Source organism: Roseofilum halophilum BLCC-M91 (genome assembly GCF_030068445.1).
Lineage (GTDB): Bacteria > Cyanobacteriota > Cyanobacteriia > Cyanobacteriales > Desertifilaceae > Roseofilum > Roseofilum halophilum.
The window spans coordinates 1-57,671 of sequence record NZ_JAQPOK010000136.1; the positions used below are offsets into that span (position 1 = coordinate 1).

Genomic DNA, 57,671 nt, shown 5'->3' on the forward strand with positions numbered 1-57,671 from the left:
GGTAATGGGTAATGGGTAATTGGTAATGGGAAAACCATTTTTCACGCTATAATCCCCATTTTTCAGGCTTTTCATGGGACAACACTCTCAAGGAACATTTCGATTACTGTACCTCATAACATCGAAAAACGCTGTATCAAATCCGGTTTCCGCAAGCAGACATGAAAATGGGTTAAACTTGCGGGCAAGATGCCCGCACCCTCTCAATCGATTGAGATTACTGGAGTGGGAGCATCTTGCTCCCTACATTTCTAATTAGGGTATGTCCGCGAAGCCGAAACCACCCCCACCCATCAACCCACCAGATTGATGATCTCAACATCCGATTGGGCGGATTCATAAACCAAATCCTCTTTAACCGTAGGTTGGGTTGAACGAAGTGAAACCCAACGTCAACCCAAATATTTGTTGGGTTTCGTTCCTCAACCCAACCTACAATACTGGTAGGGGCGGGATACACCCAAATCTAGAAGACCCCCAAATCAATCCTCTATTCATGTCCGCAAAGCGGAAACCACCCCCACCCATCAACCCACCGGAAATGATGGTGTCGATATTGGGTTGGGCCGATTGATAAAGCAAAGCCTTACAAGGTGGGCAGGGTTGTAGAAGTTACATTATGGGTTATTATCCTGCCTACCCTACTCGCTAGATAGTTACTGTCCCATTAACATCACCAGCAACCAGGGCAGTAGTTCTCGCTAAGTCACTAAAGTTACCAGTTGCAGTAAGCGCACTACCACTCAAGTTAGTAATGGCAAAGCTTCCTGCATTGGCTACTAAAGCGTTATTAGTAGCCGTGACATTAGCCAAGCTACCTGTACCAGCTCGAATCGCTAAACCATTGAAGCTAGTGCTGACATTGTTGCCTGTAACATTTATGGCTGTACCAAAAGCTCCATCCCGTAAACGAATACCCCCATTATTAACATTACTAGTAGTATTCGCATTGGTAATTGTGTTATCAGAAATAGTTACATTTTGAGTGGTAAACCCTCCTATATTATTAGCAAGCTGGATCGCATCTTCCGTCGTATTGTTAATGGTATTCCCGGAAATTGTCCCTCCAACAATGCCACTCACATTGACACCACGGTTAGTTGCGCCTGTTATATCTCTAATTTCATTATTTTGAATGTTTAGAGTAGTAACCCCTAGCAAGAAAATACCATTGGCATCAGCCCCACCTGCTGTTGTACCCGTCACATTCTGAATCAAGTTATTAGAAATGGTCAGATTAGAGGTATTCAGACCATTATTACCCGCAACTCCGTTAAAGATGCCTTGTTCGTTGGTCACATTCTGAATGATGTTGTTGGTAATTAAACTATTCGTACCTGCACCTGTCGTTTGAATCCCAATTTGCCCATCAGGAGGATCAATCAGAAAACCATCAACAGTGACTTGGCCATCATTGGGGTTTAAAGAGCCATCATCCCACTGAATACGAGTTATATTTGCTTCAGCATTGCGGGTTCCATTGCCAGCAACCCCTGCATTCGGCCCTCTTAAATTAATAGTCCTGTTGATATTGACAATATCATCGTAATTTCCTGCACGAACTTCAACAATTCCGGGAGTAGTATTGTCACCACCAGCCGCTTGAATGGCAGGGTTAATTTTGTCAAAGGCATTGAGACCAACTACAGCTTGAGCCCCTTCAACCGTGTCACCAGCAGCAGTATAGGCATCATCAACAAAAACGGTTTCGTTGTCGTAGATAGTGGCTTGAGCGGAATTCGCCGCCGGGTCAACAACATAAAATCCACTTGCGTCTAAAGCGACATCAACTGTTCTTGCACCATCAAAGAGAACATTATCAATGGGAGTCACGGTAATCACTGCTTGGGTTGCACCCGCAGGAATGGTTACACTACCACTAAGGGTTTGATAAGAAGTACCGTCATTTGGCGTGCCGCTAACGGTATAGTTCACGGTTAATGCTGCCTCCGTACTTCCGCCTGCACGAGTGACAGTGAATGTAGCTGTATTGGCTGCATCAGGTTCAAAGGCTATGCCATCATTTAACTCCAGGGTTACCGTAGAAGGGACGGGGGGGGGCGTGGGTGTAGGAGTTGGTGTAGGTGTAGGGGTTGGGGTTGGCGTGGGGCTTGGGCCTCCAGTGATAGGATTGACTAAATCTGTGGTAAAGTCATCTGTGGTAATCTGAGCTGGATTAATCCCTGGAAGAATGGCGAGGAAGTTGCCGGTTACTAGGTCTTGGATAACCGTACTACCCGCAAATTGACCAGTACCGGGTTGAATGGAGAGGTTGGTAAATTGGAGACCTTCTTGAATACCGATGAGGTCTACCCCGTCTTGAAAGTCTGTAATGATGTCTGCATCGGTAAGCGCAGGGCCGCCTGATGTGGGGGGGCTGCCAGCAATGTTCTTGCGCGATAGGACAAAAACATCTTTCCCGGCTCCACCGACTAGGGTATCGGGGCCGAGGTCGCCAAATAGGGTATCGTTTCCTAGGTCTCCGGAAAGGAAGTCTGCGCCTTGTCCTCCATAGAGGGTGTCTTCATTTTGTCCTCCATAGATAGTATCATTGCCCATGCCTCCGAGGAGTTGATCGTTGCCTTGGTTGCCGAGTAAGGAATCATTACCTAGGTCTCCGGATACATAGTCGTTCCCTAGATCTCCGAGGAGGGTGTCGTCGTCTTGTCCGCCAAAGAGGGTATCATCGTCCATTCCTCCTCTGAGGCTGTCGTTACCGGTGTTACCGGAGAGGAAATCGTTGCCTTGGTTGCCGGATAGGAAGTCGCCTGATTCTCTGCCTTCGAGAAAATCAGCACCTTCTAAGCCGAATATGTTGTCGGAACCGGGGGTTCCCCCTAAGATATCGTTACCAGGAGTTCCAAAGATTGTTGACATTTGTTCACTACCTCACCGTTAGGACTTGTTTATTTTAGATGACAACTCCCAGAAAACCTAGGGGAGCGCTGTGACCTGATTCCTAATTGTATGCTTGCTTCTCCCCCATCAACACAAATTTTTTGTGGGTTTCCGGAAAACTGCTGATTTTGGGTCGTTGGGGGACGATCGCTCTTAGGTCAAATCGGGATGGTTGCTGTTTCTGGGTCACAAGATAGCAGGTTTATGATAATTTTCAAAGCGATCGCGATTTAATGGGGATTTTTCTGATGGTGGTTAAGTTGGGCTATCTGTGGAGTGAGGTACAGTTGGGGTTGCGCCGTGGGGGATGGATGAATTGGGCGGCGATTAGTACGGTGACGGTGTTGTTATTTTTGTTTGGGTTAAGCTGGCAGGTGGCTTGGCAGTTAGAGGGTTTGGCGAATCAGTTCGGCAGTCAGTTAGAGGTCTCGGTATATTTGGATGCAGATTTTCGGGGGAAGCCTTTGGTGGCAAAGGTGGCGGAGCTGCCAGGGGTGGTGCAGGTGGAGGATATTGCCAAGGAAGAGGCTTGGATGGCGTTGTTGACGGAGTTGGGGTTAAACTCTCCAGATGCGGCGACGGAAATTTTACCGAGGAATCCTTTGGTGGATGAGTTGAGGGTAAAGGCTGAGTCTCCAGAGGCGCTCCGGGGTTTGGTTCCCCAGTTAGAGCAGTTATCTGGGGTGGATGAGGTGATTTACGGAGAAGCGGCGTTAGAAATGCTCTCAACAATTAACCGAGGATTGCGAGTGTTGAGCTTGGGGATTACGATGGTATTAATGGTGAGTGCGATCGCCGTCATGACGACTACGATTGAGTTAATTGTGGTCTCCCGTCGCCGAGAAATCGAGATTATGCACCTAGTGGGAGCCTCGCGCTGGTGGATTCGCCTACCGTTTATGGTACAAGGGGTGATTCTCGGCAGTGTGGGAGGGGCGATCGCCTGGAGCATCGTTCAAGGGTTTGAGCAGGTATCCCTGAAGCTGTTCACTCAAGAGTTATCCCTAATTCCCATGCTCTCCCACCTTCAGGACTCCTATTGGACTATCTATACGGATACCAAAACCCTATTTATCCTGCTGCTAGTGTTTGGCGCATTGGTTGGCGGTTTAGGGGGATGGTTAGGGTTGCGTCGAGTCTCAGCGCTTTCTGCTTCGCGGACATGAATGTGGTGGTAATGGGTAATCGGTAATGGGGTAATGGGTAATGGGGTAATGGGGTAATGGGGTAATGGGGTATAACTAGCGGGCAAGATGCCCGCACTCCCGTTTGATATGACTGGAGTGGGAGCGTCTCGCTCCCTAGCTCCTTAATTAGGTGATTTCTCCCGTTTGATATGACTGGAGTGGGAGCGTCTCGCTCCCTAGCTCCTTAATTAGGTGATTTCTCCCGTTTGATTATGACTGGAGTGGGAGCGTCTCGCTCCCTAGCTCCTTAATTAGGTGATTTCTCCCGTTTGATTATGACTGGAGTGGGAGCGTCTCGCTCCCTAGGGCCTTAATTAGGGGGTTTCTCCCGTTTGATATGACTGGAGTGGGAGCGTCTCGCTCCCTAGCTCCTTAATTAGGGGGTTTCTCCCGTTTGATATGACTGGAGTGGGAGCGTCTCGCTCCCTAGCTCCTTAATTAGGGTGTTTCTCCCGTTTGATATGACTGGAGTGGGAGCGTCTCGCTCCCTAGCTCCTTAATTAGGGGATTTCTCCCGTTTGATATGACTGGAGTGGGAGCGTCTCGCTCCCTAGCTCCTTAATTAGGTGATTTCCGCTTCGCGGACATGAATCCACTTCACGGACATGAATCCGCTTCGCGGACAGGTTCATGTCGGACGCAGTCCGAAACAAGCGGATTGGAGATCACTTAGCGATCGACCGATCCCATAATGATATCGATGCTACCGAGAATCGCCATAATATCGGCCACTTTCATGCCGCGCAACAAATGGGGCAGAATTTGCAGATTATTAAAATCAGCAGCGCGAATCTTAAAGCGCCAAGGAAAAATATCATCAGATCCCTGAATAAACACGCCCAATTCTCCTTTCCCAGACTCTAGGCGAACATAATGTTCTCCAGAGGGGATTTTGAAGGTTGGCGCTAATTTTTTACCCAAAAATTGATAATCAAAGCCACTCCACTCAGATTTTGGCCCCCCAGCCATGCGTTTGGCCTCTAGGTTCTCGTAGGGGCCACCGGGGAGTCCTTTCAAGGCTTGGCGAATAATCTTAACCGATTCTCGCATTTCCCGAATCCGCACCAGATAACGAGCAAAGCAGTCCCCAGCCGTTTCCCATTGGACTTCCCAATCGAAGTCATCGTAGCATTCATAGTGGTCTACTTTGCGTAAGTCCCACTTCACGCCCGAACCGCGTAACATGGGGCCAGAGAGTCCCCAGTTAATGGCTTCTTCGCGGGAAATTGTACCAATGCCTTCAATCCGACGGCGGAAAATGGGGTTATTGGTAATCAACTTTTCGTATTCATCGACTTTGGGGTCAAAGTAGTCGCAGAAGTCGATGCATTTATCGACCCAACCATAGGGGAGGTCGGCGGCTACGCCACCCATGCGAAAATAGTTGTTGTTAATCAGCCGTTGTCCGGTGGCGGCTTCCCAGAGGTCATAAATGAGTTCTCGTTCGCGAAAGATGTAGAAAAAGGGCGTTTGAGCGCCCACATCAGCGAGGAAGGGGCCGAGCCACAGGAGATGGTTGGCAATGCGGTTGAGTTCGAGCATAATCACCCGAATATAGCTGGCTCGTTTGGGGACTTCGATGCCAGCTAGTTGTTCGGGAGCGTTAACGGTAATCGCTTCATTAAACATCCCTGCTGCATAGTCCCAACGGCTAACATAGGGAACAAACATGATGTTGGTGCGGCTTTCGGCGATTTTTTCCATACCCCGATGGAGATAACCGATGACTGGTTCGCAGTCAACCACGTCTTCTCCGTCGAGGGTGACGATTAACCGCAAAACTCCGTGCATGGAGGGATGATGCGGCCCCATGTTAATAACCATTGGGTCGGTTTTGGTCTCAATTCTGGTCATAGGCCTTGGTGTTAGAGGTATGGTTTGGTTACGTCTTTTTAATTCTATATGTATGGTGAAGTCACGAAAGAAGAAGATTACGGTTTATTTGACGACCGAGAATGAACAGTTGCTGGATGAGTATCGCCAAAGTCAGGGCAAAATCCAGTATAGTCGGGCGGTTAATGAGATTCTGGGGGAGTATTTTGAGCAGCAGGATGGGGAGGGGGTGGAGGAGCGCTTGGGTGAGGTGGAGGAGCGTTTGTTTGAGGTGGAGGAGGAGTTGACCCACCGGAGACGTTCTCCAGATTACCGTCAGGAGATTGAGCAGTTGCGATCGCAAATCAGCGAATTGACCCAGCGATGCGATCGCCTCATGGCCATCAATCATGAGCAAAAACAGGCCATCTTGCAAGCGCAACATCGGGAGCGTCAGTTTTGCCAACAGTTATCCCAAACCCTAGAAACGGTTCAAACCCAGGGGACACCGCCTTCTGATCCCCAAAATACGACTGAACCGGAGGATGAAGCGTTTGATATTTTAGATGCGGAACTGGTGGATAACTCGGCAGAGGATCTATTATTCAAATTATCCCAAGAGTTGGGCTTAATTTGAACCCACGAGAGTACAGGGCATTTGTAGCGTATTTGGCTCTCACCTTGATTTATGAGTATAATTTAAGCATTAATTCAATTGAATCACTCATGGATTGATTTAGGGTTAACTGCAATTGCTTTGATCTATTATGTCATCAAAATTTAATCAAGATCGAGAACGAATAGCTTCTCTTGAGTCTGAAAATAAAGACCTACAAGCTGCTCTCGCTCAAGTGACTCAATGTTGGCAAGACACCTTTGAGGAACTGGAAACGATTAAAGCAGATTTAGAGCGTCTACACAGATATCATTCTGAAGCTGAAAGGTTTTTACATTTAGCTATTCACCACATTCCTGAGCCGATTTTCTGGAAAGATCGTGACTCTGTATTTTTAGGTTGTAACCAATATTTTGCTGAACTCGCGGGTTTAAGAAGTTCTTCAGAGATTATTGGTAAAACTGATTATGATTTACCTTGGAAACCGGAACAAACGGAGAAATATCGGGCTGACGATCGCCGGGTCATGGAATCCGATACGCCGGAATTACAAATGATTGAATCGATTCAACAACAAGATGGCAGCTATTATTGGATCGAAACGAATAAAATCCCTTTGCACGATCGAGAGGGGAAGGTTATTGGTATTTTAGGAACGTTTATTAATGTTACCGATCGAGTCATTGCCGAGCAAAGACTCCAAAAGCTCAATCAAGATCTCGAACAAGAAGTTACCGACCGCACTCAAAAATTACAGGCGGCACAAGCCCGACTCCAACGGTTAGCGGATAATTTGCCTGGATTAATTTTTCAATTTCGGATGGAAACGGATGGCACGCCTTCCTTTCCCTATGTTTCTGAAGGTAGTCGAGATTTGTATGGACTCGATCCAGAGCAGTTTATTGAATCGTTTGATTGGGTTTATCCTACAGATTTACCTTACCTACAACAAGCGATCGAAGAATCGAGAGAATCGCTAAAAGGATTTCAGCATGAACATCGGATTATTACGCCCCAGGGTGAGGTAAAATGGGTGCAAGTCATTTCCCGGCCGGAACAACAGGCCGATGGGGCAGTGGTCTGGGATGGGATGATTATTGACATTAGCGATCGCAAGCAAACTGAGGAGCGCTTACGTCAACAGGAAGCCCAATACCGACAAATTTTTGAAACCGTTACCGATGGTTTAGGTGTTATCGATTTAGAGACTGGGAAGCTAGTAACCATGAATCGTGCCTATCACCAAATGCATGGTTATGATTACGAAGAATTTACGCAATTACTTGTGACTGACTTTATTCACCCAGAGACGCTACATTTATTTCATGAATGTGTCTCAGAGGTTAAAGCCGGACGCTCATTTACTTGTGAGGGGAAGGATATCGATCGCCATGGTAATACGATCGATATAGAGGTTAAAGCCGTTCCTTATCCTTACCAAGACAAACTATATGGTTTAGCTATCGTTCGAGATATTAGCGATCGCAAGCGTCAAGAACGCGCTCTACAGTCCATTGTTGAAGGTACTGCCTCGCAGACGGGAGAAGCCTTTTTCCAATCTTGTGTTAAATATATTACTCTAGCTCTAGAGGTTCCCTATGCATTTATTGTGGAAGTGACTTCCCAAGATGGAGAACTGTTCGCCAATGTCCTAGCGGGTTGGGAAGGCTCAGACTGGGGGCAAACCTTTCAGTATAATCTCAGAGGGACTCCCTGTTTAAGTGTCGTTCAAAATAAGGCGATGTGTTGCTATACCCAGGATCTCCAGTCCCAATTTCCTGGCGATCGCTACTTGGTCGATATTCGGGCAGAAAGTTATGTGGGGATGCCGATCTTAAATCCCCAAGAAGAATTACTAGGCTTTATTGCCGTTTTAGATACTCAACCCATGGAAATAGATCTAGACTGGCAGTCTTCGATTCTAGAAATTTTTGCCGCACGAGCGGGAGCCGAAATAGAAAGAATGAAAGCAGAAAAACGGATTGAAAAACAAGCCCAACACTCAGAATTACTTAATCAAATTGCTAATCAAATTCGGACATCTCTGGATCTCGATCGAATTATTCACACGGCTGTATGTGAAATTCAACAGTTTCTAGAAGTCGATCGCACTCATTTTGCCTGGTATGTGGAAGAAGCCGATCGAGCCTATTGGGATATCGTTTCTGAAGTCACCATTGAAGGTCTACCCAGTTTTGTGGGTAAACATTCTGTGGATACTTTTGGCCCCCTATCGGAGCTATTGTTATCTCGAAAAATTTTTAAACTCGATGATATCTCTACGGTTGAAGATCGGGAAGCCCAAGAGGTATTAATGGCTTTAGGCAATCGCTCTATGCTAGTTCTGCCTATTGCCACCGAATTGGAGCATTTTGGGATTATTGCCTGTATCCAGACTCAACGGGTGCGTCCTTGGCAAGATCATGAGGTCGAATTTCTGCAAGCTGTGGTGGCTCAAGTAGCGATCGCCCTTCAACAAGCTGATTTACTCTGGCAAAGTCAAAGCCGCGCCCAAGAACTCGAAAGGCTTTTAGAGCAACTAAAATGGACGCAAACCCAGTTAATTCAAAGTGAAAAAATGTCCGGTTTAGGGCAAATGGTGGCGGGGGTAGCCCACGAAATTAATAATCCGGTTAATTTTATTCATGGCAATATTGCCCATGCCCAAACCTATAGCCGAGATTTAATAGATTTGGTGAAGCTCTATCAAAATTACCACCCCCAACCCCATCCAGAAATTCAAAGGGAAATAGAAGAAATTGATTTAGAGTTTATTCAGGAAGATTGTGAGAAAATTTTCCATTCGATGCAAGTGGGAACCAATCGCATTCGGGAAATTGTCCAATCTTTACGCACATTTTCTCGTCTGGATGAGTCAGAACTGAAAGCGGTCGATTTGCATGAAGGCATTGATAGCACCTTGAGTATTTTAAATCCTCGTCTGCGGGCAATGAGTTGGCGGGCAGACATTGAAGTGATTAAAGATTATGGTCAACTGCCTTTAGTGGAATGTTATGCCAGACAAATTAATCAGGTCTTTATGAATATTTTAGCTAATGCGATCGACGCTTTAGAGGACACAGAGTATAGTCTGCAATCAGAGGATCGTCCTAGCAGTAAAATTTGGATTGAAACAAGGAGAGTGGGCGAAAATGTGGTAATTCGGATTACAGATAATGGATTAGGGATGAGTGAGGAAACGCAAAGACGATTATTTGACCCGTTTTATACGACTAAACCGGTAGGTAAAGGAACAGGCTTAGGGTTATCGGTGAGCTATCAAATTGTTACAGAAAAACATCGGGGTTCTCTCTCTTGTATTTCTGCTCCGGGAAAAACAACATTTAGGATTGAAATCCCGATTGTGCATCAGCGACCATAAGCCCGATGGTACTCCATACTCCCAGGCTTTCATGGTTGCTGGCTTGGAGGAGTACCCATCACGGTTTGCAAATTACGTCCGATCCTAACTTAATTAGGGTCTTCTTAGGCTAGGGAGTTGGTAGATCGGGTTTCTGGATGGGGGTTGATGTTCAGCCATCATCTTACTCGATCCTTCTGTAGAGATCTGCTCCTAATTAGCCTGTACCCAATCTATACAACCCATTCCTAGTCGAGTTTTCATCCCTGTGCCTGAAAATTGAGCATACTCTAGCAATAAGTGTGCCACATTTGCCAAGAGCGGATCGGTTCGTGCTAATACTTGTAATGTTACCTTACCTACAAATCCATTCACATAACCTTGGTTTAATGGATAGCGTTGGCTATGAATTTTGTGACGCTTGAGAGCGATCGCGCTATCAAAATAACCCACCAACTCCTGACCCCCCAGATACACAGGTGCAAACTCATTCCACCGCTCTAGCCAACTGCGAAACATGAGGGTAGGAACAGGAAGGGGTAATTGAATTCCCTGTTGCGAGAATGCTGTTGGCGTGAGAAACTCTAGCTGAAATTCGCGGACGGGTTCGGGTTCAGCCGCTACCCGTGCATGATACAGCGCTTCATAGCTAGAGATCCGATTATTGCGATCGATCGCATTAAAAGTTGTCCCCAAAAATTCGAGAGAAGGGGAGAGATCAAGGGAGGCGATCGCTTTAGATCTATTCTCTTCTAATCCCGTTAAATAAAGTTGATAAAATTCTCCCGGCTGAAACGTAATAAAATTCTGCGATGTTGTGCATTTTCCTAACAATCCCGTGCAAGTTGTTGTCGGTATTTTTTCTTGACCCATTTCTAGATTTATCCGTTTGTGCAAGATTTTGACTAATTCCAGTCCGTAGTTCCGAGGTAAAGTCATCGGTCGATCAACGGTTAATGTCCAATTGGAGCGAATCAGCATAATTAAAGCACCTTAAATTTGACCCATCCAGGTACATATTTAATCTCTCCCTTAGCATCGATCACAGTCCGCCGAGATTTTGGCGCTTCAAAACCTGGCGCTTTGTTTCCACAAACATCTCTAATCTCAGCTCTTAAATCATCATCAAGAAGAGTATTAACCGTTGTTCCAGCCATTCCACTCGCCCAGCCCACCCGTAAAGTGTATGGACATTCTTCAGGTTTGTAAAAATCTTTAATTTCACTAAAATCTAAATCTCTACCATCAGCATTATTGTTTTTAATTTCAACCCAATAGTCATGCTCAAAATCCCACTGTTCTTGAGCAAAATTTTCACATATTTCGATCAAGTCTTCTACGGATCTAAATGGAATCTGCATATTTTGCTTATGAGAAAACCGTGACAACAATTCGCGATCGAGCATAATTGAAAATTGGGTACGGAGATTATGCACTAGCTCGGTGTATATCGGAGATCGATATTTAGCTTTATAATCTGGAAAATGACTGGATACCATGACTTCGGCAACAACCCGTCTATTTAGGATAATTTTTTTTCCTCGTTTCTCAACTTTTCTTTCTAACAAAGGTTGCGAATCAGAGACATGAACCGCTCGCATAAAGTCCGTATTGGGCCCAGTGCTATTGTTATTCCAACTGTCCTTCAATGAGAAATTACAAAAGAGCTGATTCATGAAAGCTTCATCATCATAGAATTTAGCTTTCCGCTTTAATTCACCGGTAGTGAATGATTGACGCAGCTTTTTCTCGATCTCACTCACCCGAACCTCACTGGGGACATGGTAGCGATCGGGGTCTCGGAGCAGATGATAGGCGATCGCCGTTCTAATTGCTCCCTTAATCGATGAACCAGGAATATACAACTCCCCAAAACCATTCCGAATCATAGGACGTAAACTTGTAATTTTTTTACCTGTCCATTTGCGACTCTGTAGTTTTTTAGGAAAAATCAATTCTCCATCATCCGTTTTTAAGGTTTTCCAGTCCTCTCCAAATGCATTCCTGAGCAAAGAAATAATTTCTTGATGGTGTTCAATCCGATAAATATAATCATTCAGAAAACTCCCCCCTTTAGCCTTGAATGCTCTTGCTAAAGCCTCTTGATTGGGCTGATAAATAGACTCTCCTGTATCAACATACTCAAAAGGGTTTAATTGCGAAACCGCAGAACCAATATGCAACATCCGGCTCGTCAGTTGAATGTTCTTGGTTTCATAGACATCTGGCTTACTGATGGAATTTTCTACAGAAACTGTCATATTATTTCCCCCGTCTAATCGGTAAACTAAGAGCAAGGCCACTGCGATAAACAGAATGACCACCCCGGAACCGATCCGGTGTTACATCTGCTAAAGCACCTTGGGGCTGAAAAGAAAATACTGAACCTTCCTCAAACATTCGTATTTTCTGACGGCGTTTTTGGATACCAGAGGGAGAAGAAGAAACCCAACCCCCACGCTCAATCACGTTATAGCTAACTGATTCTTCAGCCTCAACAATTTTTTGAATTTCTGTCGATGTTTGAGGATGATTCCAAAACAGACTGATCAAGCTATGAGAGAGGGTTTTACCTGAAAAATTAATCACCCTTTGCCAACATTCCGGTAAATCTAACCACTCATAAGTAAATCGTCCAGCACCACTCGATCGCTCTCCACCGAGTCCCTCTTCTCCCAGTAAATTTAATACAGTCTTCAGTCGATATTCTAGTTCAACATTAGTTTGAGGAAACTGGAGTAAAAAATACAGTCCAGACTGATACTGAGCATTATTTTCAAAATGAACAACACCCGTCTGATAAAAATTCGTGGCGCTGCTCATCCGATCAATGGCTACTTTTGGCAATTTCTGGGTTTGATGAGTTTTTCCATAACTAAAAACACAACTTTTTTCTAGTCTTCCTTTAGATTTGACTGTTTTCTGAGCAGTATTTTCCAACTCCTCTGCATCTTTTTGAGGATCAAATCCTTGACCCTGATACCATCGTTGCCAAAGGGTCAAGGGTAAGTAATTGAGCTTTTTGTAAGCTTTAGTGAATTTCAAATCATCGTCAGGATATCCTTGGGGAAAGACCATCGGTTTTGGCAAGTAGTAGGTATGGTTGTTCGGATTTGACTCTGTTGTTGATCGGCGATAGATAAAAGTTGAACTATGACGAAAAGGAGGGATAGGTTTTTGAAAGTCCTGTAGTAATGACTCAATTTCTTCTGGATATAGCCGAGCATAAATGCTGATCATGGCACTAAAAAGAGTATCCGATCGCACTCTTTCACTGGTTTCCTCTAAACCAATACCAATTTCACCAAAATGGGCTGCACTATCATTAAAATTAAGTTTGATCAAGCGCCATTCAACCATTGTTTTTATTTCCTGGCAATAAAGTCTGAACTTCTCCAATTTTTTGGAGAAAATCTGCTGTATTTTCTGCTGATTGATCTAGATCTGACAACGATACTTTTGTACCACTAGCCAAACTGCGATACTGCTCAACATCACGATAGTAAAATTGAAATTTTTTGAAACTAACTTTGCCATATCCTCGTGAACTATGCCCCCCAAGAGCATCATCTTCAAGAATAGCGAGGGCGATCGCCAGATTCTTTAAATCTTCTACAGCTTGTACTGCATCTTCAACGGTGTAGACCATTTCAAAGTGAAATTCCGATCCGGCTGGGACTCGCTCCACTTGACGGGGATTGGCCGCAGCAGTAATACGATCCAATCCATTTTCAAACTTCCACTCAGTCATATAAAGACCAGTATCAATTTTCTTAAGTTTGTCGGCTGAATTAGGACGAAGATGACTATCTCGAACAATCAGACGTGCTGGACAATTCCGCCCCTCTGTGCTGGTATATTCCTCGTCATTAATTATTTTTTTGCCCTTGTCTTTCATGTTTTGGGATTGAACTATAGATGTCTTAATCAAAGTTTGATTTCCCCGACCAGACGGCCCACCAGTAGAACCAAAAATTCGGCTTACTGGACAAGTCCTCGCTCCTTGAAACCCAATTAATTGTCCATCAATTTCTGAAAATCCATCTTCTAAATCATCACTCTCATAACGATAGGTTCCACTCCCTCCTGGCCGGTTAAGAGGTTTGTTTAGAAAACGCTCTAAAATTGAGCGCAGTTTACCTTTAATGGAAGAACCAGGAAGATAAGGTTCTTGGGTAAGGGGGTCACGAATTACTGCTTTATCCAAACCACCAATCTCTAAAGTCTCACCCCCTCCACCAATATGAAGTCCTGTTTCAACAACTAATATACTAGTCAAACGAAATTTACCTAATAAAGGTTTTTGTGTGGTTGCTGCTGGCATAATTATTTACCTCCTGCTGCTTTGTGATAAGCAATTATTGATTCAATTAACTGAACAAAGCGCTCAAAATCATCTGTATTGTTTACTTTGTCAATAGCGGCTGCCATGACCTTACTGAGGGGTTTAACTGCTGGTTGTCGGGCAGCAGCATAAGCCAGCTTCGGTTTGAGTAAAACAATCTCTGGCTCTATCTTGGCAAAAGAGATGCTTTCTTGAGTGCTATCTCCATGAAATTGCGTCAATTTAGATTTGATTTGATTGATGGCATCCAAAAATTTACGAATTTGATTAGTTTCCAGCCGATTTTTTTTGAGTTCAGGGCCAAATTTTTCGGCATGATTCACTAAAACCCGAATAGGATAATCTTTCAATCCAGTCGATAATTTCTGAATTGTATCGATAATCTCTTTAGTAATATCATGCTGCGGGCTATGTCCATGTTGATTTGGACGATCTCTTGAATTAAGAGGTTTTGGAGGTTGTGTCATCATTCCTTGCCTTAAGTTAAGTGGGTTGACCGTTGTAACATACATTCAAAAGTGAGTACCCGGTTAGGATTCACGGTTTAATAGCTCTAGCCAAGTGGCGATCGCTCGAAAATAAGGCGAATTTCTTGGACTCATGAGCGACTGCCGAATGGGTTTAAATTCTGGATTCTCCTGAACCTGTTTGGGTAATCGAGATAATGCATAGGCAAGCTTAGGTAAATGGAGAAAATAGGAAATATCTCGTTTTTTCTCTTCTTCTGCTTCTTTAATCTTTTGTTCACGTAACTGAGCGACAATCAAAAGATTGCGAATAAAACTCTGTGAATATTCGATAGAAGGTTGATTCAGACGACGAACAAAAGGTAAGACACCTTGGAGGGGAACATTTTCTACCTTGTCTAGATAATCTCGATCTTCATGACTGAGCATAAGTTGTTCACTATTTCCTAACCAAGCATCCCATTTAAAGACTTGCCCAAATAGTCCTAAACTATCCCGTCCATTACTCTTTGCTTTTTGTTCTGCATCCCCAGAATCATCAGCCGATTGATAGAGAGGATATTTAATTGGGGCTAAACTTATTCCCGCCGATAATGTGATATCTGGATTATACCCAGTATAGCATCTAAATGCTTGATAAACATCAAAAGAAAATTCTACCACTTCATGCCATGCTCCTACCACAAACAAATCATCACCTCCAGCATAGATAAATAATAAATGAGGCCGTTCACTATTATGCAAACATTGAATATTTTTAGGAAGGTTATCTGAACGACTCTTCGCCAAACCGTTCAGATAAGTTTTGAAAAAATAGCTCATCTGTCTTGAAAGTCCGGCGACTCGTGGCAGTGAGTAATTATTGGTTTGTTCTAAACCTTTAGCAAAGATTTGACCTAAATTATCTACATCCATGCGTAAATAACCGACTCTGGAAATACAGCCAGCTTTCTGGGAAATTTCTGCAAACTCACCAGCCCTCATATATCCCTCTTCACCTTGCTGAAAATAATTACCCAATAGCCAAGGTAAAGTCTTTCCTTCAAACCGAGAAAATGAATAATCATTGATAGACCAGTTGTTAATTAATAAAACCAGTTCGGGTTGATCAATGATCGGCTTTCTACCCTCAAATAAATGATAATAAATATAATCCTCTGGTCGATCGCCAATCTGAAAATTTATTGTATGAAGAGGTTGCGAATCTTGCAGTTTAGGATGATGCGATCGCACCAATGAGTTAATCTTAAATAATACTCCCCCCAAATTAAACATTGCTCGACAAGTTGGACAAGCCAATGATGAATCAGCTTCATTAGGGTTCAGTAACTTCAAGTCTTCAGTATCATCTCGATGGCATACTTTACAAGGAGTATAGCTTTCTTGGATTTCAAGAAGTTGATCGAGCTGGTGGTTAAACTTCCTCTGTTTTTGAGCATTGATTTTTTTGATCGCTTGATTCCAAGATTGCTTAAAATCAGAACCCGATACCCATTCACATTGAAGGTTTTCATAATCTAAAGCTAGAAAAACCTTACCCTGAAATTCTTTCAATAACCAACGATTCAAGCGTTCTTGCAGGTTATTTATTTTCTCTTTATTCTCTTGAAATGGAGTGAGGATATACAAATTACCACCTCCCGCATAGATTACACTGGTTCTAGGTAAATCCAAAGTATCAAGAAGTTGTTGTACGATTTCTTCTGTAACCAACTCTAGATAAAAACTGCGAGCGCGGAGTGACTTAAGTGCCCCATCAGTAGAAATTGTGTAAATAAAACTTTGAATTCCTGATAAATCCCCAGCCACTAAGCTAAAGTATTCTGCCGATGGATTTTGGGCTAAAGCTGCTGCAACTGCCCCTGTTATTCGAGCAATATCAACAAAGGCAACATTTTCCGAGTCATAGTTTAAACAGAATCCATATTTTTCCAGAATTAAGGAGAGTAAAGAAAGGTTTTGCCAGTTTGAACTCTGAGTATCTTTAAGATGAGGATCGAGTTTTTCCCGAACTCTCTTTTTATAGGCTGTTGGATCAGGTGGATATCCATCTTGAAGTGGATAAGGAACCATGGGATCGCTGTCAGGTATTTCCTGCATTTGGCACCAATGTTTAACCCTATTTTGATTCCTGTCATGACGAAGCTTGACCTCATCAAAGAGTAATTGTAATGCTCCAATTTTAGAAGATTGAGCATCAAAACTTAAAAGCTTTTTGGCTCTTTCTGTACAATCTGAATCTGAAATATATTCAGTAAAGTTTATGGGGCTTTCTGCCCATCTGAGCAGTGTAGCTACTGCCTCCTGTGCAATTCTTAGTGCGGCTTTTTCTGAGTTTGATGTTTGCATAATTTTACTTGCAAATAGATTAGAGTGATTATAATTTTTCTGTCTTGAAAATTTGCTTTGTTTCCTTTAGATAACTATCTAAATCTTGAATTGCCTTTGAATAAGATGATCGCTTTTTATCAAATGAAGCGTGGGCGATAGCATTCCGAATTGGATTAATCTTAACGTATATTTTCGATAAAGAGAAATCCCGATGAGTTTTGGTTAATATCTTTTTCATGTCTTCACGATCATCTTTGTTTTTAAAATCTTTACTGTTAATTTCGCAAACATAAGTAATGATTGCTTCAGCCAAAGTAATATAGGCCGTAGCATAGCGCTTGTTTTTACAGTACCAACTCGCTAATTTTAATTGAAAGTTACTCTCTGGATTCACCATTTTAGATTGAGGGGAAAGTTGTTCAATAAAATCTCCCAGGATATTCTTTAAATACTTGAATGGACTAGATTGATCGGATTGAATACTTTTTTTGAGAGTAGTAGCTTGCTGTTGGATTGTTGGTACATAATTGATATTAATCGCATCAGATAGCTTACGAATACCTTCCGCCAACTGATCGTTTCCTTGCTGTTCCAGGAGTGTGGAAATCAGATATCCATTACCAAAGTTTTTCAAACTATAAGCCCCTTTAATCCACTGAGTTAAATCAAATAATGATTTGAGATTGACTATAGGAGCATACTCGAATTCTCGACAAACATCTAGCATCCCATAATAAATACCTGCGATTTTAATATTACGATCTGCCTTCAAGTCGTTAACAAATATCAAAACTAAAAATAGAAACAGAGATAGAGAACGAAATGAGTGAGTGATATCGATATAAATTTCATCTCCATCTTCAAGATAATCGACAATCTGGATGATTTTATCTAAATTTTCTTGCAGCTCTGAGTCTTGAATTCCATATTTTATCAAAATGCATTTGGATTGTTCTCCTAAAACCGCCTCCAGTTTGCTCAAATCAATAGAGTCAAGAGGACTCTGATAATTTAAGTTATCTATTGTATCACTCAATTTCACATAATAATCTTCATCTACTGTCAATCCCTTCTCTAGACAAAATGATTCGTAAGCTTCTTCCCACATGGATTTGACTGTGCCCAAGAAAATCATTCCGTCTAGTTGTAAATGTTCATAGAGAACTGAAGCAATAAAGCTTCTTTCGTAGGACTGGCCATCAATTTTGTAAACTGCTGTTCGATACTGACGCTTAGATGTATTGTTAGGATTTAAAGATCCTGTTCCTAAAGAAGAAATGAGAATTTTAGCCATAATTTGTACTCCTTAAATTTTCGGTTACTTCACAATTCTAGAAATAGCCTGTAATAGAACATCTGGAACACTGGGCATAGTATCCCGATGCCACTTTCCAGCGATGAGTTCTAGATAGGGTTGGGTATGCAATACTTCGACTTTCTCCTCTAAAACACTGTGAATGACGGCGACTGGGGTTAAACCGTGACAGAGCTTGTGCCAAATGGGGATTTGATCCGGTTGACTGCTGATGATGATGTAGTGGGTACATTGCTCAATGATGGGTAGCTTTACTGGATCGGGTTTGCCTCCTACATCCACAAGGGCTAAATTAACTACGTTGCGAATATGGTGAGTATTCTTAGCTTGATCCTCAAAATACTGTATTAAAAGTTTTTCTGCATCAGGATGTTTACAAATTGGAACTTTATTTTTTTGCTTCAAACGCTGGGATAGCTCTCTGTCTGGGGTTTCGTAGGTGTGATTGCCTTCACCGTCCCAGTTGGCTCGATGTAAGTAACTGCTCACATAAGGTAAGGTTTGGGACAAGTGTACCCGAAGTGTATTAGATAGGACACTTTTGCCGCTATTGGGGGGGCCGACAATTAGGAGTGCGGGGGACAAATTGTTACTAAACTCAAGGGGAATGGTATCTCCTATGGTGATGTCAGAAGAGTGACTGATGACGACGATCGCCGCTTGTTCTTGAATGTTAAAAAAGGCTACCCAAGGAAAGGAGGAAAATTTTTCTCCTAAATAGGTATATAACCAGACAGGAGCGCGACCAAATAGAAGTAAGGGTTGATGGGGGTCTAAATCTGGAGGAAATTGGAGGTTGAGTAAGGCTTGAGTGGAGATGAGTTCTGAGGGTTTGAGCAGGTTGATGGCTAAGGTTTGAATTAAGCTATTAACGGGTGCTTTTGCCTTGAGAAAAATGCGCTGTAATTCGACTTCCATGATGATAAAATAAGGCTGATTAGGAGAAGGTGGGTAAGTCTAAAGGTAATACTTGACTGACGTTAATGGTTGGGGAATGGGTGGCGACGACAACACCGCCTAAACGGGTGTCGTAGCAAGCAACCCAGGCTGCCGGATGGCATTCATGAACGAGATAGCCATAGAGCCAAATGGGAGCTTTGCCTTCAAGAATTACGCCTTGGGAATAGTCGAGTTTTGGCAGTTTTAACCCCTTGAGATCTTGGGGGACAATGACACCGTTTTCGGAGAGAATTTCGATGTGAAGATGTTGATAGTTAAGTCCCGATCGCGTTTGATGGGGAATGACGGTTAGTTCTACTGAACTCATAACTGGCTCCTCAAGGTTGATTTACGGGTATTATAGTCCTAGCTGGAAATAGATGCTTCCAATACTCCGGTAACCTTATGGATATTGACTTCAGTTCCCTTCCCACCGTGATCTTGCTCAAATATTTAGCCAGGGCTGCTTTGCGGCAAAAATCAGCATTCCTACAGGCGATTCGTCTCTGGGTTATCTTGCGGGTTTTATATGAAGAGTCTTCTATCGAAGATCCCTTTACCTTTCCCGAATGGCGAGAGTTTTGGTTTACTGCTTCTCACCCGAAAAGCGATCGCCTCCCAGACAACCACGATCGCACCTGTCCTTGTAGTAAAACGACCCAAGACTGGCTATTACAAGCCTTGAGTCCATCGGAAATCACCCCATGGTGCGAGCAATTCGTCCAACAGGAACAATGCTCTTTAAGCCAGATCCAAGACTATTTACAACAGCGTCCCTTTCAGGTCACCCGCCGATCCTTGCAAAGTGATTTTTATCGCCTCCGGGATCTGGGGTGGCTCACTTGTCGCGATCGCCACTACTCCCGCGTTAGCCAACCTCCCCTCGGCTATCCCATCAGCAAAAGCGCTTCCCCCCTTTGCACCCTACCCTTACTCAATCCCGATTTAGAACTCACCGTGCAAACCCTCTTACAACCCTTGGGAGGTCATCCACGATTTTTCCTCTATCTCGATTATGTCGTCCATCAGAGTCAACAAGACCGCGTAGAAGACTGGCAAAATTTACTCAAAGAAGCCTGGACACAAACCCCCATCCCTCCCCTAGAACTGAGCTATAACAGCGCCAAATTGGGAAAAATTTGCACGGTCATCATTTACCCAGTCAGTATCTACTATGTGCGTCGCGCTCTCTACCTGTGCGGTTTTGGAGCAACCCCCCAGGGGACTGGAGAATGGTACAATTATCGCCTAGAACGGATAGAAAAGATGACCGTGCGATCTTGGGAAGATGCAGATATTCCGACTCTATTGGGCGATCGCCATCAGCAGCAAACCTTACCCACACCAGAATATATTGAAACCGAACTCGATCGCGTTTGGGGCTTTGACTTCTGGGAGCCTCAGCAACTCCTTTTATACCGATTTGACCGCCCCTTTCATGACCGCTACATTCAAGGAACCCATCGCCATGCCACCTTTAAACCCATCCCTTATGAAACTGTGCGATCCCATCTTCAAAAATACCATTACTTATCCATCCTCAACCACAAATCCCCCCAAGATGCCTATTATCAAGCCGACTATCGAGACAACGATATCAACGTCATTCAAAGACTCAGAGCCTGGCGACCCTTTGGCGAAGTCCTCTGGCCTTTACCCTTGCGAGAGCGCATGAGAGCAGAAGTCAATCAAGAACAACTTGTCTATAAGTGAACTACTCACACTGACTAGGGCGGTACAGTGTAGGTAGAGCTGTATCGCAAAAAATCAGGTAGAGTGTGGGTACTTCACCATCGATTCCTCAATTACAAACTCCAACATTTGCCCTTGGGAACTGCCAAACTTAATTTTTTCCCCTGATTTTAAGGGAATTTCTTGCTGGTGAATTTTTTGCCAATTGCCCGATCGCAGCACCAAAGTTCCAAAGCGGGAAAAATCCCGTAACCAATAAGTCGGTTTTCCCTCCAACGGTTCTCGGCGAATAATTTCCGCGTGCCGTTGAGACACCCATCGTTCGCTAATGACAATATCATTTTCTTCACGCCGTCCCACGCGCATCAGTCCCCCATGAATTTGCCAAACCTGTGTCGTTTCTTCTACCGAACGCAAGGAGGCAATGGTGCGGGTTTGTTGATGCAAATTGACGGCTGTATCTGGGAGTTCCGTAATTCCTTCCGGGGCAGGGACTAATAACTGGCCATTAAAATTGGGATGCATATATAACACCGGCAATGTCCAAGCCGGTTGATTATATTTATAGAGCGTAATTAACCGTTGGCGAGCGATCGCCGTTGCTTCATCGATAGGTAAACGCTTGGCCAACGCTTCAGCAAAGGCTTCAATAAAACTCAACGCTTCCCGATCGGCGATCGCCTCTCGCATCCCCAAAACCGCCGGAATTCCGTGATGGAGTAGCACTTCCGCAAAACTACTACGAGGCAAGGAACGATAGGATTGGGCATCCGTAGGGCGATCGGCCTGGGTATCCCCCTTCGCACTCCAACAGGTATTCAACACCGCTAAAGTCACCTGTCCGCGCACCAAAACATTAGCAAATTCCGTACCACTGAGCGTCGTTTCTGGCTGTAAATACAACCGTCCTCCATCCGGAGACGGCACACCGTGACCCCCATAAAACACAATATTATAAGTCTTCATCTCCAACGCCGCCATTAACTCAGCAGCAGTCGGTTGAATCAACCGATCCACATGGCAAGGAACCGATGCAGCCATTAAACTGGGCAGAGTTTGATCCGGATGGCTACAATTGACCAAAATTTTAGCTAACGTCTCCGCTTCCGCCTCCAATTGCAGATCGCCAGCCGTACCATCCAACCCTTGAGAACCCATAGCCCCCGCCTCCACCGTTGCCCCAAAAACCAATAAAATATTCAGTTCCTGATCCGTCCGTTGGGGGGGAAGGGGATCAACATCACTAGTCGTCCGGCTAAACAACAGAGTCGGAGAGACCGAAATCGCCTGTTTTCCTGCTTGAGATTGCATAATTTCCCAAGGTAAAGGAATTAAATCCGGGTCTCGGATATCCAAACGAACTCGTAAAGGTTGATTTTTTCCGAGGGCAATACCTTGACTGTGGGATAAACAACTTTGAATCGGGCCATCAAACACCCATTGCCACAAACCCATCCCCAATTGCTGCATCAAGCGACTACTATAAGACCCTTTTTCCTCTGGAGAAAAGGGCAACGTCTCCATTTCCGGTAGCTTAGACTCCACAGCAGGAATAGACAGAGAATAGGGAGGTTGGGAGGGAATTTGAAATAAATCTTGCCATCCTTCCCAAGTAAGGCTCAGAGTGTAGGGCCAAACTCGGTCATGATGAACATATCCGCCCGGATAGGAAGCCCGAATCACCCAAATAGCAAAATGAGCGGAGTGGTTTCCATCAGGAGTATGATACTGACCACTGACCTCTGGAGGTGGACAACCGACCAAGCGGGCAATGGCAATACTGAGACAAGGACAGTCAATTGAAGACATTTAAAAGCCTTGATATCACTGGTTGAGTGTATCCCATTTCTTCTAGTTTATCGGATTGCTGGGACAGATGGGGGGATTCCCATTACCCATTAGTATTCATGGGACTGGGGGAAGGGAGGACAGGTGGTGCTGGAGAGGTTTGGGGAGGTGGAGATTCTATCCAGAAGTCCCTAAAGACATATAACATCCCTCCCCCTAAAACCAATAAGACGGTAATTCCCATTAATAACCCTGGAATCGAAACTCTTCTGGTGGCTGTTGTTGCGGTTGCAGTTGAGCTAGGTTGAACTTCAGGAGCGCCAACGGTTACCAGTTGGGTCTTCATGGATGCCTTAACTGACGGTTTATGGGGCCGATCGCCCTGAGTCACCGGATCGAACAATTGGGTTAAGGGTTCAAGGGTGACTTCCTGGGGCTGTACTTGATAATGGATCAGGCCAATGGTCACGTTATCATGACCATTTAGAGTATTCGCTAATTCTACTAACTTAGAAGTCGCACTGGCCACATCCAACTGGCCCGCTAAAATCGGTAACAGTTGGCTTTCCCAATGGTGTTCTACGCGATCGCCATCACTGAGACCATCAGAGCAAAGCAACACAATCCCATCTTCATCTAAAATCAATCGTCCTACAGTAGGATGTAATAAGTCAGACTCACTCATTCCCAAAGCCTGTACCAACGCTCCCGCCGCCCGATGTTGTAGCGCTTCACGATATAAGCGATACCCCAAGCGCACTTCGCGAGAGGCTAAATCATCATCTAAGGTCACCTGATGGCATCCCTGTTGGGTGACCCAATAGATCCGGGAATCCCCCACATGGGCAATATAAAGTTCATGGGCCCGATCCACAGGAGGGGGAACGACAGCCATCACCAGGGTCGTTCCCATCCGTTGCCGCTCGTGACGATGTTCTTGGTCATTGCGATCGCTAATCACTGTATTAGCATCACGGATGAGCCGATCGAGCAAACTGGTGATCTCGTAGACCTGCTCCGAGGGACTGGGGTCAGGGGAAATCTTATCCCAGGTGAAAGAATCTAAAATAGTTTCGATCGCCTGTTGAGAAGCCACTTCTCCCCCATCATGACCACCAATTCCATCACAGACGATCGCCGCAAGCGGCTCAGATGGGTCAGTGGAGGAAACCGTTTTTCCTGGAGGGGGTTGCAGGGGATAACAAGCATCTTCATTATGGGAGCGACTGGGGCCCTTATCCGTAGCCGTGCAGAGAGTAAAGTGGGTCGTTTGGGACTCGCTACAATAGCGTAGGGCCCGATCGAGTTCAGCGATCGCCCGATCCATGGCTAAAATATGACCATCCATTAATCCTTGAGCTAAATGTTGTAAAAACCGACTGATGAGAGGGTTAGCACTTTTAGCCAAGGGTAACCACATTTTGCCTAACTGAGATAACTCCAGACCCGATTCGGGATCGTTTCGCAATTCCAGAACCCGCAGCACCGGCCCTTCAACCCGCAAAAATTGATGATCCAGCAAGGAATTAGCCACCCCTAAAACCCTGAACGGTTGCCACAGATGGGCAATTTGCCACAACCAATGCAGTTGGCGCATGGCAGGGGCTACTTGCCATTCTTCTTTGAACCGAGGCATCAGGGGAGGTTTTTGGGGAGCTGTGGGCACAAGGGAGGAATTAATGGGCGCTCCCTCTAGCAGCAACACAGGCGGTAGAGTTGGCTGAAGGGTTAAGAGTTCGTAGGGTTGAGGCAGATGGAGTCGATAGGGAAATAATTTCAGATAGGTTTGCATCGACGCTGAAATTTCGGAGGGGATATGGGGGGGAACCCCTGGTTTCAGATCGAGAAAAATATGATTACCTTTATAGAGATAGCGATCGCCGATCCGCTCTCCCGGTTGCAGAAAGTCTAAGGCCTGGCCCAGGGGACGCAGGTCTGGGGAAGTCGCCCACAGATACCGTTTAATTAACCGAGTGCCGCAACGTTGGCAACATTGAATCTCTTCTGAGTTGACTGTCTGGCAAGTGGGATGGGGACAGTTAAGGAATGCGGTTTCGGTTGGCATAGGAAATCCTCGCGCCTGTAAATGGAAAGACAGTATAGCTATCCACGCTTGTTTCTGGCGAAATCAAGTGGCTCAGAACAGAGAGCCGATCGGCTAGAGCAAAAGCGTTATTCAATACTGCCCGATCGGAAAGCATATAAGTTTAGTTTAAAGAAAGCACCCTGGGTAATTGCTATTCAAAGAGATAGCTGGCAAGAAAAGTCGATTTGACTTATATTTTGCCCATATTATCTCGTAGCCTTTTCCCAAATTATATGATTATTTCTGCGACTCCAATGGCCGATTATCCGGCCGATCCGGTAGAGTCTCTGACTTGGAACTGGCGTGGGTTTCCCATCCGCTATCAGGTGAGGGGTCAAACGGGGCCAACCCTGTTGCTGATCCATGGATTTGGGGGATCGGTGGATCATTGGCGCAAAAATCTCCCGATTCTGGGTCAATCCTGTCGCTGTTATGCCTTAGATTTAATTGGCTTTGGCGGTTCGGCGAAACCGACTCCGGGAGTAGAGATTGAGTATACCTTTGAAACCTGGAGCGAGCAAATCATCCAGTTTTGTCAAGAGGTGATTGGTGAGCCGACGGTATTGGTGGGTAATTCCATTGGCTGTATTGCCGTCATGCAAGCTGCTGTGGATGCTCCAGAGTGGGTCAAGTCTGTGGTGTTGCTGAATTGTTCTTTGCGGTTACTCCACGATCGCCGCCGGGAGGCTTTACCGTTTTATAAGCGTTATGGTGCGCCCCTGGTACAGGATATGCTCAAGATTAAGGCGATCGGCCATTGGTTTTTTGCCCAAATTGCCCAACCCAAAGTCGTTAAACAAATTTTACAACAAGCTTATGGGCGATCGCAGGCCGTCACCGATGAGCTAGTCGATTTACTCATAGCTCCAGCCCTCGATACCGGTGCAGCCGATGTCTTTATCGCCTTTACCCGCTATTCCCAAGGCCCCCTACCCGAAGACCTCTTAGCCACCCTCCCCTGTCCAGCACTCATGCTCTGGGGAACCGAAGACCCCTGGGAACCCATCGACCAAGGACAAAAATTAGGCGAATTTCCAGCCGTCAAGCAATTTATTCCCCTCCAAGGAGTCGGTCACTGTCCCCAAGACGAAGCCCCAGAATTAGTCAATCCCCTCATCCTCGATTGGGTATTAGATCGGGGAGACCAGTTAAACTGAAAAGGCAATAAATCAGAACAATGTCAAAACATAGCAATAGCACAGGGGTATATGTATCGCGTTTACGGAGATAGGCTCTCAGGTAACTGCTACAAGGTGAAGTTACTGATGAATCATCTAGAGATAGCTCATGAATGGATAGAGATCGATATCTTACAGGGAGAAACGAAAACCGATCCATTTCTGAGCAAAAATCCCAATGGGAAAATTCCTCTTCTGGAACTACCATCGGGGCAATATCTTTCTGAATCTAATGCAATTCTCAACTATTTAGCTCATGGAACGAACTATTTATCAGATGACCCTTGGCAGCGAGCAAATATTTTGCAATGGCAGTTTTTTGAACAATATAGTCATGAGCCATATATTGCTGTAGCACGGTTTATCGCCAAGTATCTGGGACTACCAGAAGAGAGACGAGGAGAATATGAAGCGAAACAAGAAGGGGGGTATAAGGCGCTCTCCGTTATGGAGCAGCAATTGTCAAAAACCGATTTTCTAGTCAATGGTTCTCTAACGATCGCAGATATTTCGTTATACGCTTATACCCATGTAGCTGATGAAGGAGGATTCGAGCTTTCTGAATATCCTGCTATTCGAGCATGGCTTGATCGAGTATCGAGCCATCCCCATCATCTTACCATGTCCTAACCGTTTCTATAGAAGGGAAAAGTAGCGATCGCGGATGATGACATCTATCTATAATTGCATGGAAAGCCCAAAAATCAACCTTAAAATTGGCACAATTGATGCACCATGTATAGTCGTCAGCTCAATTTATTTGACCACTTAACCTTTCCAGATCATCCATCCTGGTTATCTTGGCTCCATCATCAATTACCGAAACCACAAAAGCAACCTGATGGCCCAATTGTCTTAGACTTATTTGCCGGTTGTGGAGGATTAGCCTTGGGATTTGAAGCCCAAGGATTTCGCACCTACGGGTTTGAAATCAAACCCCACGCTGTAGCCAGTTATCACATCAATTTAGCCGGTCAATGTGTAGAAACTTGTCTATCCGTGGGTTTACCAGAAGCCCAAGCAGACATCATTATAGGTGGCCCACCTTGTCAACCCTTTAGCCAGATCGGTTATCAGCGTGGTAAACGAGATATTAGAGATGGTTTTCCGATTTTTCTGGATGCTGTCTATCGAATACAACCTAAAATTGCCATTCTGGAAAATGTTAGAGGTTTACTCTATCGAAATAAAAGCTATTTGAGACAAGTTCTAGCAGAATTAGAACGCTTTGGCTATCAAGTCGATGTGAAACTTTTGAATGCTCTTGACTATGGGGTTCCCCAAAAACGTCAGAGAGTGGTAATTGTGGCTTCTTATGTGGGTTGGTCTTGGCCCGAACCCTTTACCACACAACCAGTAACCGCAGGCATGGCTTTAGGTTCATTAGCCCTAGAATTTAATCCTGAAAGCCGTTTTTTAACCGAAAGTATGGATCGCTATATTGCCGAATATGAAGCAAAAAGTCGGTGTGTTCGCCCCAGGGATTTACACTTAGATCGACCCTCAAGGACAGTTACTTGTCGCAATTTAGGGGGAGCAACGGCCGATATGTTACGGATCAGATTACCCGGCGATCGCCGTCGAATGCTTACCGTTCGAGAAGGGGCAAGACTCCAAAGTTTCCCCGATTGGTTTCAATTTCAAGGCACTTTTTATGAACAGTGCGAACAAGTGGGTAATGCTGTACCTCCTTTGATGGCTTTAGCTTTAGCGCAACAAGTCAAAAAGGTTCTAGATTCTGAAGTGAATCTCAGTAATTTAAAAATTAGTCCCCTTTCTGACATGGAGAAGAGAAAATTGGTTAACCCAGATCCCATTGAGACGAAAAAAGAACAAGCCTTAGAAATTGTCAAGAGTATTGGTATCCCCGTCAGAGAAATGACTAAACGTCGCCGCGAACGGTTGGCATTAGCTCTTTTAGCCGTGGCTCGGATAACGCCTGAAATGTCTTGGAAGGAAGCCAAAAGTTATTTTACCGGTGGTATTCATCCCATAACCACTAGAGAAATTATTAAGTTTTGGAATACACACTATGGAGAAAAAATAGCGGATTCATCTTATGATGATGTGCGCCGAAAAGATTTAATTTATTTGGTTGAAGCTGGATTAGTGGAAAAGAGTGCAGCCAATCCGACGGCTAATACGAATGATGGTACGCGAGGCTATGCAGTTGGACAAGATGGACTGCGACTCTTGCAGGCTTATGATACCGATGATTGGGAAGATGCTTTACTTCATTTTCGCGATCAAAAGGGTGTTTTGGGCGATCGCCTCAGCAAAGCACGAGAATTCCAGAAAGTTCCAGTTACTTTACCCAACGGTGCGATCGTTAAACTCTCTCCAGGCTCACATAACCGCATTCAAAAAGCTGTGGTAGAAGAATTCTTACCTCGATTTGCTCAGGGTAAAATTGAGTTACTGTATTTGGGAGATACAGAAAAAAAGATCTTATGCCTTGAGAATGACAAGCTTCTGAGTTTGGGAATCTCCACACTAGAGCGGGAGATGCTTCCCGATATTCTCGCCTATGAGGAAGAGCGGAACTGGCTGTTTACCATTGAAGCAGTTCATTCTTCTAACCCAATTAATTCTATGCGTCATATGAAACTCAAAGAATTCATGAGAAATTCTACGGCAGGTGTGATTTATGTGAGCGCCTTTGAAAGCATGAAAACATTTGCCAAGTTTGCCAAGGATATTAGTTGGGAAACTGAAGTTTGGGTGGCGGATAACCCAGATCATATGATTCATTTTGATGGCGATCGGTTTCTTGGCCCTTATCAGCAGTAAGCTTTACTTGAATTTCAAACATAGCGCAAAGAATTATTGCCTAGTGGCAAACAAGCTATTACACAACCTTTTCTAAATTTGCTCCCTAACCCAAGCCCGAAATGCTTTCATGGTTTTATTCCTACCTTCAACTTTACTCCGTTGCAGATATTCAGGAATAATTTTTGTTAAAGACAGTCCAGGAAAATGAGGACTTTCATCAGATTGAATATAAACACCATTTTGTAGTACATTAATTTCTAAACTTGTACCGTTAAATCGCCAGAGTTCCCCGACTCCCAAGGCTTCATAATTGTTTAACCGAGTCCGAGATGTCAGATCAATTTCAATGGCCAAATCTGGGGGCGGGTCTATACTTAAATCTATTCGCTGTTGACCGCGAACTGCTGCCTCATTTTCGATATAGAAACATTGGTCAGCTTCAAGTCCTTGTTTCATGGTTTGACTTTTAAATGTCGTCGAGGCTAAATTTCTGAACTCAATCTCAAGCTCTTCTAACAAAATCTCCACTAGATTACCAATAATTACTTTATTGTCTTCGTGTTCTGGTAATGGCACCATAATCTCTAAGATTCCTTGACTGTAATGAATTCGAGACCCGCGTTTTTCTCCCAAATCCTCTAGCAATTCTTCGTACATCTGCCAACTAATATCTTTCATTAAAAGTTGCCGACCGGGAGGAATGACTAATTGTTCAAGAGTTACTTGCATAGGGTTGACCTTTGTATGGATTGATTGTTGGAATGCCGGAATTATGTAGTGAAGTTTTAGGAAATCGCCTGATTCTATGGCATTCATTATTCTCATAATAGCGCTTCATTGAATCTCAATCTAGAATGAAGCGCTATCATTTTTTAGCCTAAATGGAGCCGCTTACTTGATCCGATGAAGTCCATTCTAGGGTGTCGCCAATTTGTTCGCCGGTGTGGTAAGCAGCAAGGAGAATTTCTGATGTTTTTCCCCAGGCAATTTGACCGGTTTTGTCAATTCCGATCGCCCCTAAATCCCGTTGATTGGCTTTGGATTCGGTCATGGTTTTCTCAAAGGCAGCCCCTAAGGACATGCCATCGGTGACGCGGACGACGATGCGAGCGGCGATGCATTCGTTGATGATATCTTCGCCAATACCGGTACAGCTAATTCCAGCAGCAGAGGTGGCGTAATTTCCGGCAGGCATGGCGGAGTCGCTGACGCGCCCAATATATTCAAATCCTTTGCCTCCGGTGGAGGTTCCGGCGGCAATTTTACCTTGGTTGTCGAGAGCAACGACACCAATAGTTCCGGTTCCAGGAGCGGGACTAGCCAGTACATTAGCCATACTGCGTCTAAAGTTGTCTTTGCGGTCTTCTAACCACTCATTTAAGCGCAAATCGGTTAGAGGATTATGAATGGGGAGTTGCAGTTCTCGCACCAGTTCCATGGCTCCCACATCGGAGAGAATGCGATCGCTCTTTGCTTGCAGAACTTTAGCTAAATCAATGGGATTTTTCACCCGCGAAACATTGATTACACCGCTAAAGGTTTGCGTCTCTCCATTCATCAGAGAGGCACTCATGCGAATTTGACCATCAGATTGCAAAACGGAACCGGTTCCAGCATTGTAGCGGGGATCGTCTTCGAGTAAATGGCAGCCTTGAATCACCGCTTCTAAGGCAGGTGTTCCCGCTTCTAAACGGGCATAAACTTGTTTGAGAATCTCATACAGGGATTGGCGGACGGCTTCAACGCCTCCTTTACCTTGTAGGGAGCTGCCTGCACCGCCATGAATGATGAGTTTGGGTTGAGTCATAGGTAATGGGGATAGGGGGATAGGGGAATGGGGGAATGATTCAGAATTTCCCAATTGTTACTCTACCGCGTATAGCTTTAGCGATCGCGGCGACAGCGTTCAGAACAGTATTTTACCTGATCCCAACATTTAGCCCATTTCTTGCGCCAGGTAAAGGGGCGATGACAAACAGGACAGATTTTGGTGGGCAAATCGGATTTTAATCGCTGGCGAGCCATGGTAAGTTAGCGGTAAGGTTTTTTGATTCATTGTAGGGATAACCTACTCTGCTACACCAACAGATGAACGATCGCCCCCATCTATCAGCGATTAAAATCGTTTTAGTCGAGCCATCTGGCCCCTTAAATGTGGGATCGATCGCCCGTATCATGAAAAATATGGGCTTAAGTCAATTGGTCTTAGTCAATCCTCAATGCGATCGCCAAAGTCCAGAAGCGAGACAAATGGCCGTTCATGCTCAGGAAATCTTGACTTGTGCCCAAGTGGTAGAGAGCCTACCAGAAGCCTTACAGGGTTGCCAAAAAGTGGCAGCCACCATGGGACGCACCATCAGTTTACCAACGGCACTGGAAACCCCCCATACCTTGCTCCCTTGGCTTCTCAGTGGTGAAAGTGCCCTAGTCTTTGGGCGCGAAGACCGAGGATTAACCAATGACGAACTGAATTTAGCCCAACGCTTTGTGCAAATTCCCAGTCATCCCATCTATCCTTCCCTGAATCTAGCCCAATCGGTGGCCATTTGCTGCTATGAACTCTATCGGTGTACCCTAGAAACGCAGACAGAGAAGATTGACCATCAAGGCTCCGATCTCGCCTCAAGGCAGGTTCTAGAAGCCTATTACGATCATTTAGAATCTCTGTTATTACAGATTGGCTATCTTTATCCCCATACAGCTCACCGAAGGATGGAAAAGCTCAAACGGTTTTATAATCGTGCTTATCCCACAGAGCCAGAAGTTGCAATGCTCCGGGGAATCCTCTCTCAGGTAGAATGGGCGATCGCCAACCGTTCCCCATCCAAGGGTTCATCAGGAGATACTTAACCGTAGCTCTCCAGGATGGGTTTAAAGAGAATCGCAGACAACGTAGAATAATCGAGGTTTGCTATTTTGGATGACCAGGGTAGCTCCAATCGGGCTAATTCCTGCGATCGGGGGCGAAAATACCAAACCCTATTCTAGGTCTGAAGCAGTAAAATCAGCAACAATGTAATGGATACTTTGACCGTGGTGGGTTCATTTACAGTTATGATCTGTGTGATAAGGAGTCGTTGATGGCGAAATCAGGAGCAAGAAAAGGAGTAGACCGCACTCAACGTCTCGGATCTGCTCAAGGGATAACTCATTTACCAAAACAGGGATCGAGTCGGCATCAAGGGGGGATGTCTTTGCCTAAACAAGGGAAACCGACGTGGAAACGCAAGCGGCGATCGCCTTTACAACGGGCGGTTTTATCGGTTTTGGATAAAATTTTACCCGGGGGTAAGAGTGATTTGACCCCCCAAGTGAATAGAGGGCGATCGCCGCGATCGCACCCTGCATCACCGATCCCACCCTTGAAAGTCGAAAACGATCCCTTAAGATCCCCTGTGCGTTTGGGTTCCCGGAAACCGCAACGGAAATCGCCCCTGAGAAAGGGAGATTTATCTTCAGTGGCGATCCCCAAGACTCTTTCTCGTCAGCGTTCATCCGATCGCACTCGTCAGGATTTGAGTAAGATTAAGAGTCAGCAGAAGGAACAGCTTGAGAAGGATAAGGTGCGATCGCCGCGCAACCGTCGAGATCGACCCTTAAACCGCCCGGAACCCACTCCCGTATCGCCTTTGATGTATGCAACGCGATTTTTGATTATGGGTGTAGGTATCTGCGCGATCGCCGGAACACTCCTCTCAGCCTCCGATCCCGAAAGTATGACCTTTTTGGGACTTAAGTTAGCCTCCACGGATAGCCTCTCGAATCAAGTGAATGAAACCCCCGATCCCAGCACCAGTGAAACCACAGATGCCCTATTACGGGAAAGGGTTGCCAGCCAAAATCCCTGGTTAACAGCTCCCCATCCCCTCCATTTAGAAACTGATTTGCAAGAGCTGAAAAACAACATACAAGCCTTAGCCAGTCAGACTCCTCGGTTTAAACCCGGAGTGTTTGTTTTAGATTTAGATACTTCGAGCTATGTCGATGTCGAGGGAACAACGGTTTTTTCGGCCGCCAGTACGATTAAATTACCGATCTTATTAGCCTTTTTTCAAGCCGTCGATGCCGGTCAAATTCGCCTCGATGAAACCTTAACCCTCAAAGAAGAGCATCTCGCGGGAGGATCGGGGAGTCTCCAATACGATCCCGTAGGCAGTGAATATACAGCCCTAGAAGTCGCCACTTGGATGATGACCATTAGCGACAATACAGCCACGAACATGATTATCGAGCGATTAGGCGGCATGTCCCAGGTCAATCAGAGCTTTAGCCGTTGGGGACTAAAGCAAACCGTGATTCGGGATTGGTTGCCGGATCTAGAGGGTAAAAATACCACATCACCCCGTGAATTGGCCCAGGTGATGGCCATGATTCATCAGGGTGATGTGGTATCTCTGAAATCCCGCGATCGCATGATTAACATTATGCGCCAAACCGAAACCAGCGTTCTCCTCGAACAAGGCTTAGGATCGGGAGCGACTATTGCCCATAAAACCGGCGACATTGGTAAACTCTTAGGCGATGTCGCTCTCATCGATCTCCCCAGTGGCAAACGGTACATTGCCGCCGTTTTAGTCGAACGCCCCCATAATGATTATGGTGCAGCCGATCTCATTGGTGACATTTCCCGCCTCACCTACGAACAAATGCAAGCGCCCCCCGTAACCCCCAGTGTTACCCCCGGCACATTAGAAGAACTTCCCGTGGACTTTCCCGAAGCCACTGCTCGGCGCTATCGATGATCTGGCTACTGCCATGACACAGCTAAAATAGTGCCTTAGCGTAGGGTGGGTTAGGCGGCTAAAACCTAGACTCTGACAGCAATCTATCAATCCGCCGTAACCCACCATTTTAGGGTTGTCACAGCACTACGGTGTTGTCAAAAGTAACATTTTTACGAAAAGGTGGGCAAAGTATGCTAGTATAATTTCAATTGTTTGACTCATGCTCTTGCCCAGCCTACGATGAGTTGTAATCATAGTCAATCGGGCTTGATATGATCTTAGAGTGAGTACCAAAATATCTACAACGTCCTATGAAAAAAAATACAACTCAACGCCTCCTGAGCCTAGTTACTGTATTAACCTTCACCCTTGTATTACCCACCCAGGTTCACGCCCTAGTGCCGTGACAACCCTAAAATGGTGGGTTACGGCGGATTGATAGATTGCTGTCAGATTCTAGGTTTTAGCCGCCTAACCCACCCTACGCTAATGCACATTTTTAGCTGTGTCACGGCACTAGATTGCAGTGACTTAGGCGCTCTAGCAGAATTTGATTCTCGCTGTGCCCAAGGTTCCAGTGCTGCTACTGGTTCCGCTCCCTCCACGGAGCAGGGTATCCAACTTTTGCAACAGGCTTTTCAGAATCAACAAAGCGATGTTCAAGCTAGAGCAGTCGGTGAAGTCATTCGTGTTCTTTCCGACGATCGCCAAGGGAGTCAACATCAACGATTTATTGTTAGACTTTCTTCCGGTCAAACCCTATTAATTGCCCATAATATTGACTTAGCACCTAGGGTAAATTCCCTATCCGTTGGCGATCGCGTCGAATTTTACGGCGAATATGAATGGAATCCTCAAGGTGGAGTCATTCACTGGACACATCACGATCCGGCCGGTCGCCATGTCGGTGGATGGATTCGGCATAATGGGCAAGTTTATCAGTAAAATGGGTCTAAAACCGTGTCCTTCTAGGACGGCTTTTCTTGTTCTCTTAGGACGGTGAGTATGTCAACAGTAACTCTCTTCATGGTTTTAGATCGATTGAGCTAAAGTATATATGAAGCCGTTAACTAAAGATCCGAGTGACACCACTATCTAAAATTGAAGCAGTCAGCGATCGGGCAGCTCACCAGACAAGCCACAGCGAAAACAACACCAAGACGGTTATTCTCGCTGGTGTGGTGGGAAATGTGATCGAATGGTATGACTTTGCCCTCTATGGCTATCTAGCTCCCGTTATTTCTCTGCTATTTTTCCCCCATAATAATGAACTGGTCTCCCTGTTACAAACCTATGGTGTGTTTGCAGCCGGGTTTATCATGCGACCTCTGGGGGCAGGGATTTTCGGTTATATTGGCGATCGCGTCAGTCGCCGCACAGAACTCTTTATTTCCGTCATCCTAATGGCAATTCCCACATTCCTGCTAGGTCTCTTGCCTACCTATAAACAAATTGGGATTGCCGCACCAATGATATTAATATTACTCAGATTAGTCCAGGGATTATCCGTCGGCGGTGAATTCACCGGATCGGTCACCTATGTCGCTGAAACCGCACCTCAAACTCGGCGCGGCTTCACCACTAGCTTCGTCAATGTGGGGTCTACCATCGGCTTATTGTTAGGCTTAGGGATTGTTACCCTCCTCACCCATCTGCTCTCCGATGCCGACCTACAAAATTGGGGCTGGCGCTTACCCTTCTTATTTGGCGGTATATTAGGATTGACTGGACTCTACATTCGTACAAATCTCCCCGATTCAGAAGTCTTTGAAGAACACCAGCAAGAAAGGCAAGTTCCCCTACTCAAGGCCCTAAGACAATCTCTAGTCCCTATGCTACAAGCAATGTTTTATGCCGGGGCCTATAGTGCTACCTATTACATTATTATGGTCTATATTCCGACTTACTTAGATCGGTTCAGCGATATACCCCGTGGCAGCGTTTTAGGAGTCAATGTAGTTGCCCTAGTGATCCAGATCGGGCTACTTCCCCTCTTCGGTTGGTTATCCGATAGTACCCTACGTCGTAAACCCTTGTTGTTGCTGGCAACCCTGATTGTGGGGCTATTGAGTTTTCCTGGATTCTGGCTATTGTTGCAACCGCATAATTACGAGGTCTGGTTGGCTCAAATCCTATTGGCAGTCTCGATTGTACCCTTGTTAGCCACTTCTCCAGTGATGATGGTGGAACTGTTCCCCACAGAGACTCGCCTAACAGCCTATTCTCTCTCCTTCAACCTGGGAGCAAGTATTATGGGGGGAACGTCTCTATTGGTCTGTACTTGGCTAATTGATATCAGTGGTAATGTTTATGCCCCTGCCATTTATTTAGCGATCGGTGCTTTGATCAGTGCCATAACTTTGGGATTTATGAGCGATCGCAGCCGCGAACCCCTACGGTAGAGAAACTCTGTTTATATTCCACTCGCTCACCCTAGCGATCGCCACACCGTGTAGAAAGGGCTGATTCTCGCAGAAAGCTTAATTCCAAAAAAATATCCCCAACTGCCGATTAAAGTGCTATCCTAGAGTGCAGACCCGGACTTATGCGATTACAACGCCCAAACCTTGTCAGGACCGGAAGGTAGCAGCAATACGGGATGCTTGTAATAGGCGTAAACTCCGGGTCGCCCTGTGTCAGAAGAGGTTGGAAGATGCCAGGTTTAGGAGATTTCGTCAAGAAAGCATTCTATATGGGAGTTGGGGTGGCATCCTATGCAGGGGAAAAGGCCGGAACGGCGATCTCTGATTTGCGCCCCCAAGCACAAAAACTGGCCAACGAAATGGTAGAGCGGGGAGAAATAACTGCCGAAGAAGCTCGACGAATGGTCGAAGAAATCGTTAACCGCGCCCAACAACAGGTTAATGAACAAGCTGAAGAAGCCAATGCAGAGGATAAACCCAAAGAACCTCGCCGGATTGAGATTTTAGATGATGACGATCCCGATCTGCCCACAGAGGAAGAGGCTCAAGTGAATGATTTACGGGATCAGGTGAATCAACTCAAAGAAGAATTGAAGCAACTCCAACAAGATTAAGTGGTTATGGAAGATTGGGAAAAAGACTGGCAGAATTTCTGTGAAAGCTTCACTGCTGGAGTTGAGGAGTTGTTTCGGGAAGTCGAGGAAGAGTTAGGAGAGTGGGTGGGAGAGATCGCGGAACTCACCATCGAGATTGCTGAAACTCTCGACGATTTGCTCTTTTCAGATTTAGACGCTTTTTTCAATGAATACATAGAACCCCTTGAGGACTCCAATCCAGATTCAAGGGAAGATGAGCCATTTTACCACCCCTTTGCCGATGTCGATCGCCCTTCAAGTCATCAACCTCAAACTTGTGTGGGATGTCGTCATTACCATGGGCAAGTTTATGGGGGAAACCTGTTCGTCTGTGGGATGCATCCCTATGGGCCAGAAGATTCCTTTTGTCGCGACTGGGAAGGGATGGGGAATGGACAAAACTGAGAGTTTGATGACCCTAACCCCTTAACCGGACTTGAGGTGATGAGGTCGATTGGGAGTCTGGGGTTGATTTAATCAACAAGTTACGTTATACTACAAATGAAGTCGATCCAAGGTTGAGAACAGTTTGAGAACAGTTTGAGAACTGTTACTGTGGGATATCAGGAACTCCAGGGGCAAAAATTCGTCATCTCAACTTAGACCCATAGACAAAGGTTCGGCAATCTCGATGGTGAACCGAACTGACACATTCTGGAAAATATTCGATCCTAGATCTTAGGAAAGGAGATGAGTTTTTGGAAGCTAACTCGGTACAAATACTTAATCTAATTTGCGTAAGACAATTAAACTTCAAATTCACCTGAAAGGAGGAGGTATTTAACCAGAAGTTTAGTTTATTTTAGAGACAAAGCAAGTTAGACGACAACCCGAAATCCCCCATCCTGGTAAAGATTAAGTTGAAGTTAGGGAATGTCCCAACGGAACCAGGGGCCAAAAGGTGGATGAGCTGATTGCTCTAGTCCGAGTTGTCAAGATTTGGCGACAAATCGGGAACCCTAGAAATAGATATCTCCAATACTAGATGTCCGGGAAACGTCTACGAAATCAAGTAGGCGATTTTTGGCTCTCAAGTTTTTCTGCATTAACCCCGATCATTACGACTACCTAATCCTATGCCTAAGACCATGACTAAGACCCAAACTAAGCCTCCTACCTATACGGCAGATATGGTAAGGACATATCTACATGAAATCGGTCGTATTCCTCTGTTAACCCACGAGCAAGAGATTGTATTGGGTAAACAGGTTCAGCATATGATGCAGTTGATGGAAGTTAAAGAGGAGCAAGAAGCCGAACTCGATCGCCCCATTAGCGACCAGGAATGGGCAGATCGAGTGGAGTTAGATCCTCAAGAGTTGGATCGCATTGTCAAGCAAGGTCAAAGAGCTAAACAAAAAATGATTGAAGCGAACTTGCGTCTGGTGGTGGCGATCGCCAAAAAATACCAGAAACGAAATATGGAGTTTCTGGACTTAATCCAAGAAGGAACCCTGGGCTTAGAACGGGGAGTCGAAAAATTTGACCCCATGAGGGGTTATAAATTTTCAACCTATGCCTATTGGTGGATTCGCCAAGCCATTACGAGGGCGATCGCCCAACAAGGTCGCACCATTCGCCTGCCGATCCACATTACGGAGAAACTCAACAAAATCAAAAAAATACAACGAGAACTCTCCCAACAGCTCGGTCGCAGTGCAACTCCCACAGAAATTGGCCAAGCTTTAGACCTCAAACCAGCTCAAATCCGTGAATACCTTACCCTCTCCCGTCAACCGGTCTCCCTAGACCTACGGGTAGGAGATAACCAAGACACGGAACTCCAAGAACTCTTGGAAGACGATGGTATTTCTCCAGAACACTATGCCACTCAAGAACTCCTGCGCCAAGATCTACACCATCTCATTGCTGACCTAACCCCTCAACAACAAGAGGTGTTGAACTTACGCTTTGGACTCACCGACGGTCATGAGTTATCCCTGTCTCAAGTGGGTCAGCGCATGAGTTTAAGTCGGGAACGAGTCCGTCAACTCGAAAGACAAGCCTTAACCTACTTACGTCGCCATCGGGGTTTGGTTCGTGAGTATTTGGCCAGCTAAGGAGAGGGATTTCGTTCCCCTCCAGAAGCACCCATATACGACCCCAAATACTCCATGGGTGCTTCTGAATGTATGCATAACACGCTCATTGATCGATCCATAAAATCATTCAAGGAGGAGACCAGGGTGTTTCAATTTTTTTCATCTCAGATACAACGCTTGACTACAAGGTTAGCTCACTCTTCATCCCTGCTAACGCCTCTGGTGTTTGCCCTAGTAGTCTCCTTGGGAAATAGCGCTCCGTCCCTGGCTGAAACGGTTGCACAGTCGGAAACAGTTCCCCACTTTCCGGATGGGGTTTATTTTTATGGAGAATCACCCCAACGGGATCAACTCGGTCAAGGCTATATGGTGTTTGAAGCTCGCGAGCAAAAGCTGTTAGGAGCCTTTTATCTTCCCCGTTCGTCTTTTGATTGTTTCTATGGACAGGTGACTTCTAACGAGTTAGCCATGACTGTGATTCATAGTTACGATCGCACTGCCCATGCCTATCAAATGGGGTTGGAACCGGTGGCGATCGCCTCTAGTGAGACTCTAGATACCCAAGACCTCCAGTTTAAGCCCCAAGGCTTTCACCGCATTCCAGAACTGAGCGATTTAGAGCATGAGATCCTAGAAACCTGTCGCCAAGATCTGCAAGACCATTAGATTGGAGAAGAATTAGAGTCAACAACGGGATCGTCATTGTTGGCTCAGTTTACCACTTCAATTCAATCGTATTGACTATTGACTGCTTTATCCTTTGATCCACTTTCTGAGTTGACGATCGCAAAACACAAATAAACCAGTATATCCCCATAAGAGCATAGCGATACTTAGCATCAAAAACAATATTTTTGGATAAGTGGATATACTAACATATTTATTAAGTTGACGAAAGGCAACGAAAAATAAGGGTTGATGAATTAGGTAAATTTGATACGAATATAGACCTAACAAAGAAAGGAAACTTAACAGCCAAACAACAGGTTTTATTCTTTTTCTTTTGTCCAACCATACAAACATACTCTGAAGTGCGACAAAAAACAACGGAGTAAACAGCATGTCAAAACCGAGCATATAGCGAAAATCAAAGCCTGATTTTCCTAAGTAAATATAAACAATAAATCCCAGCAAAAAGACAAGTAAAGTCCACCAGTAATCTATCTTTCTAAATCCATCATGGTAGAAATAGATAATCCCCCAATACAATCCCAAGCCAAATTGAAAAATATAACTTCCCAGAAAATCATTCTGCAATAAGTACCAATACAGATCTGAGCTTGTATCTGTATTAAAACACAGCACTTTAGTTACCACTCCTAAAAATAGAGTTACAATCAGAAGTATTATCGGTTTACTCTGAGAAATGCGGAAAATAAGTGGCGTAACTAAGTAGGCTTGTAAAATAACCGTAAAAAACCAAAATCCAGGATTAATAGATTGGAAGGTATAACCGGCTAAACCCGCTACACTGAGCAAAAAATCTGGGAAAATATATTTTTGAGGATAGGACAGAAGAAAATATAACACTAAACTAAAAATAACAGCCAATAAATAGGTGGGATAAAGACGATTTAAGCGCTTGATTAGCCACGATCTCCAGTCAAAATGAATCGTAGGAAGTAAATTTTTCCTGGCCATGACATAAGTAATATTAAATCCAGCCATGACAAAAAAGATATCAACAGCAGCAAAACCCACTTTAGCACCTAGTTGGTCAAGGGTGACAACTAAGGGGATACGCTCAGGATAATTCTGGAAAAAATGAAAAAGTAAAATACCGAAAATTGCTAGACCTTTAATTTGGTCAATCCAATTGATTCGCTGTCCTGTTTGATTAGGTTGATTAGCCATAAGAATTCCATTAAAACTTAATGTTACAAAAAATCAGCAAAAATATTAAAAAACATCCTTCCTGTATAAGATTGAGGATTTTGAGTAAGTTCAGAAGAAAATTCTGCAATTTTTATTAAATCCTCTGGCGTATCTTTTTGAGTTACTCGAACTCTTGGTAGAGTATACGGATTTTGATTATAACCTAACTTAAAAATTTGGTGATTGTATAGATATCCTGATTGATAATATCTGGCTACAGAATTTTGGATCGAAGGATTGAAGTCATTATAAGCGTAAGCAATATGAGATACAGTCTTGGAATAATGGGAATTAGCTTGATCGTCAAGACAGGATCTTAAAATGCTTTGACCTTTGGATAACTCTATGGTTAATTGATCGGGATCTAAGTGTGTTAATCTTCGATGTCTCCATCCATGAGATTGAATATCAAAAAAATCACTTTCTATTCCTTGTTTTAGTTCTTCGCAAGTTGCATACTTTTTTGATTTTTCATGAGTCATAAACCTTGAATTTACAAATAGAGTTACTGTTAATTGCTTATGATATTTTTGAGAAAGTTTTCTGAGTAAAGGGAGGACTTGAGTATACATGCTTTTGTATCCATCATCAAATGAGATAAGAACTGCCTTTTTACCGATATATTTTTGCGGAATTTTTTGTGACCGTTCTAAAAAATAGGCTTTAAGATCATCGGTAGATAAAAACCAATAATCATTTTTACACAGATATTCTAAGAATTTTTCTAACTTTTTAGTTTCGTAATCTAACCCATAATTCGTGGAAGATTCGACAACATCATGAAATCCAAACAGGGGGATTCTTGTGGTCTCTAGATTAAGCATAAGCCAGGGTTCTACACTTAAGGTGCTAGAGATCAAAAATATCAATATAATCACTAAATTCAAAAACCATCTAAGCATGGAAACTTATCTTAAAGAAATTGTTGGTAAACCTCGATCATTTGTTGGGCGATCGCCGGCCAGCTATAGTGAGTGTTTGCATAGTCTGCGCCTGCTGCTCCCCGTTTGAGTCGTTCTTGGCGATCGCTCAAAGCCAGTCGTAAACTACCGGTTAAGGAATCGACATCACAACCACACACCCATCCAGCCGCCGATTTTTGGATATCTTCCCAAATATAAACCCCTGTGGAGATGACGACAGGGGTTCCGGAGGCGATCGCCTCCGCTACAGCAATGCCAAAATTCTCATAGTAGGACGGCAACACAAACAGATCCGCATCGCGCAACAGTGCCCCTTTCTCCTCACCCCGGACAAACCCCGGAAACTGGGTACAGGGGGCTAAGGGAGAGGATTTGATCTGCTGTTTAATTTGCTCCACATAGGCAGTATTTTGGGGGTTTCCACCCGCTAAAACCAATTCAAAGTCAAATTTTTCATTCACCAGGGTTTCCAGGGCAGGAAGGAGCAAATCCAAGCCCTTTTTCGGGTCAATTCTCGACATATAGAGAATCAGGGGTTTATCGGCAGGGATATTCAGGTTGGCTCTAGCCTTTCCCGGTTCTGGCAGTTGGGGCAGTTGTACGCCCAAGGGAACTACTACGCTAGGGGTTTGGGTTCCGAAGCGATCGGAAATTTTCGCTTCAATGCTACTGGTAAAATGGATGGCGGCTGCTCCAGCGATATTGGGTTTTTCCCACAAAGCAGTATAGATGCGTTTAAGCTGTCGTTTTTTGCGTAAGTCCGCCGGATCTAAGGTTCCCAGAGGACGCATAATATAAGGTAGTCCTTTCTGGCGGGCGATCGTTGCAGCAGCCGAACTAACCGGAGAAAACAGGGCATGAATATGGGCAATATCATACTCCGAGGCATGTTCAGACAACCAGTTTAATAAATCTAGGGAAAACTTGTAGCGTCGGAACGGAGAACAGCGAAAGTAACGAATAGAATAACCATTTTCCTCCACAGGGCGGTCTAGGGGCACATCTAAGGGCGCTTCCCCCGTATCCCCATTGGAATCTGTAGTTAAGATCGTCACCTCCATATCCGGCTCATGACTCAAGGCCGCAGATAACCCTTTAACCATCTGACTGGGGCCACCATAAACAAGAGAAATGGAAGGAACAATTTGTAAAACACGCATTATGGTTAAGAAGATAGAATTTTTATAGCAGATGTACAGAATTTCCCCTCATCCCCCAGCCCCTGCTCCCGCAGGCGCTGTCCTGAGCGAAGTCGAAGGGAGAAGGGGAGAAAAGTCCCTCTCCCTTGGGAGAGGGATATAGGGAGAGGGCAAGATATCCGCTAAAAATTTAGACCAACAACTGTTCATAAAAAGATAATTGTTCTTTAGCCAAAGCCGTATTTGTATAGTGAAGCATCGCCCGTTCATAACCTTTTTGGGCCAAATCTTGCCGGAATGGTTGATTCTCCATCAGTTGATGTAAACAGTTTCGCAAAGCGTCCACATTTGCTTCCGGAAATACCAATCCCGCTTCATCAATGACGTGAGGAATTTCCCCCGAATCAGAACCAATTACCGGCACTTTACAAGACATCGCTTCAATTAGAACATGGCCAAATTGTTCTTTCCAACCGGCTGCCGTTAAGGTCTTAAACTTATAGGTGGTCTCAGAGGGCAAAACCAAGACATCCATCAAATTAATATAGCGATAAACCCGATCGTGGGGGACACTTTCCACAAAAATAACCCGGTCTCGTAAGCCAAATTCTGAAGCCTTGTTTAAGATCTCTTGCTTCAAATCTCCGCGACCGAGCAACACCCATTTCCAGGGATAATCTGTAATTCCTTTTAAGGCTTTGAATAGGGTTAATAGTCCCTTTTCTTCGACAAATCGACCCACAAACCCGACAACAAATTCATCCGGTTTAATGCCCAAAGATATCCTTAACTCTGGTTGCTCTTGAGGCGAAAATAACTGCTCATCGACTCCCAGTTGGGGCATGACTTTAATCGGGCCTTCATACCCATGATCCCGCAGGACATCGGCTCCGTCTTGGTTTCCCGATATAATCCCGTGGGAATATTTGAGATTAAACCCCTCTAAAACAGAAATGGGAAATTTGACTTCATAGGGTAAATTCCACCAAGTAAAGAATACATTTTTTGCTTTTAAGTTCAGTTGTTTATTCAGGGTAATTAATTCTGCATGGCTGAAGGCTTTTGCCCCTTGTTCCGTCTGCAATATATTGGGTTGGAAGGTTTTGAGCAATTGCACTAAATCCAGACCAAAAGTTAATAAGCCTTGGTTGTTTTTACTAAAGTTAGAGAGGGGCACAACTCGAAAATTTCCCTCATCGATGGGTTGGGTTTCAATGATTTTGTTTTGTACCCCTCCCGGTCGCCATCGTTTGGGCACAACAACAGTTACTTGTACCCTGGGATCGAGTTGGGCTAGTTTTCTCAATTTCTCGCGATTGAGATCGACAATGTAGGTGTGGCTGGCGATTAAAATTTTCATGATGGTCTAGAACCCAATAACACCATTAAACGGATTTAGAAGTTTGCCATTTTTTCGTCTTGCTGGCTATACATTTGCCCCGTTTTCCATAGGGTTTTGAGCCGAGTTTGCCAAGCACTCAAGTAACCCATGGTGTAGAACCCTGCACGACTAATAATTTTGATGGGGGAGCCACTTTTGTTGCAGGGAGGATGACCTAAAACGTGACAGTCAAATAACTTGCTAAAGAACCGGACTTGTTGACCGACGGTCAAATTTTTGAGTCCCATGAGAAAGTGGTTATGGTAGAAGGTAATCTGATATTCTAGCGATCGCGTAGAAATATCGTGACATCCTCCCGTTTCTTCCCCTAAATGTACCAAATTGGCTTCTGGATCGTACCAAATTTTGTATCCGGTCTGGCGCAAGCGCAAGCAAAAATCGGACTCTTCCCGCACCGCACTTCCGCGAAACCGCTCGTCAAATTCTAAGCCATACTTGCTAAAAATATTACTACGAAAAGACATATTACACCCACGAGCCGAAATCACTTCCTGGGCTTTAGTCGTATGCACCAAATCAATGTGATACCAAGCGATTCCGGGGTCAAAGGCTTGGGGCGGTAAATCTTCAATGGTATAACTATTCTGAGACTCGCCCAATTTCATGCGGTCAAAAACGCGACCAGCTACAGCACCGATTTCTGGGCGATCGTAATTGCGAGCATGGGCCATCAAATACCCATCCGGTAACACCACATCATCATCAATAAACAGCACCACATCCCCACTAGAGCGCCTTATCGCATAATTTCGCGCCCCCGGCAAACTGGCCCAGCTCACCCGAAACAGCTTAATTTTACCCAAATTAACCATCTCATCCAAGAACGCTTGCACTTCCGGTTTATGCTCGGCCGTTTGATCGACGACTAGCACCTCAAAATGGGGATAGTCCTGCTTGAGGACATCCTGAATACTATCGCGTAAGGGTTCCTCTCGCCCATAGGTGGGAATGATTACAGAAAGAAAAGGTAAATTCATCGTTAATTACTCTATAGTATAGGGATTCTATCTCCTCTTTTTACTCGATTTACGCCCTTTTTTGCCAGATTTAGCCGATTTAGATTTGGATTTAGACTTTTTCGCTTTTTTGGGATCGGCTTGTGCTTCCAATAGGGCTTGCAACTCTTCCTTTTTCTTCTGCTCCTCCTTATCAATGGCTGGTAGTTTTAACGTAATGCCCGCAAATAACCAATAGTAGACACACACCGGATCGGTATCTAAGGGATACCAGTAAGTTTGGTAACTAATCACCAAAATAAACACCCAAAAGCAAGCGCCAAAGTTTCGTAAGCTTTTATCTTTCACCGAACGATAAGATTTAAAAGTTTCCCAAGTGAGAACCGTAACCATCAACAAAAATAACGCTAACCCAGGTTTGCCAATTTCATAAATAATTTTCGGGAACCAGGTTTCAATCAAAGCTACCCTGCCAAAAATTCTAGCCGAATTAGTCGCTCTTCCCACGCCTTTACCAAACAATCCCGCTTTACCCACCGAGTGTTCTGCTTGTTCAGCAATAAAATCGGCTGGGTTAGAGGCATCTAATCGACCCATCAAGCTATCTAATCTCTCTTGGACAACATCCGGGAAGGCGATGGCTGCCCCTCCAATCAGCAAGGTTAATCCCACAGCAATGGGAATAAACCGTTTCAGGTTAGTCACTTGACCCGTGAGAACTAATAACATTACCGTGAAAACGGGCACAAGTAAGGTGGCAATTCGTTGCCCTGAAATAACCGAACACACAAAGTTTAAAGCCATGCCAGCAAATCCAGCCAGTTGCCATGGAAGAGAAGGATCGCAAAAGGCAGTGGCAAAGGTAAAAAAGGCACTACAAATCATATACCAACCCCAGTGCCAAGGGGAAGGTAAGGTACTCGGTAGACGAATTTGATTTTGTGATGGACTGAAGGTTAAAGAGCCTCCGACTAAACATTTTGCCTCGACACTTGCTTTAAATAGAGCATCTCCTGATGCCCCCCGTGTTCCCTGGCATGTCCCTGATGAAAGCATTTGATACTGCATTAAACAGAGAACACAAGTGATAATGGCCAGAACTGTGGTAATTCGGGTAATCCAGAGCAGTTCTTTTTTTCCGCGAATCATATAAAATCCGCAACTGATTAAGGGGATATACCCCATGAAGACTTTTAAGCCTAAAATCCCTAACAGAATTGGTTTATCGCCGCCTCTAGAGGTTTGGGGATTAATAATTAGGATGACAAATATGCAATAGCCTAAGAGTAAAAACAGGGAGGGAAGAAAGGCTTTGGGAACCAGAAAGGGGAGACGATATCGTTTACAATATTGATAGATTCCCATGAGTCCGGGAATGTAAAAAGCATCTTTGGCTAAGTGGAAAATAGCGTTTCCACCACCAGCCCAATAAACGACTGTTCCGCTAAAGGGCATATAGATATAGAATGCCCAGAGAGCTTGAATGGGATATTTCAGACAGGTTAAGAGAACGGTCATGCCCAATAAACCGCCGAGGAAGGCTTTTGGGTCGCCTGTGACGGCAATGCCAATGATGCCGAAAACGGAGCCAAATCCAAGGGATTGACCTAAGACTCCTATAAATTTTTTGCGAGCGTTGGCGGCTTCGCGTTTTTTGGCAGCTAGTTCTTCTTTTGTCGGCGGCGGTTTTTCTAGGGTGGCTGGGGTTTGTGCTTTTCCTTTGGATTTGAGTTTAGTTTTGGCCATGGGGGATTTGTTCTGGGAGATCCATCAATTGCACCCTTGCCTAAGATAGCTTAGAGATTGCTTCCTTTGCCTAGCAATGACAGAATACCTGTAGGCTGTTTTTTTTATTGACTATTATTATGCTACTGAAGTCTACGACTCGCCATATCCGCATTTTTACGGCGGTTATTGAGAAAGGGGAACTCAACCCATCTGAAAATATGCTGACTCTGGATGTCGATCCGGATAATGAGTTGAATTGGACAGATTCGTCGCTGAAAGCGGTCTATGGGAAGTTTGAGGAGTTGGTGGCGGCTTATGAGGGCCAGGATTTGACGGAGTATAATCTGCGTCGAATTGGCTCGGATTTGGAGCATTTTGTGCGATCGCTCCTGCAAAAGGGAGAACTGAGCTATAACCTGGAAAGCCGGGCAGTCAATTACAGCATGGGCTTACCTCAAGTCGCCGTCGATCAATAATCTTTGCCCCCTAAAATCTCCCAAAGGGATTCGGCGGTTCAGGATGAGGACGATCGCCCCCTGCTAACTCGGAAGGCGGTCGTTCATCGCTCCAACCCCACCAGGCTTGGCCACATTCACAGAGATAGAATTCTTGCCATTTGCGGCGACGACCTTCAATATAAACAGGCGATCGCCGATTTAACCAGACCCGCTCGGCTTCCCTCGAAGTCGCCCCACAGCGAGGACAACAAAACTTAAACGCATGGGTGGCTTGCTCTGTCCAAGCCGGTGGATTAAGATCAAACGCTTCCATAAATCTTCAAATTCTCCCTAAACCAACGGGGTGCTTATATCCTAAGCTTAAACCCCTGAACATCAATTTTTCATGGATTAGGGTCATTATGGACTTGACATCGGTGTAATTCCGGAGTCTGATAAGAATCAACTTGGTGTGACATCACCGGATTGGCTGGCTACTGTAAGGAAGCACTCTGCCCATGAACCCCATCTTAAACCTGATCTCTGCCCTCGGAATCGTTGTCCTCTGTCTGATCGCTTGGGTTGGTTCCGAAAACCGCAAAGTCATCCCCTGGAAAACTATCATCTTTGGCATTAGTTTACAACTGATTATTGGACTCTTAGTTTTCGTTCTGCCCACCCGCGACCTCATCGCCCAACTGAATAACCTCCTCAATGCCCTCTTAGATGCTTCAGAAGCGGGCGCTCGCTTCCTCTTTGGTGGAGATACTTCTGCCTTTGTCCCCGATCCTAACCGAGTGGTGGGCCCGGGGCCAGCCGGACGGTGGATTATGCGGGCAGTGGGTCAACCCTATGTAGCCGTTCCGGGAGATACCCTGGGTTCGGATAATCTCAATCCCGGTTATATCTTCGCTTTTCGTTCCCTACCCCAAGTGGTCTTCTTTTCAGCATTGGTTGCCCTGCTTTATCGATTGAATATTATTCAGCCGATTGTGAAGGTCTTCGCCCAAATTTTCCAGAAAACCATGAAAATTAGCGGGGCAGAGTCCTTATCGGGAGCTGCGAATATTTTTGTGGGCATTGAATCGGCGATCGCCGTTAAACCCTTCCTCGCTAAAATGACCCGTAGCGAAATCTGTGCCATTCTCACCAGTTGTTTTGGCTCCATCGCTTCCTCCGTTCTCGGACTCTATGCCGGATTTTTGCGCCCCGTCTTTCCCTCCATTGCCGGTCACTTGGTCTCCGCCTCCATTATGACCATTCCCGCGTGCTTCGTGATTGCTAAAATCCTGGTTCCCGAAACTGGAGAACCCGAAACCCTGGGCAAAATTCCCGAAGAACCCGAAGAAGACCCCGAAAAACGCCCCAACCCCATGGACAGCCTGATTATGGGAGCCTTAGATGGGGTAAAAATGGCCGTCGGTATTGCTGCCGTGATTATCGCCATTCTAGGTTTAGTGGCCCTAATCAATATGGGATTTGATAGCCTATCGGGATTACCAGCACCAGTCGGCACTGTATTTCAAGTGGTCACCCTGCAAAATATCATGGGCTTCCTATTCTTCCCCCTGACAATGCTTACGGGGGTGTCCCTAGATATTAATGAAATTTGGCAAGCTTCCGTGATTATCGGTCGTCGAGTCTTTGAAACCAATGTACCGCCCTACATTACCCTAGCGAATCTTAGCCGTGCAGAAGCCATTAGCGATCGCGCCATGCTCATCGTTAGTTACGTTCTCTGCGGGTTTACCCACTTTGCCTCCTATGGTATTTTTGTCGGCGGACTCTCTTCCCTGATTCCCGAACGGCGCTCTGAAGTCTCCTCCCTCGGCTTCAAAGCCCTCTGGGCCGCAACTTTGGCCACCCTAATGACCGGTTGTATCGCCGGACTCTTCGACTTGGGTAACCCTGCTACCCTAGGACGGTAAACAGAGTTACTCAAATGCTGGATAACGACGACAATCCTTGACTTGCGTCGGTCATGGCATTAATTTATGATGACAAAATCCTAGGGGACTTGAACACCAAGCTTAACGCTCTAAGTCCCATGCTCAAATTACGTCCCATGCTTAAACTCAAACCCCATCGACTTTGGCTTCTTGGTTTAATGGCGATCACTGCCCTAGGGTTAATCCTGGGTAATCCCTATCTGTCGGATTCTCAGGGACAACTGGCTCTAGAACAACCGGCTCAGGCGCAAGTCCCCTCCCCTCCTAGCCCTGATGCTACCCCTGAAACCCTACCAGAACCGCCCTCAACACCGTCTCCAGAAGCGTCTCCTTCTGAACCTCCTCGTCCTCCAGCTCCCACTCCCCTAGCATCTCCTTCTCCCTTACCTCCGCCTCCCACTCCTCCCACCCCAGAACCGACTCCCCCAGTTGAAGAGCCAACTGCCCCCCCATTAGAGGTCGGTGGTATTTACGAAGATGCCGATGGGTTTTATCAAATCGCGATTGTTCAAGACTATAAAGTGAGTTCAACGGGCAAAGATCCTCTGTTTGAATCCCCAGATGGTCAAGTGGCTTATAGCGTTTTGCGCTTACCTCGGCTGACCAAACAACGCCTTACCCATGGGATTTTGGCCCAAATTGCGGTTGAGGAATTGCAACGAGGAGAAGGCTTTGTGGCTCAAAGCTATATCCCCCTAGATGAAAGGGTGGTACAAGTGCCTTGGACAGGAACCTTAACCCAAGGACGCAATAGCCAACCGATGAGCGGTACGCTGATTTCCACTCAACCGGAACAGGATGTGTTTTTGGTGTTAATTGCTGCTACGGAAGCGGGAGCAGATCGAGTGCCCAATCTGGTTGCTACTTTGGTTGATGGTTTGGAGGTTACACCGAAATAATGTATCGCGATCGCGACCCCGAACTGTCTCGGCTAATCGAATTAATGCCAGCTTCCGGGCGCATGTTTGTGCAATTGATTGCTAAACCGGAACAACCCCAGGTGATTGATGCCCCTTTTCCTTTGCCCTGGAAGCGATCGCGGCCGGTTTATATCAATTTTGACCTTTTGCGCCAACTCCCCCTGCCAGAGCAAGATTTAGCGGTGCTACAGGCCGTTTGTTGGGTCTGTGAGGTGGAATGGTTTAAGCCCAATCTCTATCAAGGGTTAGTGGTTGTAGGATTACTGGGAACTGCGATCGAAATGATGCAAGCGGATGCTGTGGGAATGGTGGCCGGTGGTGGGCTAACGGCCATGGCTGTGATGCAAATTAGACGGAAAAACCGGCAACGGGATGTGATGATAGAAGGGGACAAAGCGGCAGTGCGGGTGGCAAGTCGGCGCGGATATAGCCCAGAAGAAGCGGCTGAACACTTGTTAAAGGCGATCGAGCATATCGCTCAAATTGAAGGCAGGAATGGCTTATCGGTCGTCGAGTTACTCCGGTGTCAGAATTTGCGGGTGATGTTGAAGAATGGATAAGCCTGTGTAGAGGCGATCCTGCCAGATTTTTCCTATTCTATCACTGCCAGCTAGAACCGTAGATTCTCGCTCTTTTACCAAAGGACGAGATAGGGGTCATCTAAGGTTTGGGAAGAAGTGGCGAGAACTTGCTCAAATCCATCGCTTACCTTTGTTTTATGCTCTGGATTGAGAGCATAAAATCCGGTTTCTTGAGGAATAAATAAGGATTGATTGAACTTGAAATCCCTGGATTTTTGTGGGGAACGTAATCCAGGGGGAAGATAGCCCGATAATAGTTGGTGGAGACGATCGCCACAAACGGCTGTATTAATCCCCCGTTGTTCTAATAACTGGAAAAGTTGCGTTTCGGCGATCGCCCCATCGGGCATCACCCGCAACAATTCTAACAACAGAAAATAATCGCTATATTGATGACGCACGGAATTCAATACTTGGGGATAGAGCGGTAAATTAGCCAAGCCATAAGCCACCCGACTACATTTAGGGGGTTGACCCTGTGGGGTACGGTCTTGAATAATCGCCGCACTGGGCAGTTTTTGCCGTAACCAACGGGCGATCGCCGGTAAGGACGCACTGCCTCCAGTACATAACATCTGACGTACCGCCTGGGGAGCCACCCCTGTGCGGGTAAATAAGCGATTAATTTCCCGATTTAGACCCCGTAAAAAGGGCACAAACACCTTGATTTCTAAATCTCGACGGCGAATCGTCCATTGTTGCCGATCCAGGCGAACGGCGATCTGGGTTTCGATCTGGAGTCTGTGCTTAATCTCTCTGGCGATCTCCAATAACTTCTCTCCCCAATCTGCACCGTTCAAATACTCACTCAACCGATGACGGGCTGTAACATCCACTTCTCCCGGTTGAGGAAACTTGATTCTTTTTTCTAGAGGAGATGAAGAGGGTAACAACCCATTCTCGGAACTCAACAATAACTGACAGATAATATCCTGATCGATCGCATCTCCTCCATAAGCCAAAGAAGCCACATGGAAATGCTCATACTTCAGTTGCGATCGCTTTAAGGGCAGATCGACCAAAGCAAACTCCGTGGAAGTCGCTCCCGAATCCAAAATCAACGTTGCTCCTTGCCATTGGTTTCCCTGAGCTGTATCTCGCAACTCTGAGATTACCAAAGCGATCGCCTCCTCCAAAAACATAATTTGGTGAGCCTGATTCACCCAACCCGCCCTCAAAATCGCCTCCCGTAGATTAAACCGATAGGCATCACTCCAATGGGCTGGACAACCAACAATTACCCCACTCAACTGACTCCAAAGCTCTTGATAGCAGCTATTCTTCTCCACCATCTCCCTCAACTGACCCACCATCTGCACAAGGCTTTCCTCGATCGATTGACCCAAAGGAGCCAAGCCTTTAACAACCCATTCCCCCTCCACCCCAGGCAAACCCCAATCTAACCAAGGCTTTAGAGAGACCCCAGCCTTAACGGGTTGAGGGGATAAAGGCTCCAAGGGATAAAAGCAGCGCCTAGAGGAATCGAGTAACACTGCTGAAATTTTGGTGGTTCCCCAATCGATTCCCAAATACCATAGGTGATTGTGCCCTTCCGAATGGTTCTGTCCCGATGAGTGATATGTCACACTTTTTTCCTCTCTCACATCCTCAGAATTAATTTTTATTCAAAGAATTCAAGGGTGGATCGGGATCGTCTTCTCCAAACCCTTCAAAGACATCATCAACGCTAAACGATTCTTCAGAGGTGGTGCTAGGGGTTGGACTCGATGGAGGTTGATCGAGATCTAAGTCTGATACCTCTCCTCGCAAAAAGCCATCAAACATATTTTCTATGGTTGATGTTCCCCCCTGCTTAGATGGATCGATTTTGCTTTGATCTCCTGGTGTTTCTTCCTCAAACATATTATCTAGGGTTATAGAGCTGGGTTCTTCGGCTTCTACAGTTCCAGACTCCTGCTCAAATACCGTATCGATGGTTAAAGATTCGGGCCAATCCATCGGATTCTCTGATGTTTCTTCCTCCGAGGCGATCGCCGGTGAGTCTGATAATTCTGAAGATTCTGGTGCTTCGGCAAATCCCTCAAATAAGCTATCGGCGGTCACGGAGGGTTCTGAACCTCCTCCATTTTCGAGGGTTTCCGGCTCTGGGGGACTTGGCTCCGGAGCATCTAAAATTTCATCGAGGAAATTTTCCGTTTTGGGGCTTGCCTCTTCTTCTGGCTCATCGAGAGCAGAACTAGCCGCCTCTAAGCTTCCAAATATATCCTCTTGTGCTTCTGGTGTCTGAGCTGGTTCTTCTGGCTCGTCGAGAGCAGAACTAGCCGCCTCTAAACTTCCAAATATATCCTCTGCGCTCTCTTCTGGAACTGGTGAAGGAACCGGAGGTTCATCCCCTTCTAAGCTAAATAAATCTTGACTTAACTGTTCTAAGACTTCGCCCTGCAAATTTAACTGACTCAGTTCCTCCGGTTCTTCAGTGTCTGTGGGTAATAAAACTTCATCCGGGGAAGCCGGAATATAAACATCCTCTGTAGACTCTAAAAGATTGCCCGTATCCCAAGTGGTTTCTAGGCTCTCTGAGGAGATCGGGGTTGGCTCATTTTCTTCACCGAATAATTCCATGAAGGTTTCCAGGGATACGGGATCTTCCACTTGGGAGGGAGGAGGAGCGCCTTCAAATAGATTGGACTCTACCACTGAATCAGTGGAGGACACATCTTCCGGTTCTGGGGGGACTTCTTCGCCTTCTGTTGAGGCGATCGCCTCTTCTGGCGTTTCCTCATCCCCTAACCCTTCAAATAGATCGGATTCCAGGGTGTCGGCGATCGCCTCTTCTGGAGGTTCCGGTTCCGGTTCCTGGGCGATCGCCTCTTCTGGCGTTTCCTGGGTCAACTCTTGTAAGGGATCGTCCGATTCCCCTGGCTGTAAAATTTCACCGGTTGTAAAGCGATCGGAACCAAAGAGGGCATCATATAATTCATCCCCTTGCATCGAATCATCTGAAGTGGATTCGCCAGAGGATCGATCCCTAGTTTCCTCCTCTACTTCCGTAATCTCAACCGCCTCTTCTAGATCTTCAAATTGTTCAAAGAATTCCGAAGCTATCTCCTCATCAAGGATATCCTCAGCCTCTTGTGCATCTAGCGATTCTTGGTTTTCCGATTCCTCCATCTCTTGAGCTAAATCAACCGACTCCAAAAGATCCTCAGCATCATTTGGAGCTATCACTGAGGGTTCTTCAGGAGCTGGAGTGGGAGCTTTCTCCTCAGCTCGATCCACCCGATCCTCAATTTCCGAAGGATTCAGAGATTTACCCCCACTCGTATTTTCCAACGCCCCTCCAGCCGAATCCTCCGGTCGCGTTTGCATGTAGGAAGACGCTTCTCGCCCTAACTGAGACGCTAACCGGTTCACCAAGGCATTAAACATCACTTCGCCCTGTTGACCCAAGCTATACATATGCTCAATGCCGTTTGTCATCGACTCACTATAGCTTTGGAGATTACTTTGTAGGGTCTCAAACACCACATTAATCGAGGCATCTAGGGTTTTGAGCAGCTTATCCGATTGGCTCTGTAGCGCCCTCAGTTGATCTAATCTTTCCTGGGGAGTGAGCAAACTCGGATCGGCATTACTATCGGGAGCCAAAATCGGATCGTGGGGTTCAGGGGGCCGATATTGGAGTAACTCCACTTGCAAATCGGCTAAATTTTGCGCCACCTGTTGGGTTAAACTTTCCGCACAGCGATCGATGAGGGTTTGGAAAAACTCGGTCATCATTTTCTGAGATTGACCGGACATAGCATTATTGCGCCGTTGCTGATCCAGATATTGTAGTTCTTGGCGCATCTGTTCCCGTTGGTTTTGTAGGTCTGCAATCTCCGCCTGTAGGGGAATCAGAATACTGTTTCGCAAATCCTGTACCACCGCTTGTACGATTTGTTGGTTAGCCGAATTCTCTGGAGTGGGTGCAGGTTGGCTCTGTTGGGACAGATCTGCCCCCAGTAAGGACATACGACGGCGACTTGGAGGAGTCTGACGGGTTGCAGGGGGCAGTTGACCTTGACGAGAGGCCCCCGGAGTGGGGGAAGTTGGTACACTGGCCAAATATTCCCGAACCCGCCTTAAAACCCGACGTTGTTGGCTCACCTCTCCCGCCATCACCCAGGGCAGGCGAGACTGGGTTTTGGATAGCACACTATCGATTTCTGTTATCAGTGCTTGACGCTGGTCAGTCTGAGGTGTCACAATCGTCATCCCTAAGTAGAAGTTCCGTCGGTTCTGCTGAAGGTAGGCATACTGCAAGCAGTGTAAGTCAAAATTGGACGGCAAGGGTGGATTTGATGAGAAAATTAACTTTATGGGTTCTGGCCATGGAGGGCGATCGCCGATGGCTGACCCGTTAATCTGTATAGTTAGGGAGGTTTCACCCGATGGCGATCGACCGGTGGTGGGGGCGATCGCCCCTATTGATAGTCGAATCTTGTAGATTTTGAAGCACTTTACGTTATGATTGCCTTATTGTTTAGGTGTAAACCCATGGCCTGCCCTCAGCCGTCGCTATGAGAGCTTTTTCGTCTTTTGAATCTCGCACATTACCCTTATGGTAGAACGACACAAGTCCCGTGGTGAATTAAATCAGCGTGAACTCATTAAATCAGCTCCCTTTTTTGAAGGCTTACCGGAGGAGATTGTTGAACGGACGACGGCGCAAGTAGTGGTGCGAGAACATCCTTCTAACCAAGTCATCCTCTTGGAAAATGATTGGGGTAGCTCCGTTTATTTTATTTTGGAAGGATGGGTTAAAATTCGTACTTATAATTTAGATGGTAAGGAAGTGACTCTTAATATTATCGGTAAGGGGGAGTTGTTCGGGGAAATGGCTCCCTTAGAAGAGGTTCCCCGCTCTACTGATGTGATTACCTTAGCGCCCACGACGATTGGTAATATGCCCGCTAATGATTTTGTCCATCTGATCCATACGGAACCGAAGGCCGGTATCCGGTTGGCCCAATTGATGGCTCGACGTTTACGGCAAGTGAACCGACGCTTACGACTGCGAGAGTCGGATAGTACCTCCCGTGTGGCAGATATTCTTTTATTTTTGGCCGATGGTCAAGGAACGAAAACGGCTGAGGGCGTGGAAATTCCTAATTTACCCCATCGAGAATTAAGCTCTTTAAGTGGATTGGCTCGTGAAACGGTGACTAGGGTTCTGAGTAAATTGGAAAAGAAAAAGTTGATTGTGCGCCCCGATCGCGATACTCTCTGTATTCCGGATTTGGGTGCTTTGGAGCGCTTGATGGTATAGCGCTGTGCGCTGGTAATGGGTAATGGGTAATGGGTAATGGGTAATGGGTAATATCGCGTTTTCAAATGAGTTATCAATGGTTGCCCCTCATCCCCCAACCCCTTCTCCCACGGGAGAAGGGGAGAAAAGTCCCTCTCGGAGTGGGAGAGGGATTGAGGGAGAGGGCTTTTCAAGTAGACATCTCATTAAAAACACTATAGGTAATGGGAATGGGTAATCAAAAGCCGGAGAGTCAGGTGAATCTGACGTTACCTCTAGTGGAATCGGCATTTTTAGCGAGTACCTCTAGTCTAATTTGGCTGGTGAATTATTACTTTCCACCGGGGCCATTATTGCGGATTTTTTTTCCCGTGCCGATCGCCTTGGCCTATTTGCGCTGGGGAAATCGTAATGCTTGGATGACAATGACGGTAACGGGGTTGCTGTTAACCGTGTTAATGGGGCCAACCCGCAGTATCCTGTTTTTGATTCCCTTTGGACTGTTGGGAGTGCAGTTGGGGATGATGTGGAAACGGGGAGCGAGTTGGTGTCTGTCTATTGGTTTGGGGACGCTTTTGGGGGCGATCGGATTTTTCTTTAAGATTTGGTTGGTGTCCATTCTCCTCGGTGAAGACCTATGGCTGTATCTGATGGCACAGGTTACCGGGTTGGTAGATTGGATGTTCCTGAAGTTGGGATTGTTGGCCGAGCCGGATATTATGGTGGTACAGGCGATCGCCGTAGTTATGGTTTTAATCAATAATTTTATCTATCTGTTCGTCGTCCATTTGGTTTCTAGTTTGCTCCTGGAAAAGCTCGGTAACCCCATTCCCTTGCCTCCCGCTTGGGTAGAAGTTTTGTTGGATCGGGAGTAGATGGTGTGGGGGAATGGGGGGATGGGGAGATAGGAAAGAACCCATTACCAATTACCAATTACCAAAATGATCAATGTTTATACGGAGATAAATCGGGGAGAAACTTGGTTAAAGAAGTATCGGGGGAGGCGGGCTGAGTTTGCTTGTATTCTCGGTTTTACCGAAACAGCTTTAATTCCGGGAATCTCGGCGGCGGGGGCAACACCGGAAGACCGGCGCTATACTTGTTTGGCGGATGCTGAATTTTTATACAAAGGGGTGGCTCCGACATATGTTTATCCCTTACCACCTTTACAGGCGGGGGTTTCTCCGGTGTTTATCTCCCGTGCCATTTGTGAAGCGCTTCAGATTCCCATAACCCTGTTTAATGCGGGATTACCCGATCGCCCTCCGGTAGAGGCAGTAGATTTAGGAGGAACTCCTGCCTTCTGTGTCAGTAGCGGACAAGCTTTAGATCTAGAGGTGGTGCGTCATCTGTTTAACCAAGGGAAAGCATGGGGAGGGCAGTTGGCACAAAAAACCGATTATCTGATTATTGGTGAATGTGTGGTGGGGGGAACAACCACCGCATTGGCGATTTTAACGGGGTTGGGATTGTCAGCATCGGGTAAAGTTAATAGTAGTCATCCCACCTGTAACCACGATCAGAAGATTGAGGTGGTGAAGCGGGGGTTAGAGCGTGCGAGATGGTTTGAGCAACCGAGATCGGTGTGGGAGTTAATGGCAGCAGTAGGCGATCCCATGCAACCGGTAGCTGCTGGCATGGCGATCGCCGCCAGTCAACACTGTGGCGTACTCTTGGCTGGCGGCACTCAGATGTTAGCAGTGTATGGTTTAATCCGAGCGATTGCTGAGGAAGAAAACTGGATTTGGGATACGTCTGAAGTCGTCGTGGGGACGACGCGATGGGTGGCGGAAGATCCCACTGGAGATACGGTGGGTTTGGCGAAACTCTTACCTCCAGTTCCTCTGATGGCAACCCAACTGAGTTTTGCCCAGTCTAAGTATGGCCAACTTCAAATGT

General features: G+C 45.6%; 48 protein-coding genes and 1 other RNA gene (1 of these 49 running past the window's edge). 24 read left to right on the top strand and 25 right to left on the bottom strand.

The features are described 5' to 3' along the window. Positions 1-648: 648 nt before the first annotated feature. Positions 649-2,877, bottom strand: a complete 2,229-nt coding sequence (locus PJF56_RS17565) for a Calx-beta domain-containing protein (protein WP_283763999.1) — start codon at positions 2,875-2,877, stop codon at positions 649-651. 269 nt (positions 2,878-3,146) lie between these two features. On the opposite strand from PJF56_RS17565, the gene PJF56_RS17570 reads away from it, so the two are divergent. Further along, positions 3,147-4,064, top strand: coding sequence for a cell division protein FtsX (locus PJF56_RS17570; protein ID WP_283764000.1), 918 nt, complete (start codon positions 3,147-3,149; stop codon positions 4,062-4,064). 690 nt (positions 4,065-4,754) lie between these two features. Here PJF56_RS17570 and PJF56_RS17575 read toward each other — a convergent pair. Further along, positions 4,755-5,939, bottom strand: a complete 1,185-nt coding sequence (locus PJF56_RS17575; RefSeq protein WP_283764001.1) for an NAD(P)H-quinone oxidoreductase subunit H — start codon at positions 5,937-5,939, stop codon at positions 4,755-4,757. A gap of 52 nt (positions 5,940-5,991) precedes the next feature. Between PJF56_RS17575 and PJF56_RS17580 the strand changes: the two genes are divergently transcribed. Both PJF56_RS17580 and PJF56_RS17585 read left to right on the top strand, forming a co-directional pair. Continuing rightward, entirely contained in the window at positions 5,992-6,534 is a 543-nt protein-coding gene (locus PJF56_RS17580) for a hypothetical protein (protein WP_283764002.1), read from the top strand. Between the two features lie 130 nt (positions 6,535-6,664). Then, the gene (locus PJF56_RS17585) at positions 6,665-9,895 is read left to right on the top strand and encodes a PAS domain S-box protein (RefSeq protein WP_283764003.1); all 3,231 of its coding nucleotides are present in this window, start codon (positions 6,665-6,667) and stop codon (positions 9,893-9,895) included. Between the two features lie 192 nt (positions 9,896-10,087). Here the strand turns inward: PJF56_RS17585 and cas6 are convergent, their stop codons facing one another. The 9 genes from cas6 to crn3 all read right to left on the bottom strand — a co-directional run bounded on the left by cas6 (position 10,088) and on the right by crn3 (position 19,599). Continuing rightward, the gene (gene cas6 / locus PJF56_RS17590) at positions 10,088-10,855 is read right to left on the bottom strand and encodes a CRISPR system precrRNA processing endoribonuclease RAMP protein Cas6 (RefSeq protein ID WP_283764004.1); all 768 of its coding nucleotides are present in this window, start codon (positions 10,853-10,855) and stop codon (positions 10,088-10,090) included. A 2-nt stretch (positions 10,856-10,857) separates the two neighbouring features. Continuing rightward, positions 10,858-12,135, bottom strand: coding sequence for a type III-A CRISPR-associated RAMP protein Csm5 (csm5, locus tag PJF56_RS17595; protein WP_283764005.1), 1,278 nt, complete (start codon positions 12,133-12,135; stop codon positions 10,858-10,860). 1 nt (position 12,136) lies between these two features. Then, positions 12,137-13,234 carry a type III-A CRISPR-associated RAMP protein Csm4 gene (gene csm4, locus PJF56_RS17600; protein ID WP_283764006.1) on the bottom strand — a complete coding sequence of 366 codons (1,098 nt, stop codon included), beginning with the start codon at positions 13,232-13,234 and terminating at the stop codon, positions 12,137-12,139. After that, complete coding sequence (gene csm3 / locus PJF56_RS17605) at positions 13,227-14,198, bottom strand: type III-A CRISPR-associated RAMP protein Csm3 (protein ID WP_283764007.1); 972 nt, start codon at positions 14,196-14,198, stop codon at positions 13,227-13,229. The genes csm4 and csm3 overlap by 8 nt, the downstream gene beginning before the upstream one ends. 2 nt (positions 14,199-14,200) lie before the next feature. Beyond that, on the bottom strand, positions 14,201-14,686 hold the full coding sequence (gene csm2, locus PJF56_RS17610; RefSeq protein ID WP_283764008.1) for a type III-A CRISPR-associated protein Csm2: 486 nt from the start codon (positions 14,684-14,686) through the stop codon (positions 14,201-14,203). Between the two features lie 63 nt (positions 14,687-14,749). Then, positions 14,750-17,035 (bottom strand): type III-A CRISPR-associated protein Cas10/Csm1, encoded by a 2,286-nt coding sequence (gene cas10, locus PJF56_RS17615; RefSeq protein ID WP_283764009.1) that lies wholly within the window; start codon positions 17,033-17,035, stop codon positions 14,750-14,752. Positions 17,036-17,063: 28 nt separating this feature from the next. Further along, positions 17,064-18,311 carry a TIGR02221 family CRISPR-associated protein gene (gene csx2 / locus PJF56_RS17620; RefSeq protein WP_283764010.1) on the bottom strand — a complete coding sequence of 416 codons (1,248 nt, stop codon included), beginning with the start codon at positions 18,309-18,311 and terminating at the stop codon, positions 17,064-17,066. A gap of 24 nt (positions 18,312-18,335) precedes the next feature. After that, positions 18,336-19,250: a CRISPR-associated protein Csx3 gene (locus tag PJF56_RS17625; RefSeq protein WP_283764011.1), complete on the bottom strand. Its 915-nt coding sequence runs from the start codon at positions 19,248-19,250 to the stop codon at positions 18,336-18,338. Between the two features lie 19 nt (positions 19,251-19,269). Continuing rightward, entirely contained in the window at positions 19,270-19,599 is a 330-nt protein-coding gene (gene crn3 / locus PJF56_RS17630; RefSeq protein WP_283764012.1) for a CRISPR-associated ring nuclease Crn3/Csx3, read from the bottom strand. Between the two features lie 77 nt (positions 19,600-19,676). On the opposite strand from crn3, the gene PJF56_RS17635 reads away from it, so the two are divergent. Beyond that, the gene (locus tag PJF56_RS17635; RefSeq protein ID WP_283764013.1) at positions 19,677-20,984 is read left to right on the top strand and encodes a TIGR03985 family CRISPR-associated protein; all 1,308 of its coding nucleotides are present in this window, start codon (positions 19,677-19,679) and stop codon (positions 20,982-20,984) included. A gap of 54 nt (positions 20,985-21,038) precedes the next feature. On the opposite strand, the gene PJF56_RS17640 is transcribed toward PJF56_RS17635, so the two are convergent. Both PJF56_RS17640 and PJF56_RS17645 read right to left on the bottom strand, forming a co-directional pair. Then, positions 21,039-22,772 carry a CHAT domain-containing protein gene (locus PJF56_RS17640; protein WP_283764014.1) on the bottom strand — a complete coding sequence of 578 codons (1,734 nt, stop codon included), beginning with the start codon at positions 22,770-22,772 and terminating at the stop codon, positions 21,039-21,041. Positions 22,773-22,854: 82 nt separating this feature from the next. Further along, a complete protein-coding gene (locus PJF56_RS17645) occupies positions 22,855-24,816 on the bottom strand; it encodes a PP2C family protein-serine/threonine phosphatase (RefSeq protein ID WP_283764015.1) in 1,962 nt (653 codons plus the stop codon). Positions 24,817-25,091: 275 nt separating this feature from the next. On the opposite strand from PJF56_RS17645, the gene PJF56_RS17650 reads away from it, so the two are divergent. The 3 genes from PJF56_RS17650 to PJF56_RS17660 all read left to right on the top strand — a co-directional run bounded on the left by PJF56_RS17650 (position 25,092) and on the right by PJF56_RS17660 (position 28,805). Next, a complete protein-coding gene (locus PJF56_RS17650; protein WP_283764016.1) occupies positions 25,092-25,994 on the top strand; it encodes an alpha/beta fold hydrolase in 903 nt (300 codons plus the stop codon). A gap of 51 nt (positions 25,995-26,045) precedes the next feature. Further along, on the top strand, positions 26,046-26,645 hold the full coding sequence (locus PJF56_RS17655) for a glutathione S-transferase family protein (protein WP_283764017.1): 600 nt from the start codon (positions 26,046-26,048) through the stop codon (positions 26,643-26,645). 105 nt (positions 26,646-26,750) lie between these two features. Continuing rightward, on the top strand, positions 26,751-28,805 hold the full coding sequence (locus PJF56_RS17660; protein WP_283764018.1) for a BsuBI/PstI family type II restriction endonuclease: 2,055 nt from the start codon (positions 26,751-26,753) through the stop codon (positions 28,803-28,805). Positions 28,806-28,877: 72 nt separating this feature from the next. Here PJF56_RS17660 and PJF56_RS17665 read toward each other — a convergent pair whose 3' ends face one another. The 3 genes from PJF56_RS17665 to PJF56_RS17675 all read right to left on the bottom strand — a co-directional run bounded on the left by PJF56_RS17665 (position 28,878) and on the right by PJF56_RS17675 (position 30,812). After that, positions 28,878-29,516: a Uma2 family endonuclease gene (locus PJF56_RS17665; protein ID WP_283764019.1), complete on the bottom strand. Its 639-nt coding sequence runs from the start codon at positions 29,514-29,516 to the stop codon at positions 28,878-28,880. Positions 29,517-29,664: 148 nt separating this feature from the next. After that, positions 29,665-30,594 carry an isoaspartyl peptidase/L-asparaginase gene (locus PJF56_RS17670; protein WP_283764020.1) on the bottom strand — a complete coding sequence of 310 codons (930 nt, stop codon included), beginning with the start codon at positions 30,592-30,594 and terminating at the stop codon, positions 29,665-29,667. Between the two features lie 77 nt (positions 30,595-30,671). Then, positions 30,672-30,812: a DUF2256 domain-containing protein gene (locus tag PJF56_RS17675; RefSeq protein ID WP_283764021.1), complete on the bottom strand. Its 141-nt coding sequence runs from the start codon at positions 30,810-30,812 to the stop codon at positions 30,672-30,674. A 63-nt stretch (positions 30,813-30,875) separates the two neighbouring features. On the opposite strand from PJF56_RS17675, the gene PJF56_RS17680 reads away from it, so the two are divergent. The 9 genes from PJF56_RS17680 to PJF56_RS17720 all read left to right on the top strand — a co-directional run bounded on the left by PJF56_RS17680 (position 30,876) and on the right by PJF56_RS17720 (position 39,277). Beyond that, positions 30,876-31,637 carry an RNA methyltransferase gene (locus tag PJF56_RS17680; protein WP_283764022.1) on the top strand — a complete coding sequence of 254 codons (762 nt, stop codon included), beginning with the start codon at positions 30,876-30,878 and terminating at the stop codon, positions 31,635-31,637. Between the two features lie 230 nt (positions 31,638-31,867). Further along, positions 31,868-33,529 carry a serine hydrolase gene (locus tag PJF56_RS17685; protein WP_283764023.1) on the top strand — a complete coding sequence of 554 codons (1,662 nt, stop codon included), beginning with the start codon at positions 31,868-31,870 and terminating at the stop codon, positions 33,527-33,529. 471 nt (positions 33,530-34,000) lie between these two features. After that, the gene (locus PJF56_RS17690; RefSeq protein WP_283764024.1) at positions 34,001-34,456 is read left to right on the top strand and encodes a DUF3465 domain-containing protein; all 456 of its coding nucleotides are present in this window, start codon (positions 34,001-34,003) and stop codon (positions 34,454-34,456) included. Positions 34,457-34,593: 137 nt separating this feature from the next. Next, positions 34,594-35,913, top strand: coding sequence for an MFS transporter (locus PJF56_RS17695; RefSeq protein ID WP_283764025.1), 1,320 nt, complete (start codon positions 34,594-34,596; stop codon positions 35,911-35,913). 132 nt (positions 35,914-36,045) lie between these two features. Continuing rightward, positions 36,046-36,142: signal recognition particle sRNA small type (ffs, locus tag PJF56_RS17700), an RNA gene on the top strand. 22 nt (positions 36,143-36,164) lie between these two features. Further along, the gene (locus PJF56_RS17705; protein WP_283764026.1) at positions 36,165-36,548 is read left to right on the top strand and encodes a phasin family protein; all 384 of its coding nucleotides are present in this window, start codon (positions 36,165-36,167) and stop codon (positions 36,546-36,548) included. 6 nt (positions 36,549-36,554) lie between these two features. Next, positions 36,555-36,974: a hypothetical protein gene (locus tag PJF56_RS17710; protein ID WP_283764027.1), complete on the top strand. Its 420-nt coding sequence runs from the start codon at positions 36,555-36,557 to the stop codon at positions 36,972-36,974. Between the two features lie 683 nt (positions 36,975-37,657). Next, entirely contained in the window at positions 37,658-38,629 is a 972-nt protein-coding gene (locus tag PJF56_RS17715; protein WP_283764028.1) for an RNA polymerase sigma factor, RpoD/SigA family, read from the top strand. Between the two features lie 126 nt (positions 38,630-38,755). Next, positions 38,756-39,277, top strand: a complete 522-nt coding sequence (locus PJF56_RS17720) for a hypothetical protein (RefSeq protein ID WP_283764029.1) — start codon at positions 38,756-38,758, stop codon at positions 39,275-39,277. Positions 39,278-39,364: 87 nt separating this feature from the next. Here PJF56_RS17720 and PJF56_RS17725 read toward each other — a convergent pair whose 3' ends face one another. From PJF56_RS17725 to hpsL, 6 genes are all read right to left on the bottom strand, one after another. Then, positions 39,365-40,465 (bottom strand): acyltransferase family protein, encoded by a 1,101-nt coding sequence (locus PJF56_RS17725; protein WP_283764030.1) that lies wholly within the window; start codon positions 40,463-40,465, stop codon positions 39,365-39,367. 23 nt (positions 40,466-40,488) lie between these two features. Further along, the gene (locus tag PJF56_RS17730; RefSeq protein WP_283764031.1) at positions 40,489-41,310 is read right to left on the bottom strand and encodes a polysaccharide deacetylase family protein; all 822 of its coding nucleotides are present in this window, start codon (positions 41,308-41,310) and stop codon (positions 40,489-40,491) included. A gap of 89 nt (positions 41,311-41,399) precedes the next feature. Then, positions 41,400-42,569 carry a hormogonium polysaccharide biosynthesis glycosyltransferase HpsP gene (gene hpsP / locus PJF56_RS17735; RefSeq protein WP_283764032.1) on the bottom strand — a complete coding sequence of 390 codons (1,170 nt, stop codon included), beginning with the start codon at positions 42,567-42,569 and terminating at the stop codon, positions 41,400-41,402. Between the two features lie 169 nt (positions 42,570-42,738). Next, on the bottom strand, positions 42,739-43,908 hold the full coding sequence (gene hpsO / locus PJF56_RS17740; RefSeq protein WP_283764033.1) for a hormogonium polysaccharide biosynthesis glycosyltransferase HpsO: 1,170 nt from the start codon (positions 43,906-43,908) through the stop codon (positions 42,739-42,741). A gap of 35 nt (positions 43,909-43,943) precedes the next feature. Beyond that, positions 43,944-44,927: a hormogonium polysaccharide biosynthesis glycosyltransferase HpsN gene (gene hpsN, locus PJF56_RS17745; protein WP_283764034.1), complete on the bottom strand. Its 984-nt coding sequence runs from the start codon at positions 44,925-44,927 to the stop codon at positions 43,944-43,946. A 27-nt stretch (positions 44,928-44,954) separates the two neighbouring features. Then, complete coding sequence (gene hpsL, locus PJF56_RS17750) at positions 44,955-46,652, bottom strand: hormogonium polysaccharide biosynthesis protein HpsL (protein WP_283764035.1); 1,698 nt, start codon at positions 46,650-46,652, stop codon at positions 44,955-44,957. 119 nt (positions 46,653-46,771) lie between these two features. Between hpsL and ndhM the strand changes: the two genes are divergently transcribed. Continuing rightward, entirely contained in the window at positions 46,772-47,110 is a 339-nt protein-coding gene (gene ndhM, locus PJF56_RS17755) for an NAD(P)H-quinone oxidoreductase subunit M (RefSeq protein ID WP_283764036.1), read from the top strand. 10 nt (positions 47,111-47,120) lie between these two features. Here the strand turns inward: ndhM and PJF56_RS17760 are convergent, their stop codons facing one another. Next, a complete protein-coding gene (locus PJF56_RS17760) occupies positions 47,121-47,405 on the bottom strand; it encodes a hypothetical protein (RefSeq protein WP_283764037.1) in 285 nt (94 codons plus the stop codon). 184 nt (positions 47,406-47,589) lie between these two features. On the opposite strand from PJF56_RS17760, the gene PJF56_RS17765 reads away from it, so the two are divergent. From PJF56_RS17765 to PJF56_RS17775, 3 genes are read left to right on the top strand one after another with little or no spacing between them, the layout of a single operon-like run. Then, a complete protein-coding gene (locus PJF56_RS17765; RefSeq protein WP_283764038.1) occupies positions 47,590-48,999 on the top strand; it encodes a NupC/NupG family nucleoside CNT transporter in 1,410 nt (469 codons plus the stop codon). A 53-nt stretch (positions 49,000-49,052) separates the two neighbouring features. After that, on the top strand, positions 49,053-49,919 hold the full coding sequence (locus PJF56_RS17770) for a hypothetical protein (RefSeq protein ID WP_283764039.1): 867 nt from the start codon (positions 49,053-49,055) through the stop codon (positions 49,917-49,919). Beyond that, the gene (locus PJF56_RS17775) at positions 49,919-50,500 is read left to right on the top strand and encodes a DUF3318 domain-containing protein (protein ID WP_283764040.1); all 582 of its coding nucleotides are present in this window, start codon (positions 49,919-49,921) and stop codon (positions 50,498-50,500) included. The genes PJF56_RS17770 and PJF56_RS17775 overlap by 1 nt, the downstream gene beginning before the upstream one ends. Positions 50,501-50,574: 74 nt before the next feature. On the opposite strand, the gene PJF56_RS17780 is transcribed toward PJF56_RS17775, so the two are convergent. Next, positions 50,575-52,107, bottom strand: coding sequence for an Hsp70 family protein (locus PJF56_RS17780; protein ID WP_283764041.1), 1,533 nt, complete (start codon positions 52,105-52,107; stop codon positions 50,575-50,577). 28 nt (positions 52,108-52,135) lie between these two features. After that, the gene (locus tag PJF56_RS17785) at positions 52,136-54,730 is read right to left on the bottom strand and encodes a hypothetical protein (RefSeq protein ID WP_283764042.1); all 2,595 of its coding nucleotides are present in this window, start codon (positions 54,728-54,730) and stop codon (positions 52,136-52,138) included. A 112-nt stretch (positions 54,731-54,842) separates the two neighbouring features. Here PJF56_RS17785 and PJF56_RS17790 point away from each other — a divergent pair, with 112 nt between their 5' ends. From PJF56_RS17790 to cobT, 4 genes are all read left to right on the top strand, one after another. Beyond that, on the top strand, positions 54,843-54,971 hold the full coding sequence (locus tag PJF56_RS17790) for a hypothetical protein (protein WP_283764043.1): 129 nt from the start codon (positions 54,843-54,845) through the stop codon (positions 54,969-54,971). 114 nt (positions 54,972-55,085) lie between these two features. Further along, positions 55,086-55,793, top strand: coding sequence for a Crp/Fnr family transcriptional regulator (locus tag PJF56_RS17795; RefSeq protein WP_283764044.1), 708 nt, complete (start codon positions 55,086-55,088; stop codon positions 55,791-55,793). Between the two features lie 209 nt (positions 55,794-56,002). Further along, entirely contained in the window at positions 56,003-56,647 is a 645-nt protein-coding gene (locus PJF56_RS17800; protein ID WP_283764045.1) for a DUF2232 domain-containing protein, read from the top strand. Positions 56,648-56,713: 66 nt separating this feature from the next. Then, positions 56,714-57,671, top strand: the 5' portion of a protein-coding gene (gene cobT / locus PJF56_RS17805) for a nicotinate mononucleotide-dependent phosphoribosyltransferase CobT (RefSeq protein WP_283764046.1). Its footprint extends 134 nt past the window's final position; the window shows 958 of its 1,092 coding nt (coding positions 1-958); the start codon lies at positions 56,714-56,716; its stop codon lies off the right edge, out of view.

Excerpts from the sequence above, each read along its gene's own strand:
- cas6 (WP_283764004.1), bottom strand. The coding sequence starts at position 10,855 with ATGCTGATTCGCTCCAATTGGACATTAACCGTTGATCGACCGATGACT.
- csm5 (WP_283764005.1), bottom strand. The coding sequence starts at position 12,135 with ATGACAGTTTCTGTAGAAAATTCCATCAGTAAGCCAGATGTCTATGAA.
- PJF56_RS17565 (WP_283763999.1), bottom strand. The coding sequence starts at position 2,877 with ATGTCAACAATCTTTGGAACTCCTGGTAACGATATCTTAGGGGGAACC.
- hpsP (WP_283764032.1), bottom strand. The coding sequence starts at position 42,569 with ATGCGTGTTTTACAAATTGTTCCTTCCATTTCTCTTGTTTATGGTGGC.
- PJF56_RS17770 (WP_283764039.1), top strand. The coding sequence starts at position 49,053 with ATGGCATTAATTTATGATGACAAAATCCTAGGGGACTTGAACACCAAG.
- hpsN (WP_283764034.1), bottom strand. The coding sequence starts at position 44,927 with ATGAATTTACCTTTTCTTTCTGTAATCATTCCCACCTATGGGCGAGAG.
- PJF56_RS17640 (WP_283764014.1), bottom strand. The coding sequence starts at position 22,772 with ATGTCTTCAATTGACTGTCCTTGTCTCAGTATTGCCATTGCCCGCTTG.
- PJF56_RS17625 (WP_283764011.1), bottom strand. The coding sequence starts at position 19,250 with ATGGAAGTCGAATTACAGCGCATTTTTCTCAAGGCAAAAGCACCCGTT.
- PJF56_RS17675 (WP_283764021.1), bottom strand. The coding sequence starts at position 30,812 with ATGGCTCGCCAGCGATTAAAATCCGATTTGCCCACCAAAATCTGTCCT.
- PJF56_RS17800 (WP_283764045.1), top strand. The coding sequence starts at position 56,003 with ATGGGTAATCAAAAGCCGGAGAGTCAGGTGAATCTGACGTTACCTCTA.
- PJF56_RS17725 (WP_283764030.1), bottom strand. The coding sequence starts at position 40,465 with ATGGCTAATCAACCTAATCAAACAGGACAGCGAATCAATTGGATTGAC.
- csm2 (WP_283764008.1), bottom strand. The coding sequence starts at position 14,686 with ATGACACAACCTCCAAAACCTCTTAATTCAAGAGATCGTCCAAATCAA.
- cas10 (WP_283764009.1), bottom strand. The coding sequence starts at position 17,035 with ATGCAAACATCAAACTCAGAAAAAGCCGCACTAAGAATTGCACAGGAG.
- PJF56_RS17690 (WP_283764024.1), top strand. The coding sequence starts at position 34,001 with ATGCACATTTTTAGCTGTGTCACGGCACTAGATTGCAGTGACTTAGGC.
- csx2 (WP_283764010.1), bottom strand. The coding sequence starts at position 18,311 with ATGGCTAAAATTCTCATTTCTTCTTTAGGAACAGGATCTTTAAATCCT.
- PJF56_RS17790 (WP_283764043.1), top strand. The coding sequence starts at position 54,843 with ATGGGTTCTGGCCATGGAGGGCGATCGCCGATGGCTGACCCGTTAATC.
- PJF56_RS17730 (WP_283764031.1), bottom strand. The coding sequence starts at position 41,310 with ATGCTTAATCTAGAGACCACAAGAATCCCCCTGTTTGGATTTCATGAT.
- PJF56_RS17710 (WP_283764027.1), top strand. The coding sequence starts at position 36,555 with ATGGAAGATTGGGAAAAAGACTGGCAGAATTTCTGTGAAAGCTTCACT.
- PJF56_RS17580 (WP_283764002.1), top strand. The coding sequence starts at position 5,992 with ATGGTGAAGTCACGAAAGAAGAAGATTACGGTTTATTTGACGACCGAG.
- PJF56_RS17655 (WP_283764017.1), top strand. The coding sequence starts at position 26,046 with ATGTATCGCGTTTACGGAGATAGGCTCTCAGGTAACTGCTACAAGGTG.
- PJF56_RS17705 (WP_283764026.1), top strand. The coding sequence starts at position 36,165 with ATGCCAGGTTTAGGAGATTTCGTCAAGAAAGCATTCTATATGGGAGTT.
- PJF56_RS17795 (WP_283764044.1), top strand. The coding sequence starts at position 55,086 with ATGGTAGAACGACACAAGTCCCGTGGTGAATTAAATCAGCGTGAACTC.
- PJF56_RS17585 (WP_283764003.1), top strand. The coding sequence starts at position 6,665 with ATGTCATCAAAATTTAATCAAGATCGAGAACGAATAGCTTCTCTTGAG.
- PJF56_RS17670 (WP_283764020.1), bottom strand. The coding sequence starts at position 30,594 with ATGACTCAACCCAAACTCATCATTCATGGCGGTGCAGGCAGCTCCCTA.
- PJF56_RS17645 (WP_283764015.1), bottom strand. The coding sequence starts at position 24,816 with ATGCCAACCGAAACCGCATTCCTTAACTGTCCCCATCCCACTTGCCAG.
- PJF56_RS17760 (WP_283764037.1), bottom strand. The coding sequence starts at position 47,405 with ATGGAAGCGTTTGATCTTAATCCACCGGCTTGGACAGAGCAAGCCACC.
- hpsL (WP_283764035.1), bottom strand. The coding sequence starts at position 46,652 with ATGGCCAAAACTAAACTCAAATCCAAAGGAAAAGCACAAACCCCAGCC.
- ndhM (WP_283764036.1), top strand. The coding sequence starts at position 46,772 with ATGCTACTGAAGTCTACGACTCGCCATATCCGCATTTTTACGGCGGTT.
- csm4 (WP_283764006.1), bottom strand. The coding sequence starts at position 13,234 with ATGGTTGAATGGCGCTTGATCAAACTTAATTTTAATGATAGTGCAGCC.
- PJF56_RS17665 (WP_283764019.1), bottom strand. The coding sequence starts at position 29,516 with ATGCAAGTAACTCTTGAACAATTAGTCATTCCTCCCGGTCGGCAACTT.
- PJF56_RS17570 (WP_283764000.1), top strand. The coding sequence starts at position 3,147 with ATGGTGGTTAAGTTGGGCTATCTGTGGAGTGAGGTACAGTTGGGGTTG.
- crn3 (WP_283764012.1), bottom strand. The coding sequence starts at position 19,599 with ATGAGTTCAGTAGAACTAACCGTCATTCCCCATCAAACGCGATCGGGA.
- PJF56_RS17715 (WP_283764028.1), top strand. The coding sequence starts at position 37,658 with ATGACTAAGACCCAAACTAAGCCTCCTACCTATACGGCAGATATGGTA.
- csm3 (WP_283764007.1), bottom strand. The coding sequence starts at position 14,198 with ATGCCAGCAGCAACCACACAAAAACCTTTATTAGGTAAATTTCGTTTG.
- PJF56_RS17765 (WP_283764038.1), top strand. The coding sequence starts at position 47,590 with ATGAACCCCATCTTAAACCTGATCTCTGCCCTCGGAATCGTTGTCCTC.
- PJF56_RS17680 (WP_283764022.1), top strand. The coding sequence starts at position 30,876 with ATGAACGATCGCCCCCATCTATCAGCGATTAAAATCGTTTTAGTCGAG.
- PJF56_RS17775 (WP_283764040.1), top strand. The coding sequence starts at position 49,919 with ATGTATCGCGATCGCGACCCCGAACTGTCTCGGCTAATCGAATTAATG.
- hpsO (WP_283764033.1), bottom strand. The coding sequence starts at position 43,908 with ATGAAAATTTTAATCGCCAGCCACACCTACATTGTCGATCTCAATCGC.
- PJF56_RS17660 (WP_283764018.1), top strand. The coding sequence starts at position 26,751 with ATGTATAGTCGTCAGCTCAATTTATTTGACCACTTAACCTTTCCAGAT.
- PJF56_RS17635 (WP_283764013.1), top strand. The coding sequence starts at position 19,677 with ATGGATATTGACTTCAGTTCCCTTCCCACCGTGATCTTGCTCAAATAT.
- PJF56_RS17575 (WP_283764001.1), bottom strand. The coding sequence starts at position 5,939 with ATGACCAGAATTGAGACCAAAACCGACCCAATGGTTATTAACATGGGG.
- PJF56_RS17685 (WP_283764023.1), top strand. The coding sequence starts at position 31,868 with ATGGCGAAATCAGGAGCAAGAAAAGGAGTAGACCGCACTCAACGTCTC.
- PJF56_RS17650 (WP_283764016.1), top strand. The coding sequence starts at position 25,092 with ATGGCCGATTATCCGGCCGATCCGGTAGAGTCTCTGACTTGGAACTGG.